The organism is Mesorhizobium sp. M0139, assembly GCF_040322455.1.
Taxonomy (GTDB): Bacteria; Pseudomonadota; Alphaproteobacteria; order Rhizobiales; family Rhizobiaceae; genus Mesorhizobium.
On the sequence record NZ_JAMYTN010000009.1, the window covers coordinates 169743 to 227413 of the forward strand.

Genomic DNA, 57671 nt, shown 5'->3' on the forward strand with positions numbered 1-57671 from the left:
CGCCATTCGCGCAGCTTGTAGGCGCCGGAGCCGGCATAACCGGTCTTCAGGAAGGCGTTGCCGAAATCGTTGTCCCATTTGTAGTCGGCACTCGGCGTCACCGCGGCGACATGTTCCTTGACCAGCTTTGCGTCGACGACCGAAGCGACCGTTGCCGACAGGCAGTTTAACACGAAGCTCGGCGCATAGGCCTTGTCGACGGTGAACTGGAAGGTGGTGTCGTCGACGGCCTTGGCCTTGTCGGCAACATTGTCGCCGCTGATGCCGAACTGGTTGATGATGAATGCCGGCGGCTTGTCCAGCTTGATGGCGCGCTCGAAGGAATAGGCGACATCGGCCGCGGTCAGTGGATTGCCCGAAGCGAACTTTAGGCCGGGCTTGAGCTTGAACGTATAGACCAGGCCGTCGTCGGAAACGGTCCAGCTCTCGGCAAGGTCGCCCTTGACCTTGGAGGTGTCGCTGAGGTCGAGGCGGACCAGCAGATCATAGGTGTTGCCGGTGACCTCTGCGGTCGACAGTTCGAACGCCTCCCCCGGATCCATGGAGATGATGTCGTCGATGGCAAAACCTTCGACCAGCGTGTCGGCGGGGGTCACGGCAAAGGCCGGCGCGACGCCAATGAGCAGAGCGGACATGGCAGCACCTGCGAGCCAGACGCGCGAACGTAGAGCAAACTTTTCCATCATCATGATGATTGTTCCCTGTTTTGTTGATTGTTGACCCCGAGTTCCCGGCTCAGGGCTGCAGTAATCTTTTTCGCGGCCGGAGGACGACCGTTAGACCCCATACCGTGTTGATTTTTTTCCAGTTGGTCAACACCCTATCCGGCGGCCCTCCAACCGGCAACGGGCATTTTGCGAGCCGGCATACTGGACCGGAATACGCTGTGCGCGTCGAAGCATGGGCGAGCCAATTGCAGCCGCCGATGGGGAAAAATCTGCTCTTTTCGGTGCTACTTGATGGCAGCAACCAGATCGGCGTCGGGGAAGCAGGTGGCGGGGCGGCCGTTCTTTTCCTGCCAGGAGCCGATCGAGCGGCGGGTCTTGAAGCCGGGCAGACCATCGGCGCTGCCGACATCGTAGCCCTTGGCCTCCAGCGCCCGTTGCAGCGCGGCGATGTCGGAACGATGCAGGCCGCCGACCGCACCCCAGCTGCGGACAAAATCAGCATCGCCATGGGCGATGCGGTCAGCGCCATGGCCGATGAACAGGGCGTAGAGGTCGCTGGTGTTGTACTGTTTCAGCACGTAGAAATTGGGCGTGGCGATAAAGGCCGGGCCGCTGCGTCCGGCCGGCATCAAAAGGAGCCCTTCCGCCTTCAGTTCGTTTGCCGGAAAGGCTTTGCCGCCGACGCGGCTGATTCCCATCGCCGCCCAGGTTGAGATCTTCTTGCCTTGGTCGGGACCTTCGAGCGAGCAGGAAACGCTTTCCGGCACCGTCACCTCGAAACCCCAGCCACGCCCCTTCACCCAGCCATAGTGGACGAGATAGTTGGCGATCGAGGCCAGCACGTCCGGCGTCGAATTCCAGATGTCCGGGTGCCCATCACCGTCATAGTCGACTGCGTGCTTCAGGAACGAGGTCGGCATGAATTGCGGCTGGCCGAGCGCGCCGGCCCAGGACGATTTCATGGCGCCGACCGGCGCCAACCCATGCTCGACGATCTCGAGCGCCGCCAGCACCTCGGTGCGGAAGAAGTCCTTCTTGGTCGACATGAACGCCTTGGTGCCGAGAACCTCGAAGGCGTCGTAGGGCATTTTCGCCGCGCCGAAGCCGGTCTCGCGGCCCCAGATCGCCAACAGTATCTCGCCCGGGACACCGTAGCGCTTTTCGATCGCAGCCAGCGTCTTGGCGTTGGCCGTCTCGCGCGTGCGCCCACCTGACGTGACGGCGCGCACCGTCTTTTCGGCGAAATAGGCGCCGGGCGAACCGAACTCCGCCTGATGCTGCTTCTGCGGCGTGTTGGGCTTTTCGCCGGGCAGAACGAGGTCGGGCAGTTTGAGGTTCGGCTTCACGCCGTCGAAAGCGGCGTCGAAGGTGGATTTGGAGATGCCTTTGTTCTGGGCTTCCGGCCAGAGATCGGTTTGCAGCCAGGCGCGGAACTGGTCGTCGATTTTGGCCGCGGAGGCTGGGGAGATGAGGAAGAGGGCGAGCAGGGCTGCAAGGAATGAAAATAGTAGCAGCCTTGGAGGCTTGCGTTCCTTCACACCCCCCTCTGTCCTGCCGGACATCTCCCCCTCAAGGGGGGAGATCAGCAGCTTCTTGGACGGCATTCTTCTTTCAACGCAGGTGGTAGGCGAAAACCGAAGCGACAGCCAATCTCCCCCCTTGAGGGGGAGATGTCCGGCAGGACAGAGGGGGGTGTTTGGCGCAAACCTCGAAGAATGCGAAGCTTTCATGTCGCACATCCTGCCCGCCAATTGCGTCAAAACGCCGTCCGCGAGCGCAAGGCCGCCGCCAGCGTCCCCTCATCCAGATAGTCGAGTTCGCCGCCGACCGGCACGCCATGCGCAAGCCTGGTGACCTTGATCTCGAAACCCGAGAGCTGGTCGGTGAGATAATGCGCCGTCGTCTGGCCCTCGACGGTGGCATTGACGGCAAGGATCACCTCCTTCACCTCACCGCCGGCAACGCGGTCGACCAGCGAGCGCACGTTGAGCTGTTCGGGACCGATGCCGTCGAGCGGCGACAGCGTGCCGCCGAGCACGTGGTAGCGCACATTCATGGCCGCCGCCCGCTCCAGCGCCCAGAGATCGGAGACATCCTCGACGACGATCAGCGTCGAGGCATCGCGGCGCGGATCGGTGCAGATCATGCAAGGGTCGGAGGTATCGACATTGCCGCAGGTCGTGCAGATGCGCACCTTGTCGGCGGCTTCAGCCATGGCGGCGGCGAGCGGTGACAAAAGCTGCTCCTTCTTCTTGATCAGGTGCAGTGCCGCACGCCTGGCCGAACGAGGCCCTAGCCCCGGCACCTTGGCCAGGAGCTGGATCAGGCGTTCGATCTCGGGACCGGCGATTCGCTTTGACATCGCACTGATCTAGGATTTTTCCGCGCGCTTTGAAACATGCGCATACGCACCGAGCCCGCCATGCTGCCATGGCGGGCTCGGAAATGTTCTGGGCGTCAGTAGGCTGAGAGCGGCCGGGTTTGATCGACGATCATTGCGCCGATATCGTCGGTGTTCTCAGGCGTCGACTGGAAGCCCATCGACGCTTCCTGCGTCGCCGATGGCACCAAGGTGACGTAGCGGGCGTTCAGCGTGCCGCCGAAACGCGAGGCATCCGGCTCGGCCATCGGCTCCTGCATCGCCACCTCCGTCTGCTTGGCGGCGACGCGGGCGCTCATAGCGGGCGCCGCGGAAGCCGTCACATAGGTCTGCTCGGCCGGGGCACGTGTCGCCTTGGCTGCGCGAACCGCCGCGGCCTGCTTGGCAGGATCTGGACGGACAACGGTCTTCACCACCGGCTCGGCGGAGGCAACCTGCACCGGCGCTTCAGGCACAGGAGCGCGCGGCTGCGCCGAGGCAACCATGGTCGTGGATTCATCCGGCAGCGGCTGCCAGTTGCGGCCGCGCTTCTCGTAGAAGGCGTTGCCGCCGGCAACCATGGTGTAATGCATGTTCTTGTAGGGGAACCTCAGGCCGGCGGTGTGGAAGTACATCGTGTTCTTCAGCTTGGCCTTGCGCTCGCCCTTGAGCACCGCATCGGCGGCCTCCTCGACATCGGGCATCGCTTTCGAATTCATCGCCCGCGTCATCACGCCGGGCGCGAACTGGCCCGGTTCGCCAACCACTTGGCAAATGGTGCTGCCATGATTGCCGGAGCGCAGCCGGTTCATCACCACCGTGCCGACGGCGATCATGCCGTCACGGCTCGAGCGGTTGGACTCGAAGAACATCGCCCGCTCCAGGCATTCCTTCTCCTTCGGCGTGTTGCGGTAGGCGCGCGTCGAAAGGAAGCTGGGCGTGATGGCGTCGGTCAGGCTGGCGACCGACAGGCCGTGCGAAGACGTGGTCTGGCTGCAACCGGCCAGGAACATAGGGGAGAAGATGATGCCGAGCAGAAGCGGCGTCTTCCATCGCGTCGCGATCAACAAAAATGCCTCATTGTCCAGATGCCAGCCCGCCCCGAGAGGTGGCAAGAATGAGACTCTTAAAGGCAAAAAGATGGCTAAAGGATTAGCTTTCGTGCAGCATAGGTAAAACTTTATAAATGCCCGGATATGTCCGCGTGAGCAAAGCCGGAGAAAGTCTTAACAACAGCCTCCGCAGCCGATTTCCCTTCATAATCAATTAACTGGTTGGAGCCGGCTCAGAACGGCAATTTCATTCCGGGCGGGATCGGCAAGCCTGCCGTCAGCGCCTTGGTCTTCTCCTGCATAATCTGCTCGACCTTATTTTTGGCGTCATTGTGAGCGGCCAGCAGCAGGTCTTCGAGAATCTCGACCTCGTCCTCCTTGAACAGCGACGGATCGATCTTCAGCGACTTCATTTCGAACTTGCCGGTCAGCGTGACATTGACCAGCCCGCCGCCCGCCTGCCCGCTTGCTTCAATCGTCGCGATCTCGTCCTGCATGGCCTGGAACTTGGCCTGCATTTCCTTCGCCTTGCCCATCAGGCTGAGAAGATCTTTCATGGTCGGGTCCTTTGCGGATTCGTGGCTATGGTCAGGTTTCGTCGTCGTCGGACGGCGGCTCGACCGGCGCTTCGGCCTTGTCGGTGTCGACTTCCGGCGCGTCGGGAATGCGCACGTCGATGATCTTGGCGCCGGGAAAGCGCGCGAGGATGGCGGCCACCGCCGGATCGCTTTTCGCGTCGGAGAAAGCGGTCTCGCGCCTGGTCGATTCCATCTCGGCTAACGTCTGGCCGCCCTCTTCCTTCGACAATGACACCAGCCAGTTGCGGCCGGTCCAGGCCCGCAGCTTCGTCGTCAAGTCGTTGAGCAGCATCTTGGGCGCATCGGCGGTCAGGCCGACGTCGATACGGCCGGGCTCGATGCGCACCAGGCGAATACAGCTCTTGACCAGCACCTTGAAGGCGATGTCACGCTGCGCGTCGGCAAGAGCGACAATATCGGCCAGCGATTTCAGCGGCGGCGATTGCGGCTCGACGACCGGCTGCGGAGGCGCGACAAAGGCGACCGGGGGCGCGTCGACCAATCGCATGGTTTGCGCACCGGCTGGCCCGGACGGCATCCGGGTCTGCGCTACCGCGCTGGCGCCGCCGCCATTGCCGGCATTTACCGGCGCACCATTCGGGCGTGAAACACCACCGGACGCCGGAGCGCCGCTCTCTAGAGATTTCAGCGCCTCGTCCAGCGTCGGCAGGTCGGCGGCATGCGCCAGCCGGATCAGCACCATCTCGCCGGCGCTGACCGGTCGGTTGGACGACTGCACCTCGGGAATGCCTTTCAAGAGCATCTGCCAGGTTCGCGACAGAACCTTGACCGACAGCGTGCTGGCGAAGTCGGCGCCGCGGCGGCGCTCATCCTCGGACAGGGAAGCGTCGTCGGCAGCCGTCGGCACGAAGCGCAGCCGGGTGACGAGGTGGTTGAATTCGGCCAGATCGGTCAGCACGGCAGCCGGATCGGCGCCGGTGTCGTACTGGTTGCGGAATTCGGCAAGGGCGGCCGCCACATCGCCTTTCATGACATGTTCGAACAGGTCGACGATGCGGGCGCGGTCGGCGAGACCCAGCATGGCGCGCACCGCTTCGGCGCTGACGGCGCCGCCGCCATGGGCGATTGCCTGGTCGAGGATGGAGAGCGAATCGCGGGCCGAGCCTTCGGCGGCGCGCGCGATCATCGCCAGCGCGTCGTCGTCTACCGAAATGCCTTCCTTGCCGGCAATGGAGGCGAGATGCGCGACCAGCGCGCCGGCATCGATGCGTCTCAGGTCGAAACGCTGGCAGCGCGACAGCACGGTGATCGGCACTTTGCGGATTTCGGTGGTGGCAAAGATGAATTTGACGTGCGGCGGCGGCTCTTCCAGCGTCTTCAACAGGCCGTTGAAGGCCTGGGTGGAGAGCATGTGCACTTCGTCGATGATGTAGACTTTGTAGCGCGCCGACACCGGGGCATAGCGCACGCGCTCGATAATGTCCCTGATGTCGTCGATGCCGGTATGCGACGCGGCGTCCATCTCGATGACGTCGACATGGCGGCCTTCCATGATCGCCTGGCAGTGCTCGCCCAGGAGGGCGAGGTCGACCGAGGGATGGTCGACCGTCGGCGTCTCGTAGTTGAGCGCCCGCGCCAGGATGCGCGCCGTCGTGGTCTTACCGACGCCGCGCACGCCGGTCAGCATCCAGGCCTGGGCGATGCGGCCTGTGGAGAAAGCGTTGGTCAAAGTGCGGACCATCGGCTCCTGGCCGATCAGTTCCGAGAAATTCGACGGACGATATTTGCGCGCCAGCACGCGATAGGCGACGGCCTTTTGCTTCTCCAGGTTTTCGGGGTCCGAATTTCCGGCTTCGCTCATTCGCCCGTAAAGCTCCAAAAGGCCGCGTCTCAGCGTAGCCGATTCCTGCTAGATCGTTTCACCGTTTTCTGAAACGGCAAACCGCTCTACCCTTTGCTTTAACGCAATTCCGGACGGGAAACCGCTCACACTTTCCCTGGAATTGCTCCAATAGTCTCGCCCGCGCTGCAATGCGTCGTCAATGTCGCGAGAGGGGCCGATGAGGTGGGAGGCTGGAACAATGACCCGTTCCGGGCTCGTTAGGGCTGCTTCCTTCCGGACCTGACCCGGTTGGCGAGTGGATCGTCCACCACCAACCTCCCGCGTTCCATATCGGCAATTCAGCGATCAAATGCAAGGGTGCATTGAGAATCGGATGCCCTTGAACTCCGCCGCTCAATGAATCGCTTGCAGCCCCCGTGCAGCCGCTCTAGCGTCATGAGTTTGGGAATAATGCGAGAAGCGCAAGGGAAACGCCAATGCTACCGGGCCTCAAGGCCGGATTCACGCTCGACTCCAGGCTGGAGGCGGATAGCGAGCAGCTGATGTGGCTCGGCCTGTGCGAGCTCAGGGTGATGAACGATAGCCGCTGGCCATGGCTGGTCCTGGTGCCGCAGCGGCCGGGGGCCGAAGAAATCCACGACATGACGCCGCTCGACCAGGCGATGTTGACCTTCGAAACCAACATGGTGGCGCAGGCGCTGAAAAGAACCACGGGCTGCACCAAGATCAACACCGGCGCGCTCGGCAACATCGTTCGGCAATTGCATGTCCACGTCATCGCCCGCTCGGAAGGCGATCCGGGCTGGCCGGGGCCGGTGTGGGGGCACGGCATGCGCGAGCCCTATGAGCGTTCAGGCATCCGCCAATTTGCGCAACAGATCAAGGCGGCGCTATAAGCCGCCTGTGTCCATCCCTAGACGTTCGAGCTTCCATGACCTTTCGCCTTTTTGACGCGCCCTTGCGCGAACCGAGCCAGTTCGTCGGCTTCGCCGGAAACACGATTGATCGGCAATCCGAGAACCGCGCCGACGATTCCGTCGAAAGGGCGTTGGCCGATCCCTCGGCACGTCTTCTGCCGATGCATGGCGGACGGCTGTATCTGAAATTGCACGATGGCAGCTTCGACCCTTGGTTCGATCTGGCTGAGAGCCAGAAGCTGCAGCCATCACTCGCACAAGGCGTGCTGCTTGGCTTTGCCGAGAGCGGCCCGGTCCTTGCCGTGCCGGTCGGCCTCGATCCCGAACAGCTACCGGAGACCATGAAGGCGATCGATTATCGCTCGGTCTATATGCAGGGGCTGATCGACGAGGCGGCAGCGGGCGCGCTGGCGCAAGGCGCCGCCCTGCTTGCCTGGCATGCCACCCATCGCTTCTGCAGCAAATGCGGCCATGAATCGCATATGCGGGCCGGCGGCTACAAGCGCCATTGCCCAAATTGCGGCACCGAGCACTTTCCACGCACCGATCCGGTGGCGATTATGCTGACGGCGACGCGGGAAAAATGCCTGCTCGGCCGCGGCCGGCATTTCGGGCCCGGCATGTACTCGGCGCTTGCCGGCTTCATCGAGCCGGGCGAGACGATCGAGGCGGCGGTGCGCCGCGAAACGCTGGAGGAAGCCGGCATCCGGCTCGGCCGCGTCGTCTACCATGCCAGCCAACCCTGGCCGTTCCCCTATTCGCTGATGATCGGCTGTTTCGGCGAACCGCTCAATGACGACATCCAGGCCGATCTCAACGAGTTGGAAGATTGCCGCTGGTTTTTTCGCGACGAGGTGCGTTCCATGCTGGAGAGGACGCACAAGGACAATCTGGTCACGCCGCCGAAAGGCGCGATCGCGCATCATCTGATCCGCGCCTGGGTCGACAGCGAATAAGACTTGTTATTTTACGCAATTCCGGACGGAAAACCGCTTCACACTTTTCCTGGAATTGCTTAACGGGAGCAAAAAATGATCCGTCACACCGTGGTTTTCACCCTGAAGCACCCGCAGTACTCGCTGGAGGAAAAGCGGTTCCTCTCCGATGCCAAGCGCATCCTCAGCGCAATCAAGGGCGTCACCCATTTCGAGCCGCTGCGGCAAGTCAGCCCGAAGAACGACTATCACTTCGGCTTCTCGATGGAGTTCGTCGATCAGGCCGCCTACACCAGATACAATGAGCACCCGGACCACGTCGCCTTCGTGCGTGACCGCTGGATCCCGGAAGTCGAAACCTTCATGGAAATCGACTATGTGCCGCTGACCCTGCTGGTTTAGGGGAACCTTAGTCCGCGACCTTCCACTGCTCGCGCGACTCACTGGCGGGATAGACGCCCAGAATGCGCACTTCGCGCGAGAAGAAGCGCAGTTCGTCCAGCGCCAGCTTGACCAGCGGATCGTCGGGATGGCCCTCGATATCGGCGTAGAACAGCGTCGCGGTGAAGGCGCCCAGTTGATAGCTCTCCAGCTTCGTCATGTTGACGCCGTTCGTGGCGAAACCGCCCATTGCCTTGTAGAGCGCAGCCGGCACGTTGCGGACACGGAACATGAAGGTCGTCATCATCTTGGTGTCGGCCGAGGGCCGTTCGGCCAATCGCTTGTCCTTGGTCAGGACGACGAAGCGGGTGACATTCGAGTCCGTGTCCTCGACATTTTTCTCGATGATGTCGAGGCCATAGAGTTCTGCGGCGAGCGCAGGCGCCAGCGAGGCCATGCTGCGGTCCTTGAGCTCGGAGACCAGCTTCGCCGAACCCGCCGTGTCGCCGGCAATCACCGGCTTCCAACCATTCTTGCGGATGTATTTGCGGCACTGTCCCAGCGCATGGATATGGCTGTGCACGGTCTTGATCTCTTCGCGTTTAACGCCGGGCAGCACCATCAGCTGGAAATGGATCGGCAGGAAATATTCGCCGACGATGTGGAGTTTCGATTCCGGCAACAGATGATGGATGTCGGCGACGCGGCCGGCGATGGTGTTTTCGATCGGGATCATGGCGAGGTCGGCCTTGTTGGTCTCGACCGCGTTGAAGGCGTCCTCGAAGGTCGGGCACGGCAACGGCTCCATCGAGGGGAACATGTTGCGGCTGGCGGTGTCGGAATTGGCGCCCGGTTCGCCCTGGAAGGCTATTCTGTCGGTCTTGTCAGGCATGCCGATATCTCAGGTTTGAAAGGATCTGCGGTGTCAGGAAAGAATTTATCTTCTCAGCAAAGAATTTGTCTGGCGCGTTCGAGGTCTTCCGGCGTGTCGACGCCGAGCGGCAGCGATTGCACGATCTCGGCATCGATGCGCATACCGGCCTCCAGCGCCCGCAACTGCTCCAGCCGCTCGCGCCGCTCCAGCGGCGACGGCTTCAAAGCGACGAAGCGTTCGAGGGCTGAGCGCCGATAGGCGTAGAGGCCGACATGGTGATAGAGCGGCCCCTCGCCCCAGGGCGCGGTGGCGCGGGTGAAATAGAGCGCCTTCAGCCGCGTCGCCGACAACGGCGAACCGACGATCTTGACGACGTTGGGGTTGGCCTTTTCCTCGTCGCGGACGATCTCGACGCCGAGCGTGGCGATGTCGACCGCAGCGTCCTCGAACGGTTTCAGCGCCGCACCGATGATCTTGGGATCGATGGTCGGCAGGTCGCCCTGCACATTGACGATGGTTTCGACCTTGCGATCGGGGTCGAGGGCGGTCAGCGCCTCGAAGATACGGTCGGAACCGGATTCGTGGTCGGTGCGCGTCATCACCGCCTCGAAACCGTGCGCGCGCACCGCTTCGGCCACGTTGCGCGTGTCGGTTGCCACCACTACCCGGCCAAGCCCAGCCTCAGCGGCGCGGCGGGCGACATGGACGATCATCGGCGCGCCGGCTATGTCGGCCAGCGGCTTGCCCGGCAGGCGCGTCGAGGCCATGCGGGCCGGGATCAGGATGAGCGTGGACATCGAGGTTGCAAGGCGTTCGAAAGAGGATGGGGAAAGTGGCAAAAGGTCTCACTGGAAGCGCCCTTATAGGTGTTGCAACGCCCAAGCAAAAGACCTAGTTTCCGCCCGATTTGACCGGCTCGACGGGGTGGGTCACGATACCGACGGACGGAGTGGACGGAGAGGTCCGCCGGAAAAGGGAGCCCTGGGGCGTATGGATTCCAACGAAGTCAACAAACTGCTCGCCGGGTTGCTTGGAACCTGTTTCGTCGTCTTCTCGGTCGGTTTGGTGTCCGACGCCCTGTTTGCCTCGCCGGCGCCGGAAAAACCCGGCTTTGCCATCGAGGCGACGGAGCCTGCCGAAGGCGGCGCCGCCGGACCCGCAGCAGAGGCGAAGCCGATCGCCGACCTTTTGGCCACCGCCAATGTCGAGCAAGGTGCGGCCGTCTTTAAGAAATGCCAGGCCTGCCATTCCGGCGAAAAAGGCGGCCCCAACAAGGTCGGCCCGGATCTCTGGGACATCGTCGACCGCCCCGTCGCCGAGCATGAGGGCTTTGCCTATTCGGCCGGCATGAAGGAGTTTTCCAAGGGCGGCGCCGAGAAGTGGACCTATGACAATCTCAACCACTTCATCACCTCGCCGAAGAAATTCGTGAAGGGCACGGCGATGGGCTTTGCCGGCCTGCCGAAGGACGAGGACCGCGCCAACGTCATTGCCTATCTGCGCACGCTGTCGGATAGCCCGAAGCCGCTGCCGACGCCAGGTGCCGCCGCCGATGCAACGGCGCCGGCCAAGCCGGCCGAGGGTGCCGCTCCGGCCAAGCCGGCTGAAGGTGCAGCTCCAGCCCCTGCGACGCCGGCACCGGCGCCCGCCAAATAACCGAATTGTCATCTCCATGACCTCAAAAAAGCCGGGTTCAGCCCGGCTTTTTGTTAGGAAAATCGCATATGCGGCGACAAAGCCGCCGCATGGCGGTTTTCACCGGCGTCAAATCATTTAGGATTGCCGGGCATCGCGACGAGGAGAACGCATGACGGTTGGCCGAACGCTTCTGAGGTCCTTTCTGGTTGTGGGCGCCCTCGCAGGCGGCCTGCAGGCATCCTTCCCCCAGGAATGGCACACCACCTCTTCGCTGATCGGCCCCTCCAAATATGGCGAGAACTTCCAGCGCTACGATTATGTGAATCCGGATGCACCGAAGGGCGGTACCTACAATTCGGTCGTTTCCGGCACGTTCGACAGCTTCAATCCCTATATCGTTCAGGGATCGCCGGCGGCCGGCCTGCAGCCATTTGGCGGCGGCCTGCTCTACGACACGCTGATGGACCAGGCGACTGACGAAGGTAGCGTCAGCCACCCGCTCGTCGCCGATGCCTACAAGTACCCGACCGACTATTCCTCGGCCACCTACCGGCTCGACCCGCGGGCGAAATGGCATGACGGACAGCCGATCACAGTCGACGACGTGATCTGGTCGTTCCAGGTGCTGAAGGCCAACAGCCCGATGTACAGCCGCTATTTCGAAAACGTCACCGACGCCGTCGCTGTCTCGGACCGTGAGGTCGAGTTCCACTTCGACCAGAAGGGCAATCGCGAACTGCCCAAGATCCTCGGCGACCTTGTCGTGCTGCCCAAGCATTGGTGGGAAGGCACCGACGCCAATGGCAAGAAGCGCGACATCACCAAGGGGACGCTGGAGCCGCCGCTGGGCTCGGCTGCATACAAGATCGCCAGCTTCAAGGCGGGGTCGGAAATCGTCTGGCAGCGCGTCCCCGACTATTGGGGCGCCAAGCTGGCTGTGAAGATCGGTCGGGAGAATTTCGACACGCAGCACTTCACCTACATTCTTGACGACAACGCCTCCTGGGAGGCGTTCAAGAAAGGTGGCCTCGACGATATCAAGCCGGAAAACAGCTCGAAGCGCTGGGCGACATTTTATGATTTCGCGGCGATCAAGGCCGGCGATGTGATCAAGCAGGAGTTCAAGACCACCTCGCCCGAGCCGATGCAGGCTTTCATGCTCAACCAGAGACACAAGCTCTTTGCCGATCGTCTGGTCAGGGCCGCGCTCACCTATCCCTTCGATTTTGAATCGATGAACCGCACGCTGTTCTTCGGTTTCAACACCCGCACCCACAGTTATTTCCAGGGCACGGAACTGGCCTCGAGCGGCCTGCCGCAAGGCAAGGAGCTGGAGATCCTGGAGAAGTACCGCGACAAGCTGCCGCCGGAAGTATTCACGCAGGAATTCAAGCTGCCGGTCTACGATTCGCCGCAGGCGGAGCGCAAATATCTGAAGCAGGCGGTCGACCTGTTCGCCCAGGCCGGCTGGGTGATCAAGGGCGGCAAGATGGTCAACGCCAAGACCGGCGAGCCATTCAAGTTTGAAATCCTAGGCTCGAATGAAACCGACCAGGTCATTTCCAGCCCCTGGATCGCCAATCTGCGCAAGATCGGCGTCGATGCGACACTGCGCATCGTCGACCCGAGCCAGTACACCAACCGCGTCAGAAATTTCGATTACGACGTCATCACAGGACAGCTCCAACAGTCGGAATCGCCCGGCAACGAGCAGCGCGATTTTTGGAGCTCCAAGTCCGCCGACACACCGGCATCGCGCAATTATTCCGGCATCAAGAACCCGGTCGTTGACGCCCTTGTCGACCGCATCATTTTTGCCACGGATCGCGATGACCTCGTCGCCACCACCCATGCGCTCGATCGCGTGCTGCTGTGGAATTACTATGTGGTGCCGCAATACTATCGCGCCGTTGTGTGGCTGGCTTACTGGAACAAGTTCGGCATCCCGGAAAAGCAGCCCGGCTACCGTGGCGCCGATATCGATTCCTGGTGGATCGATGCGGACAAGGAAAAGGCCCTGGCCGCCAAGTACAAGGGCAGCAATTGATGGCGGGGCTCCCTCGCCGCGATTTCCTGGCCCTCAGTGGCGCCGCGGCCGTTGCTGCGCTGCTGCCGGGCAAGGCTTTCGCCGCCAGCCCAACCGGCGTGAAACTGCATGGACTGTCGGCTTTCGGCGACCTCAAATACAAGCCGGACTTCACTCATTTCGACTATGTCAATGTCGATGCGCCGCAAGGTGGCGTCTTCAACTTCCTGCCGCGCAACTGGCTTGCCAACCAGACGCCGCTGACCTTCAACACGCTGAATTCGTTCGTCCCCAAAGGAGATTCGCCCCAGCGCACGGAGATGTGCTTCGATTCACTGATGGTGAGAGCGTACGACGAACCTGACGCCGTTTACGGGCTGATCGCTGACGGCGTGACGATTTCCGACGACCGCAACGACTTCACCTTCTCGCTGCGCCCGCAGGCCCGCTTCCATGACAACACGCCATTGACGGCCGAGGATGGCGCCTTCACCTTCAAGCTGCTCAAGGACAAGGGGCACCCGTACTATTCCCTGCCGCTAACGCATCTGGATGACGCGATTGCCGTGGATGCCCACACGCTGCAGCTTAGGTTTTCCGGCAAGCAGACAAGCCGCACCATCCTCAACGTCGTCGAGTTCCCGGTCCTGTCGAAGGCGTTCTACACGGCCAACCCGTTCGATTCCTCGCAGATGAACCCGCCGTTGGGGTCAGCCGCCTACAAGGTCGGTCGCTGGTCGGCAGGGGCCTGGATCGAATATGAGCGTGTGGCTGATTATTGGGGCAACGACCTGCCGGTCAATCGCGGCCAGAACAATTTTCAGCGGATTCGCGTTGAGTTCTATCAGGACCGTAGCGTTGCCTTCGAAGCGTTCAAGAAGGGAGAAATCCTCTACAGGGAGGAATTCACCTCGCGCGTCTGGGCGACCGGCTACGACTTCCCAGCCTTCACTGCCGGCAAGGTGGTGAAGCACGAATTCCCGGCCGAAACGGTGCCTTCGATGCAGGGCACCGCCGTCAACCAGCGGCGCGAGCAGTTTCGCGACTCGCGCGTGCGGCAGGCGATCGGGCTGTGCTTCGACTTCGAATGGACGCGGCGCAATTTCTTCTACGGTTCCTATGAGCGCTCGCAATCCTGCTTCGAGAAATCCGAATTTCGCGCCGAGGGCAGACCGTCGCCACAAGAATTGGCTCTTCTTGAGCCGCTGCGTGAGCAGATTCCCGCCGAGGCTTTTGGCGAAGCCGTGATCCAGGACGCGTCGAACGGCTCCGGCCGCGACCGGCAGTTGCTTGGCAAGGCGGCCAAGCTTCTGGCCGAGGCCGGCTGGAAACGGTCCGGCAATTTCGTCGTGAACGACAAGGGTGGTCGGTTGTCCGCAGAGTTTCTTGTCGACGACGAAGTCTTCGAACAGGTCTACTCGCCCTGGGTCGAAAACATGAAGGCGGTCGGCATCGATGCCTCGATCCGGCTGGTGGATGCCGCGCAATATCAGCTGCGGCAGAATTCGTTCGACTACGACCTCGTCTCGGTCGCGGCCTCGTTTCCGGCGACGCCAACCCGTGATGACCTCGAAACCATTTTCCATTCGCGAGCAGCTACCGTATCGGGCTCTCGCAATCTGCCGGGAACGTCGAGCCCGGCCATCGATGCCCTGGTTGACGCCGCAGGTGCCGCCGAGGGTCGCGAAAGCCTGACAATTGCCATGCGCGCGCTCGACCGGGTCTTGCGTGCACGGAGGGATTGGATTCCAAGTTGGTTCCTGGCGAATCATCGAAGCGCCTATTGGGACATGTTCGGTTTTCCCGAGCGGAAACCCGATTTCGACTTCCCGGTCGAAGCGCTGTGGTGGGTCGACAAGGGCAAGGCGGCAAAAATTGGCAAAGGGTAGGCTGTTGCGCGGCACTTTACCCTCCCCCTCGTGGGGAGGGTCGGTGAGCACTTCGTGCGCAGCACGAATGGCGAACCGGGGTGGCGGTGTGACGGCGTACGCCGGATCGAGACTACCCCCACCCCGCTCCGCTTCGCGGATCGACCCTCCCCACAAGGGGGAGGGTGAAAGCTGATGGGCGCCTACATACTGCGCCGTATCCTGCTGATGATACCGACCCTGTTCGGCATCATGGCGGTTGCTTTCGTCGTCACTCAATTCGCACCGGGTGGACCGGTCGAGCAGGTCATTGCCAGCCTGACCAACCAGGGCGGCAACGATCGGCTCGGCAGTGGCGGCGGCGATGCAGGAGGTGGCGGCAATTTCGATGTGGCCGGCGATGTCGGTTCGAAGTACCGCGGCGCGCAAGGGCTCGATCCTGAATTCATCAAGAAGCTGGAAAAGCAGTTCGGCTTCGACAAACCGCCTCTCGAACGCTTCGGCATGATGCTGTGGAACTACGCGCGCTTCGATTTCGGCGACAGCTATTTCCGTGACATTTCGGTACTCAACCTGATCCTGGAGAAGATGCCGGTTTCAATCTCGCTCGGGCTGTGGATCACGCTGCTCTCCTATCTGATTTCGATTCCCCTTGGCATCCGCAAAGCGGTCAAGGACGGCTCCGCCTTCGACATCTGGACCAGCGGCGTGATCATCGTCGGCTATGCCATACCGGCCTTCCTGTTCGGCATATTGCTGATGGTGCTTTTCGCCGGCGGCTCGTTCTGGGACTGGTTCCCACTGCGCGGCATCGTCTCCGACAATTGGGACCAATTGTCGTGGCCTGACAAGATCGTCGATTATTTCTGGCACATGACCTTGCCGCTGACGGCGCTGGTGCTGTCGGCCTTCGCGACGACGACGCTGCTGACCAAGAACTCCTTCCTGGAAGAGATACGCAAACAGTATGTGGTGACGGCCCGTGCCAAGGGCCTGTCGGAGCGGCGGGTGCTTTACGGACATGTGTTCCGCAACGCCATGCTGATCGTCATTGCCGGCTTTCCAGCGGCCTTCATTTCGGCCTTCTTCACCGGCTCGCTTTTGATCGAGAACATCTTTTCCCTCGACGGTCTCGGGCTGCTCGGTTTCAGGTCCGTGTTGGCGCGCGACTATCCGGTCGTGTTCGCCAACCTCTATATATTTTCGCTGCTTGGCCTGTTCGTGACGCTGTTGTCCGACCTGATCTACACATGGGTCGATCCGCGCATCGATTTCGAGCGGAGAGACGTCTGATGACGCAGGCTGCAGCCGAGATCACACCGACAAGGATCGCCCGCCCCTGGCTGTCGCCGCTCAACAAGCGGCGCTGGCAGAACTTCAAGGCCAACAGGCGCGGCTACTGGTCGTTGTGGATATTCCTCGCTCTGTTCGTGCTGTCGCTGTTTGCCGAACTGATCGCCAACGACAGACCGATCGTCGCCTACTACAAAGGCGAGATCCTGTTCCCGGTGGCGGTCGCCTACCCCGAGGAAAAATTCGGCGGCTTCTACGCCGTCACCGACTATCGCGACCCGGTCATCCGCGACGAGATCAACGCCAATGGCTGGATGATCTGGCCGCCAATCCGCTATTCCTACCGCACCGTCAACAATGCGATCCCCGACGCCGCTCCCGCAAAACCGTCATGGGAATACGACGCGCAGAGGCGATGCAGCCAATATCCGCAAGGCGCTGCCGATCCTGACTGCATTGTCGGCAACTGGAACTGGCTGGGTACCGACGACCAGGCGCGCGACGTGCTGGCGCGCATCATCTACGGGTTCAGGATTTCCGTGCTGTTCGGGTTGATCCTGACCGCGGGTTCGTCGGTTATCGGCGTCGCCGCCGGCGCGCTGCAAGGGTATTTCGGCGGCTGGACCGACCTTCTCTTTCAACGCTTCATAGAAATCTGGTCGGCGATACCGCTGCTGTATCTGCTGCTGATCGTCGCCGCCATCCTGCCGCCGGGCTTCTTCATCCTGCTCGGGCTGATGCTGCTCTTCTCCTGGACGTCGCTTGTCAGCGTGGTGCGCGCCGAATTCCTGCGCGCGCGCAACTTCGAATATGTCAACGCGGCCCGCGCGCTTGGTGTGTCCAACCGCACCATCATGCTGCGCCATCTTCTGCCCAATGCCATGGTGGCGACGCTGACCTTCATGCCTTTTCTGGTCAGCGCCTCGATCTCGACACTGACCTCGCTCGACTATCTCGGCTTCGGCCTGCCGCCCGGCACCGCGTCGCTCGGCGAACTGCTAAAACAGGCGCAGAGTAACCTCAATGCCCCCTGGCTCGGTATATCGGGCTTCATCGTCATCTCGCTGATGCTGTCGCTGTTGGTGTTCATCGGTGAAGCAACGCGCGATGCTTTCGACCCGCGCAAGGCGTTCCGATGAGCAGCGAACTCCTGCTCTCCGTCCGCGATCTCAGCGTTGCCTTCACCCAAGGCGGCAACGAGTCGACCGCCGTCGACCACATCTCCTTCGATCTCGCCAAGGGCGAGACGGTGGCGCTTGTGGGCGAATCCGGTTCCGGCAAATCGGTCTCGGCGCTGTCGGTGCTGAAGCTTCTGCCCTACCCGACGGCCAGCCATCCCTCGGGCAAGATCCTGTTCCAGGGCGCCGACCTTTTGGCGATGAACGAAAAGCAGTTGCGCAGCGTGCGCGGCAACAAGATCACCATGATCTTCCAGGAGCCGATGACCTCGCTCAATCCGCTGCACACGATCGAGCAGCAGATCGTCGAGATCCTGGCGCTGCATCAGGGCATGGGCGACCGCCAGGCCAAGGCGCGCACGCTGGCGCTGCTCAACGAGGTCGGCATTCGCGAACCGGAAAAGCGGCTCGACGCCTATCCGCACCAGCTGTCCGGCGGCCAACGCCAGCGCGTCATGATCGCCATGGCGCTGGCCAACGAGCCTGAACTGCTGATCGCCGACGAGCCGACGACGGCGCTCGACGTCACTGTCCAGGCGCAGATCCTCGAATTGCTGGCGGGGCTGAAGAGCCGCAAGGGCATGTCAATGCTGTTCATCACCCATGATCTCGGCATCGTCCGCAAGATCGCCGACCGCGTCTGCGTGATGACCAAGGGCAAGATCGTCGAGACCGGACCGACGAAGGACATCTTCGCCAACCCGCAACACGCCTATACCAAGCACCTGTTGGCCGCCGAGCCGAAAGGCAAGCCGCCGGCCGCCAACGACGCCGCCAAGCCTGTGATGACCGGCAAGGACATCAAGGTTTGGTTCCCGATCAAAAAGGGTTTCTTTCGCACCACCGTCGACAATGTGAAGGCGGTGGACGGCATCGACGTCACCGTGCGCGCCGGCCAGACCCTCGGCGTCGTCGGCGAATCCGGCTCCGGCAAGACGACGCTCGGCCTGGCGCTGGCGCGGATGATCTCATCGACCGGCACCATCCAGTTCAACGGCAGCGACATCGACCAACTTTCCTTCAACGCCATGCGGCCGCTGCGCCGCGAGTTGCAGATCGTTTTCCAGGACCCGTTCGGCTCGCTCAGCCCGCGCATGTCGGTCTCGGAGATCATCGAGGAAGGCTTGAAGATCCACGAGCCGAAGCTGTCGCCCGACCAACGCGACGACAAGGTCGTCGCCGTGCTGAAGGAGGTCGGGCTCGATCCGGCGACCAGGAACCGCTATCCGCATGAATTTTCCGGCGGCCAGCGCCAGCGCGTCGCCATTGCGCGCGCCATGGTGCTCAATCCACGCTTCGTCATGCTGGACGAACCGACCTCGGCGCTCGACATGAGCGTGCAGGCGCAAGTGGTCGACCTCTTACGCAATCTGCAGGCCAGGCACGACCTTGCCTATCTGTTCATCAGCCACGATCTGAAAGTCATTCGCGCCCTTGCCAATGACGTCATCGTCATGCGCAATGGCAAGATCGTCGAAGCCGGCCCTTCCGAACAGATTTTCGAGCGGCCGCAGACCGACTATACGAAGGCGCTGATCTCGGCCGCGTTCAAGATCGAGACGGCGCCGGTCGGTATCGTCAGCGAATAACAGGGAATACAATCCGCAAATGGAAAAAGGCAAAATCCTGCTTGCCGTCACCGGCTTTCATCCGCAGCGCTGGCGCGAGCTGCTGTCGGCCGAGCGCGAAGTGGTGCTGGAGCCGGACGGCGCTTCGGATCCGTCGATCACCTATGCGGTGGTGTGGAAGCAGAAGCCGAACCTACTGAAATCGCTGCCCAATCTGCGCGCAATCTTCTCGATCGGCGCCGGCGTCGACCACATCTTCGCCGATCCCGGCCTGCCCGATGTGCCGATCGTCAAAGTGGTCGCCGAGAACCTGACGCAGTACATGACCGAATATGTCGTCTGGCGCGTGCTCGACCATCACCGCCAGGGCATGCTCTATCGTGCGCAGCAGCCGAAGAAGACCTGGCACGAACCGCCGCAGCGGCCGGCCGGTGACATCTCGGTCGGCATTATGGGGCTCGGCAATCTCGGCCGCGCGGCGGCATCGGTGCTGTTGTCGCTCGGCTTTGCCGTCAATGGCTGGTCGCGGAGCGACAAGGCCATGAAAGGCGTTGCGACCTATGCCGGAGAGGCCGGGCTGATCCCCTTCCTCAACGCCACCGACATACTGGTGGTGCTGTTGCCGCTGACGCCGGACACGCACGGCATCATCAATTACGGCGTGCTGAAGGAATTGCGCAAGCGAAACGGCCTCGGCGGCTCGGTGCTGATCAATGCCGGGCGCGGCCGGCTGCAGAAGGACGCCGACATCTTGCGAGCGCTGGACGACGGCACGCTGAAGGAGGCGAGCCTCGACGTGTTCGAGGTCGAGCCGCTGCCGAAGACCAGTCCGCTTTGGAGTCACCCGAAAGTGTTCGTGACGCCGCACGCGGCGGCGACCTCCGACCCTGTCCACCTGGCGCCGAGCATGTTGCGGCAGATGGATGCCTTCGAGCGCGGCGAAAAGCTTGATAACGTGGTCGACCGCAAGGCGGGGTACTGAGGAAGTTCAGGTTCAGCTCGGCAGGGTGAACTTCTTCTGTTTGTTGGGCTTGCCGCAGTCGCGGCGGACGATCGAGCGGTTCATGGCGTAGATCTTGCCACTTGCCAGATCAGTATCGCGCTTGCTTTTGGAGCGCATATCCGGCGTGAACGGGCCGAAGCCCATCGCCGGATTGGAGAAGCTCGGCTTGGCGTCCGTCGACAGATGGTATTGCTGCGCCAGTTCGTTGCGCTGCGCCAGCAACTGGTCGCAAGGCACGTTGTCATATTGCAGCGACGATTGCACGTCCTGGTCCTGCCGCTCCGACATCGAGCTGCTGCAGCCGGTCATTGCCAGGCAAGACACCAAGACCATCATGTTCCAGCGCATGTGTTCCTCCTCAATGCCTGCCGAGGGCTTTTCTCGGCTTGTATCCTACCTGATGCCGCGCCAGCCGCAAAAATCCTATTCACGTTTTCGAACAAGACGAGACATCAACCCTTGGACGAGGGCACCGCCAGCGCGGCAAGCCCGTCGACCGGCTGGCGGCGATCCCAGCGGATGACGGTCGGCTGCATCGACAGCACCGACAGGCCGTTTGCGGCAAGCACCCGCTCGACATAGGCTTGAGAATGGGCGTAGCGACGAGACGGCTGCAGCGCGAAACCGGCGTCGCCGCCCGCCCCGCCCTTTTCTGGCTTTTCGACGGAAAAGGCAAACAGGCCATTGGTGGCCAGAATGCCCGCGACGGTCTTCATCACGCGATCGAGCGCGCCGACGTAGATGAACACGTCGGCCGCCACCACCAGATCGGCTTTCGGTCCGGCATAGGCGAAATCCTGCAGATCGGCCTTGGCGAGCAGATCGTAGACGCCTTTGGCGCGGGCCTTTTTCAGCATGGCGGCGGAGATGTCGTAGCCCTCCAGCCGTTCGGCGACCGGCCGCAGTTTCTCGCCCATCAGACCGGTGCCGCAACCAAGGTCGAGCGCCAGCGAAAAGCGGCCCGCCCTTGCCGCTCGAATGGCGCGATCGAGAAACTCCGGCAGCCGGTAGCCGAGCTTGCCGACCAGCGAATCTTCGAAAGTTTCGGCATAGTGGTCGAACAGCGTTTCGACGAAGGCGCTGGGTGGCGCCGCGGCAGCCGGCGCCTTGCCGATGAGTTGCAGCTTCAGCGCAGCGCCAAGGCGATCCGCCGGGTCGAGTTTCAGCGCCGTCGCCCAGGCTTGAGCCGCCACGTCGAGCCGCTCGGCCGTCTCCTGCATCTCGCCAAGACGGAACCAGCCCGCCGCCCATTGCGGCGCCAGTTCCAGCGCGCCGAGCAGCAGCTCCGCCGCTGCCGCGTGCTCGCCCGAGCCGAAAAGCATCTCGGCATAGTCGGCGCGACGGTCGGCGGTCAGGTCGCCGGACGAGATTTTCAGCGGTTGCATGGCGATGGCCCCGCCGGCTGATGCGGCCGGTGGCTGGCTGTAGGCCGAGTCAGCAGTCTCTTGCAACAGGCTTCCCGCGCTGGAATTAGCCACTATTTTGAGTGGATGCGCGCCAGCGAACTGCTCCATCCCCGGCCTGAAGGCCTTTATTGCCCATCCGGCGATTTCTTCATCGACCCGGTGCGGCCAGTCGACCGGGCGTTGATCACGCATGGCCATTCCGACCATGCCCGCTCCGGCCATCGTTCGGTGCTGGCGACGCAGCAAACGCTCGACATTATGGGGTTGCGTTATGGCGAGGATTTTGCCGGGACAACGCAAGCGGCCGTGCTTGGCGAAGCGATGGCGCTGAACGATGTCAGCGTCACCTTCCATCCGGCCGGCCATGTGCTGGGCTCGGCGCAGATCGCGGTCGAGCACAAGGGCAGGCGCATCGTCGCCTCCGGCGACTACAAGCGCCAGAAGGACGCGACCTGCGCACCGTTCGAACCGGTCCAATGCGATGTGTTCATCACCGAGGCGACCTTCGGCCTGCCGGTGTTTCACCATCCGCCCGACACGGAGGAGATCGCCCGGCTGCTCAAATCGGCGGCGCAGTTTCCCGAGCGATCGCATCTGGTCGGCGCCTATGCGCTGGGCAAGGCACAGCGGGTGATGCGGCTGCTGCGCGATGCCGGTTATGACAAGCCGATCTATATCCACGGCGCGCTGGCCAAGCTCAGCGAATATTACCAGAACCAGGGCATCGACCTCGGCACGCTGGAGCCGGCAACCGTCGACAGCGGCGGCAAGCAGGATTTCACCGGGGCCATCGTTGTCGGCCCGCCATCGGCCTTCGCCGACCGCTGGGCGCGGCGCTTTCCCGACCCGATCTCGTGCTTCGCCTCGGGCTGGATGCGCATCCGCCAGCGCGCCAAGCAAGGCGGCGTCGAACTGCCGCTGATCATTTCCGACCACGCCGACTGGGACGAACTGACCGCCACCGTCAAGGAGACGGGCGCCGGCGAAATCTGGGTGACGCATGGCCGCGAGGAAGCGCTGGTGCGCTGGTGCGAGCTGGAAGGCATCGCCGCCAGGCCACTGCACCTGGTGGGATATGAGGACGAGGGCGATTGATGGTGATCACCAGCGCCGCGACCCGTTGCGCCCCCCTCTGGCCTGCCGGACATCTCCCCGTCAAGGGGGCATATTGGCAGCTCCAATGCCGGCTCATCTCCGCCAATATCGGAGATTGGCCAAGGCCGGCGCGACATCCGATCTTCCTCCTTGAGGGGGAGATGGCCGGCAGGCCAGAGGGGGGTGCCTCGCGCCGGTTTTCACCATTGGCGTGGGGCGACGCATGAACCGTTTCGCCGAACTCCTCGACCGCTTGGTGCTGACGCCGTCGCGCAATGGCAAGCTGACGCTGCTCGTCGACTATTTCCGCAGCGTCGAGGACCCCGACCGCGGGCTGGCGCTGGCGGCGATCACCGGCGACCTCAACATTGCGGCGGTCAAGCCGGCGATGCTGCGCACGCTGGTCACCGAGCGCATGGATCCGGTGCTGTTCGGCTATTCCTACGACTATGTCGGCGACCTCGCTGAAACCGTGTCGCTGGTCTGGCCGCAAACGCCGGGACATATCCCCAACCGGGAGCCGACGCTTGGCGACGTCGTGGCGACGCTGCAGGCGGCGAGCCGCTCCGACGGACCCAAGGTGCTGGCCGGGCTGCTCGACAGCGCCGGCATTTCGGCGCGCTTTGCCATCATCAAGCTGGTCACCGGCGGCTTGCGCATCGGCGTTTCGGCGCGGCTGGCCAAACAGGCGCTGGCCGATTTCGGCAAGGTCGATGTCGCCGAGATCGAGGAGCTGTGGCACGGGCTGACGCCGCCCTATATCTCGCTGTTCGCGTGGCTGGAAGGCAAGGCCGAGAAGCCGAAGCGGACCGCACTTGCCCTGTTCAGTCCGGTGATGCTGTCGAACCCGGTCGGCGACGGCGACCTCGAAAAGCTCGATCCGGCCGCCTATGCCGCGGAATGGAAATGGGACGGCATCCGCGTTCAGGCGGTGTGCGAGGGCGGCGTGCGCCGGCTCTATTCGCGCACCGGCGACGATGTGTCCGGCGCATTCCCCGATCTCGCTCAGGCGATGAATTTTTCCGCCGCGCTCGATGGTGAATTGCTGGTCGGCGAGCCGGTGGCGACCGGCACCTTTTCGGACCTGCAACAGCGGCTCAATCGCAAGAGCGTGGCCCCGAAGATACAGCAGCAATACCCGGCCTTCATGCGCTGCTACGATGCGCTGCAGATCAACGGCGAAGATTTGCGCGCGCTACCTTTCCGCGAGCGGCGGGCCCGTCTTGAAGCCTTCATCACAACGCTGGACCCGCACCGTTTCGATCTGTCGCCATTCGTCGAATTCCGGGATTGGCAAACGCTGGAGGAACTGCGCCGCGCGCCGCCGCACCCGATTATCGAAGGCGTGATGCTGAAGCGCTGGGATTCGCCCTATCTCGCGGGACGGCCGAAAGGGCCGTGGTTCAAGTGGAAGCGCGATCCGCACACGGTCGATGCTGTGCTGATGTATGCGCAGCGCGGCCATGGCAAGCGGTCGAGCTTTTATTCCGACTATACGTTCGGCGTCTGGTCGGGGCCGGAAGGCGCGGAGGAATTGGTGCCGGTCGGCAAGGCCTATTTCGGCTTCACCGACGAGGAGTTGAAGCAGATCGACAAATTTGTCCGCGACAATACGGTCGAGCGTTTCGGCCCGGTGCGCTCGGTGCGCGCCGACCGCAGCCAAGGCCTGGTGCTGGAGGTGGCGTTCGAAGGTCTCAACCGTTCGACCCGCCACAAATCCGGCGTTGCGATGCGATTTCCCCGCATCTCACGGCTGCGCTGGGACAAGCCGACCGCCGAAGCCGACCGCATCGAGACGCTGCAGGCGCTGCTTGATCGCTAGGCAGCGCTCACGGTTCGATCGAAACGCGGATCTCGTAGATGTCGACCGCCTTGCCCTGCTTGTCGAAGTCGGAGTTGATGGCGATGCTGCCGGCCGCGCCCGGGGGCTTGTCGGGAAATTTCACGTCGAACAGATATTCGTTACGCTGCTGGCCGACCGCATAGCGCTTGCGGCCGCAGTCGCCGAGATCGCCGAAATTGCAGTCGACGGAGATCTGCGTGTCCTTGCCGTCCTCGGCGCGGGCGACGATGTCGAACACGGCATGTTTGCCGGCAAGCTTCTCCAGCACGCCCTGCCCGACATCGAAGCTGATGGCCGAGCCGGAAGCGCCGGAGCGGATGCGCAGGAAGGAGCCGGTGTCGTCCTGCACGACGTCGGCCTTGGCGTCGGACGGGGTCGCCACATGCGTTGGATCGGTGGGTGTAAACACGTTGATCCAGTCGCGCGTCTGTTCGGCGACACCAGGCTGCTGCGGCGCGCCAGGCTGCTGCGGCTCAGTTGTATCGGCAGGCGGCGTGAAGTCGTCATCGTCGACGGTCGGCGGCGCTTCGGGAGGCGCCGTGTCGAGCTGCGCCGGCGTCTTGAAGACTCCGGTCTGCACGGCGAAATAGAGGCCGATGCCGGCGGCGGCGAGCAACGTCACGCCAAAGAAGATCGCCGTCAGCGGCAGGCGGCGGCCCCTTATCCGCCTTTCATCGCGGTCAGGCGCCACTTCCGCCGCGGCCTCGGCCGGCGCGGAATCGGCCATATCGATCGCCGGGGCGCCGGGCAGCGTGGCGTCAGGCATGATGTCGGGGACGACCGGCAGCACGCGCGAACGCGGCGCGTCGGATGCCTCGGGCTGAACCGGTTCATCAACGACGATCGCCGGCGACGGTCCGGCCGCGACACCTGTCGGGGCATCGACCGCGGGCGCTTCGGCGGCGCCCTGTACGGCGTCTTGCGGCTGCGCAACGCGTTGCGTCAGCGCGGTATCTTGTGTCTGCGCAGCGCTCTGCGTCTGCGCGGCGACATCGGGGACCGCGGGCAGGAATTCGGATTCGATCTCGGCGATCTTTTCCTGCACCGCCTTACGGCGCTTGATGGCGGCTTCCACCGTCACGCCGGGATTGGCCTGGAGCACGCGGTCGAGCGCCGCGAAAGCCGACCGATAGACCCGCTCGCGAAATGCCCGGTCCTCGGCGTTGCCTTTCTCGAAGGCGTTGCGGATCGCTTTTTCGATCGCGTCCAAGCGAATTCCCCTGTCCGTTCGCTTACATTGCCATGATCGTTAGCCGCAGGCGACCAATCAATCAACGGGCGAGCGCCCGCATTCTGCCTTACAGGCCTGTTCAACGCCCATTTCGATGCCTTTTAGCAATAAAATCAGTCCGTTTGCCGCCCTGCCGGGCGATTTGCGCGCAGTCCGGCGCGACGTCTCCGCGTAATCGAAAAAGCAAACGAGGCGATGGCTTATTCCGCGCCAATGGAAAATGACGGGACGAATTGCCGGATCCAGCCTTGAAATCACGGTTGCCCATCTTGAATTAGCGGCCGGTTGAGTCTATCACCCAGCCGATCCTGGAGGCTTCGCGCTTCCTGGGCCGCTTTAGCTCAGTTGGTAGAGCACATCATTCGTAATGATGGGGTCAGGTGTTCGAGTCACCTAAGCGGCACCAGTTCTCCATCCGACGCAAGCGTGACGGCAGGTGCAAGGCTAATGCACGTCACTCCCTACGCCAACACCGGCACTTCCTGTCTGCCTCGTCGACATGCGCCATATGGCCGCCGCCACAGGATTGCGTCGTCAGACGCTTGACCATCGACTATGCTGCATCGCGCAAGATCGACAGCCTAGAGAACCCGACAATACAAGCATAATTTATAAGATACAAAACCACTATCTTAGAATAATCTTCGTCAATTTTGACCTATATCAGACACTCCGGATTATAGTTGTGTAATTAAACCGTGTCTTTTCTGACATGGTACCACTTCTCGTACAGCATTGCGGACGTGAAAAAACCCTCAGCGACGCAACGCACTCGCAAATCATACCCATTTTTAGCACTAACTCACACAAATATTACAGCTCGATAGATATTTTGTGTTGCACTGCACCATTGCCCGGTTGCACCATTTCTTGGGGGATTTGGTACTGGGAAGTGCGCCGTGGAGGATTCCGCCAAGTTGATCAGCTTGAATTTTTCGCTGGCCAGCACCGATTTCGAGGCTGCCCCGCGCAAAGGGCGCGGGTTTGATGTTGTCGGCGCACTCTCGACGCTGGCAGGCCTCGACCTGAGGCCCGGAATGCAGGGCCGCTGGCTTCATCGGAGATTTCAGACCGGCGGAAATGGCTGATGGCGGTCGCGCGTGACAATCAGTTGGACGCTCTGCGCGCCATCGCTGTCACGATGGTTCTCTATTCCCATTTCCTTGCACCCAACGGGTCCTCCTTTTGGGGCCACATCGGGGTGCGGCTTTTTTTTGTGCTGAGCGGCTTCCTGATCACACGACTGCTGCTCGAAGCGCGCGCCGCGGCCGAATTCAAAGCCGGCCCTGCATTGAGTTCCTTCTACATCAGGCGCGCGCTACGCATATTCCCGCCCTATTTCGCCGTGCTTGGGTTCGTCTGGCTGACCGATCTGGAGCAGTCCAGTGGATCGCTCGTCTGGCATGCGCTTTACCTGTCGAATTTTTGGTACGCGCTGCGCAACGAATGGACGCCCTGGCTACTCTGCCATTTCTGGAGCCTGAGCATCGAGGAGCAGTTCTATATCGCCTGGCCGCTGGTCGTGCTTCTCGCACCCCGCCGGCGGGTGGAAGCGATCACTATCGGCGTCATCCTGTTGTCGCTGGCCTATCGCTTCTACTGGCCGATCACCGCCACCCCGGCGCTAGCGCGCGACCTGCTGCCGCCAGCATCGATGGACGCGCTGGCGTTTGGTGCTTTGCTTGCCTGCCGGCGGACCAGAGGCGCCGGCCTGCCGCAATGGATGCGGCTAGGCTGGCCAGCCCTTGCGGCTGTCTTCCTGGCGATTGAGTGGCTTATCCCTGCGCCGGCCGATCCTATGCTGGAATGGGCTCGCTGGGCGTTGCTGCAGATCCTGCCCCTAGTGCCGCTGGTGGCCGTTGTCGCCGCCTGTTCAGCCGGCCTTGGCGGCGTCCTCGGCAGGGTTTTCGAACTGCCACCGCTGCTGTCACTGGGCCGCATCAGCTACGGCGTCTATCTTTACCATCCGATCCTTCTGTCGCTCGCCGTCAAGTCACAGCCCTGGATCCCGCTCAATGTCTCGGAGCAGGGGCCAGGGCGTTTCCTGGTCGCGAGCGCCGCCACGATCGCCGTCGCTTCGATCTCGTGGACGGCTTTCGAAAAGCCGCTCAACGGCCTCAAGCGCCGCTTCCCCTATGTAGCGCGCCGCCGCTCCCAGGCACGCTCTGGCGATGCCGGCTGGCTCGGCAGGGCGGCGGACGCCTATCCCGGCGGATCCCCCGATGGCCGCGCCGCACTCGAACTCCGGCGCACGGATGCGCAGAGATGACCACCGCGCCGCTCGTCTCCGTCCTGCTGCCGGTCTACAATGCCGGGCCTTATCTCACCGCTGCGCTGGAGAGCATTCTGCGGCAAGACTACGATCGCCTGGAGGTCATCGCTATCGATGACGGATCGACTGACAACTCGCTCGAGATTCTCGAACGATACCGCCGGGCAGACAATCGCGTTTCTGTCATCTCGCGTGAGAACCGCGGCCTCGTCGCCACCCTCAATGAAGGGCTACGACTGGCCCAGGGCGAGCTTGTTGCGCGAATGGATGCGGACGATGTCGCCTATCCCCGGCGCCTCTCGCGCCAGGTCGCACTGTTCGAGCGGCGGCCCGATCTCGGCTTCTGCGGCGCCTGCGTCGATACCTTGCTTCACGGCCGTATCGCCAAAGGCAGGCTAGACCCGGTGTTCCGGCTCGGCCGGCTCGACATATTGTCGATGTTCTTTACGATATTCTTACATCCGACGGTGATCTACAACAGGAATGTCATTGGGAACAACGATCTCTATTACGATCCAAAATATAGACATGCCGAGGATTTTGATCTCTTCAGACGGCTTGCCGGCCGTTTCCCGGCGACCATATTGCCCGATAGCCTGCTCGTCTATCGCATCCATGCGGGAAGCGTGACCATGCGGCATGCCAAGGAAATGCGCAGGACGCATTTGCGGATCGTGGCCGAAAATCTCGAGCGTGAGGGGCTTGCGGAAACCACAGCGGATCTGCGCGACATCGGCGAGGCCGTCTCTTTCGACACGGTTTCGCGCGCAGCCGATTTCATCCGTGCGCTCGAAGAGCGGATTTCCGAGCTGCCGACCGACACACGGCCAAGCTTCGAGGCAGGCGCGCTGAACCTGTTCTATTTCCTCTACCAACTCGTCGGCGACGAAGGAGAACCGCCGCTGACCCACGAATTGCTCACGCGGACGGCGAGATGGAATTTCATCCGGCGCCGCGAACAATATGCGCTGCGTCCCGGCGTCTGGGCGCCTTGGCTCAGCCTGCTCTCGATAAGGGCCGGAAAGCGGGCGGACGCGGTGGCGTACTTCTTCAAAACCACGCCGGCCGAAGCGGTGCTTGCGCGTTATCAGCGGGGACTGGTATGACCGACAGGCCCCACCCGCTCCTGCGCGATCACCAGTTTGCGAGTGCACCTGTCCCGACATCTCCCCGATCGGAGCGGCCGTCGCTCGAGGTCAGTTTCATCGTCTGCACGCGCGACCGCGCCGCTGTGCTGGAGGCTTGCATAGCCTCGATCCAGGCCGCATGCCGGGTGCACGCCACCTTCGCGGCAGAGTTGGTGGTGGTCGATAATGGTTCACGGGACGGCACGTCAAAGCGGCTGGCCGCTATCGCCGAAACTTCCGACATCCCAGTCACAGCCGTCTCGGAGACTCGCCCCGGACTAGCCGCTGCCCGCAATGCCGGATTGGCGCGAGCGCGAGGCCGCGTGCTGGTCTTCGTCGACGACGACTGCAAGCTCGACCGCGACTATCTCCGCGACCTGGAGCGGCACTACCGGAGTGGCGAGAAGTGGCTGATCCGCGGCGGCCGGGTCGAGCTCGGTGATGCCCGGGACCTGCCCTTCACCATAAAGCTCCGCGAGGCAAGCGAGCGGCTGACCCCGGCGGTCCACCCCGGCGGCTTCGTGCTCGGCTGCAACATGACCATGCACCGCGACGTCGCGGCCCGCATCGGCTCGTTCGACGAACGCTTCGGCGCTGGCGGCCCGCTACGCTCGGCTGAAGATACTGATTATCTCGTGCGGGCGATGCTGCTCGGCATGCCGGTCGAGTACGTGCCCGACATGACGGTCTTGCATCATCACGGCCGGCGAGACCGCAAGTCGATCGACAGGCTGCACCGCGACTATAGCCTCGGTAATGGTGCGCTGTGCCTGAAACATGTCCGCCACGCCCCTTGGCTGCTTCGCCATGTCTATTGGTCTGCGCGGGCCGCGTTCAGGGAACTGGCGGGCCGTCCTCGCTTTGACCGCGACCTCGATCTGTCGCACTGGCCTATTGTCGTTATGAATCTGGCAGGTGCCGCCAGATTTGCGCTGCTCGTCATGATGGGATGGCCAAAACGGCTGCCGCTGCGCCACGACCGACAAGCCAGCGAAGCCAATGCGGAGGCCAGAGCGCGATAATGTCACTGATTCCGTCAGCCCTGCCAATGCTGCGCCGCGCGCTTGGTGGCAGGCTGTTGCGGCTCGTTCCCGTCGTGGTGGGGCTCGGGCTTGCGGGCGCCGCGCTGGAAGGCCTCGGCATCGGTCTCATCATTCCGCTGCTTGGCATCATTATGGGACGTGGCGAAACATCAGGCATGGCCGGTTTCTCCGCCCTCCTCCAGCAGGTTGGAGCGGACCTCGGCGAGCGCCAGCGGCTGATCGCCATTTCGGCCGCGATCCTCGGTTCGATCGTACTGAAAAATGTCTTTGCCTTCGCCAACACTCTGCTGACCAGCTACATCTACGGCAAGGCAGGTTATTCGATCCGTAGCGCACTGTCGGAGCAGTTGCTCAGGGTCGGCTACCCCTTTTTCCTGCAGCAAAGCCCCGGGCGGCTGCTCAACATCATCTCCAACGAATCCTGGCGAGCATCCGACGCTATCCAGGCCCTGCTCGGCGCGATCGTCAGTGCCTCGGCCGCCGTCATCCTGCTCGCCTTCCTCCTGCTCCTCTCTTGGCAGATGACGCTGCTGGTGACTCTAGGGCTGGCGCTTGTCCAGCTGGCGCACGGGGTTTTGTCGTCCAATCTGAAGGCGCCGAGCCGCAGCGTCGTCTCGCGCAACAGCGCACTGGCGTCGCAGATGCTGCATCTGGTGCATGCCGGGCGCCTGATTCGCATCTTCGGGCAGGAGAACCGTGAAAAGGCGGTCTTCGCCAAAGCGTCCGACGGGGTGCGGCGGGCGGCTTTCGTGCTTTCAATCCGCCAGGGCGTCTTGCCGCCACTGACCGAGGTATTGCACGCGATGCTGTTCCTGGCGGTGGTGATCGGAGCCTGGCTGGCGAATGTAAGCTTCCCGCTGACCGTCGCCTTCCTCATCCTGCTCTACCGACTGCAGCCGCATATGCGGGCCTTGCAGATGTCCTGGAGTCAGTTGCAAGGCATGAGCGGCTCGCTGGAGGAGGTACAATGGCTGCTCGATCCTTCCGACAAGCCCGAGGCGCCGCAGGGCAGCCTGCCGTTCGACGGCTTGCGCCAAGGGATCAGCTTCGATGATGTGAGCTTCGCCTATTCCGGTCCCCTGTCAGGCCCCGACGCGCGCGAGGCGGTGCTGCATAAGGCGGTGTTCGACATCCGCAGCGGCCGCTCGACGGCGCTGATCGGCCGCTCGGGCGCCGGCAAGACGACGATCGTCAATCTCCTGTGCCGCTTCGTCAAACCCGACAGCGGCAGGATCCTCGTCGATGGGGCACCGCTCGATGAAGTGGACCCAAGCCAGTGGCGGCGGAACATTGCCCTGGCCAGTCAGGAGCTGGAACTGGTCGATGGCACCATTTTTGAAAACATTATCTACGGCTACGACACGGCGTCGGCCAGCGACGCCATGCGCGCCGCAAGGCTGGCCGAGGCACATCAATTCATCGAGCACCTGCCGCAGGGCTACGCGACACTGGTCGGATACCGGGGCATCAACCTGTCAGCCGGACAAAGGCAAAGGATCGCCCTGGCGCGGGCGCTGGTGCGCGATCCCGATATTCTCATCCTCGACGAAGCCACCAGTGCGGTGGATGGGTTGTCAGAAGCCGCTATTGTCGAGACGCTGAAATCGCGGGCCGGCCGCCGCACCACCATTGTCATCAGTCATCATTACAGCACCATATCGTTCTGCGACGACGTGGTGATCTTGAGCCGCGGTCGGGTGAAAAAACAGGCCCCCTTCGCAACCCTGGCAATGCTCAGCATGGACGAGCTTTACCAGCACGGAGCGGGTGAGTGATGGGGCGCACCCCAACCTGCGACGCGGCTTGCGCCCGGCAGCTCGCAGATCGCGATCAATCCTGCCGGCAAACCACCGCCGCGACGCATTTCCGATTGTTCAAAAACAATTCTCGGTGAGAGGTCAGGCGGCCTTCTTCTTCGCCAGCCGCGCCTTGATCGAGGCGACGTCGGCGCGCGGCGTCGCGGCGAACAGCGTCCTGGTGTAGTTGTGCTTGGGGTCGGCGAAGACCTCCTCGCGCGAGCCGTATTCGACGGCTTCGCCGAAATACATCACCATCACATCGTCGGCGATGTAGCGCACGACCGACAGATCGTGGCTGATGAAGACATAGGTCAGCTGGAATTCGTCCTGCAGGTCGGCGAGCAGGTTGAGCACCTGCGCCTGCACCGAAAGATCGAGCGCGGAGACCGGTTCGTCAAGCACCAGCAGGCTCGGGTTCAGCATCAGCGCGCGGGCAATGGCGATGCGCTGGCGCTGGCCGCCCGAGAACATGTGAGGATAGCGATTGTAGTGCTCGGTTCCGAGGCCGACTTTCTTCAGCATCCTCATGGCGAGGTCGCGCCGCTCTTCGGCCGGCTTGTCGGTGTTGATGAGCAGCGGCTCGCCCAGCACATCGCCGATCTTTTGGCGCGGATTGAGCGATCCGTAAGGGTTCTGGAAGACGATCTGCACCTTGCGGCGCATCTCCCTGGTCAGGCCGTTCCTTGCGATGTCGACCTTGTTGCCGTCGATGAACAGTTCGCCCGACGTTGCCGGATCGATCAGCGTGATGATGCGCGCCAGCGTTGACTTGCCGCAGCCCGATTCACCGACGATGGCCAGCGTCTTGCCCTTGTCGACGCTGAACGAGACGCCCTTGACCGCATGCAAGGTGCGCGCGCCGCGAAACAGGCCGCCGCCGACGTGATAGTCGCGCACGATGTCCTTGCCTTCGACGACCTTGATGCTCATCAGACGCCCCCGGCAGCTGGTTCGAACAGCATGTCCGAGACGGTCGGCAGCCGGTCGCCGACGGCATTATCCGGCAGCGCCGACAACAGCGCGCGGGTGTAATTGCTCTTCGGCGATTCAAACAGCGACAGCACGTCGGCCTCTTCCATCTTGCGGCCCTTGTACTGGACGATGACGCGGTCGGCCGTCTCGGCGACCACGCCCATATTGTGGGTGATCATGATCAGGCCCATGCCGTATTTAACCTGCAGCGACACGAGCAGGTCGAGGATCTGCTTCTGGATGGTGACGTCGAGCGCGGTGGTCGGCTCGTCGGCGATCAGAAGCTTCGGATTGCAGGCGATGGCGATGGCGATCATCACGCGCTGGCACTGGCCGCCCGACATCTGGTGCGGAAACGAGTTCAGCCGTTCGGCCGGCTCGGCAATGCCGACCTGCGTCAGCAATTCGATGGCGCGCTCGCGACGCTGGGCCTTGTCCATGCCCATATGGAAGCGCAGCACCTCCTCGATCTGAAAGCCGACGGTGAAGCACGGATTGAGACTGGCCATCGGCTCCTGGAAGATCATCGACATGTCCTTGCCGACGATCTTGCGCCGGTCGGCCGGGCTCATCTTCAGGAGATCGCGGCCGTTGAAGCTCATCTCGTCGGCAGTGACCGTCGCCGTCCACGGCAACAGCCCCATCACAGCCAGCATCGACACCGACTTGCCGGAGCCGGATTCGCCGACGATGGCCAGCACTTCACGTTCGTTCACATGGAGCGAGACGCCATCGACCGCGCGGAACGGGCCGGATGCGGTCTGGAACTCGACGACGAGATTGCGGATGTCGAGCAGCGCCATTACGACCTCCTCAGCTTCGGATCGAGCGCATCGCGCAGACCGTCGCCGATCAGGTTGATGGCAAGCACGGTGATGAGGATGGCCAGACCGGGGAAGGTCACCACCCACCAGGCGCGCAGGATGAATTCACGCGCCGAGGCGAGCATGGTTCCCCATTCCGGTGTCGGCGGCTGGGCGCCAAGGCCGAGAAAGCCGAGAGCGGCCGCCTCCAGGATGGCGTTGGAGAAGGACAGCGTGCCCTGGACGATCAGCGGCGCCAGGCAGTTGGGCAGGATGGTGCGCAGCATAAGCCTTATATGGCCGGCGCCGGCGACCTTGGCGGCGACCACATATTCGCGGCTCTTTTCGGCCATGACGGCAGCGCGCACCAGACGGGCAAAGTGGGGTTGCAGGACAAGCGCGATGGCCAGCATGGCGTTGAACAGGCCGGGGCCGAGGATGGTGACCAGAACCAGCGCCAAGAGCAGCGACGGGAAGGACAGGATCAGATCCATGACCCGCATGATCGCCACGTCGACCCAGCCCCGGAAATAGCCGGCCAAAAGGCCCAGCGTGATGCCGCCGACAAGCGCCAGCGTGACCACGACGGCGCCGATGAGCAGCGAGAAACGCGCGCCATAGAGCAGGCGCGAGAGCATGTCGCGGCCGACGGCGTCGGTGCCAAGCAGATATTCCATGCTGCCGCCTGCCTGCCAGGCCGGCGGACGCAGGAAAGCTGTCTTGTCCTGGATGTCGGGCGCATAGGGTGCCAGCAGCGGTGCAAAGAGCGCGGCCAGCACCAAAAGGATGAAGACGAACAGGCCGATGACGGCGCCGCGGTTTACCGAGAAATAGTGCCAGAAGGTCCTGAAGCCGGTCAGACGGTCAGGGTTGCCGGCGGCCATCGGGGCGATTTCGGTCGACTGGCTCATCACGCCGCCCTGATGCGCGGGTTGATGACGGCATAAAGCACGTCGACAATCAGGTTCACCGCCATGACGATAAGGGCGATCAACAGCAAGCCTGACTGCACGACGACATAGTCGCGCTTGGATATGGATTCGACCATCCACTTGCCGATGCCCGGCCAGGCGAAGATGGTTTCTGTGAGAATGGCGCCGGCGAGCAGGGTACTGACCTGCAGGCCGATGGTGGTGACCACAGGGATCAGCGCATTGCGCAGCGCATGCACGCCGATGACGCGGGACGACGACAGGCCCTTGGCGCGGGCGGTCCGCACATAGTCTTCGCCCAGCACTTCGAGCATGGCCGAGCGCGTCTGGCGCGCGATCACCGCCAGCGGGATGGTGCCGAGCACAATTGTCGGCAGCACCAGGTGACTCAATGCCGAGCGGAAAGCATCCCACTTGCCGTAGAGCAGGCTGTCGAGGGTCAGGAAGCCGGTGATCGGCTTGATAAAGAACTGAAGGCCGATGCGGCCTGAAACCGGGGTCCAGCCGAGATAGCCGGAGAAAAAGATGATCAGCAGCAGGCCCCACCAGAAGATCGGCATGGAATAGCCGACGAGGGCGGTGCCCATAAGCCCCTGGTCGAACCAGGAGCCGCGTTTGACCGCAGCAATGATGCCGGCCGGGATGGCCAGCACCATGGCGAAGATCATGGCGAAGACTGAGAGCTCGATGGTTGCCGGGAAGAGCGTCATGAAATCTTCGATGACCGGCCGCTTGGACGAAATCGACACGCCGAAATTACCGGTCGCGGCATCGCGAACATAATGCGCGTATTGCTGCCAGATCGGCAAATTGTAGCCGAACTGTTCCTTCAGTTCCGCGTAACGCTCGGGCGACACGCCATGCTCGCCGGCCATGGCAAGAATGGGATCGCCGGGCAGCAGCCTGACGAAAGCGAAGGCGCAGATGGTGATGCCGATCAGCGTCGGCAGCACCAAGACGATTTTGTTTAGGAGATATCGGAGCATCTTGAAAAGCGGGCGGCGCCTGATTGCGCGCCGCCCGCCTAACAGTTCTATTCGGCCTTGTCGACGCCGTCGAAGCGATGAATGCCGAGCGGGTCCATCATGAAGCCGCTGACATTCTTGCGCACGACTGCGTAAACCTGGCTGTGTGCCATGAGGAAGGCCGGAGCCTGCTTCTGGAAGACAACCTGCGCCTCTTCATAGAGCTTGGTGCGTTCGGCCTGGTCGCTGGTCTTCTTGGCCTTCTGGATCAGATCCTCGAAGTCCTTGTCGCACCAGCTGGAGTAGTTCGACACGCCGATGGCCGAGCAGGCGAACAGCGTGGCGAAGAAATTGTCCGGATCGCCATTGTCACCGGTCCAGCCGATCTGGAAGGCGCCCGGGCGTTCCTTCTTCTTGCCTTCTTCGCGGTACTTCGTCCACTCGTAGCTGACGATTTCCGCCTTGACGCCGACCTTGGCCCAGTCAGCCTGGATCAGTTCGGCGGCGCGCTGGAAGTTCGGGTTGTAGGGACGGACGCGGTCGGAGGCCCAAAGCTGGATCTCCTTCAATCCGGCATCGGCCAGCACCTTCTTGGCGGCTTCCGGATCATAGGCGTCGGACTTCACGTCCTTGTTCCACGACCACATGGTCGGCGGGATCAGGTTTACGGCCGGCGTGGCGCCAGCGTCCTGGAACAGCGACTTGATGAGCGATTCCCGATCGATCGCCTGGTTGAGCGCATGGCGCACTTCAGGCTTGTCGAGCGGCGGGATGGTGGTGTTGTAGCTCATATAGCCGATGTTGAGGCCAGCCTGATCCATCAGGGTCACGTCGGCGTTGGCCTTGATCGTGCCGATGTCGGCAGGATTCGGATAGGGCGCGATATCGCATTCGCCGGCGAGCACCTTCTGGATGCGGGCGGTGGCGTCAGGCGTGATCGCGAAGACGAGGTCGTCGATCTTTTCCTTGCCCTTGAAGTAGTCCGGGTTGGCCGCATAGCGGATGACCGAATCCAGCTGGTAGTCGACGAACTGGAACGGACCTGTACCGACCGGCTTGGTCGAGAAGTCGGCCATCTTGCCGTCTTTTTCCAGCTGGTCGGCATATTCCTTCGACACGATCGAGGCGAAGTCCATGCCGAGATTGGCCAGCATCGGCGCGTTCGGCTCGGTCAGCGTCAGCTTCACGGTCAGGTCATCGACCTTTTCCCACTTGGCAACGTATTTCGGCATGTCCATGCCGGTGTAGTAGTCCCAGGTCAGGTTCGGCAGGTACTTCTCGCCGTTCCAGGGGTTTTCCTTGTTGAACTGGCGATCGAACGAAAAGACGACGTCGTCGGCATTGAAATCACGCGTCGGCTTGAAGAAATCCGTCGTCTGGAACTTCACGCCCGGATGCAGGTGGAAAGTATAGACCAGGCCGTCGTCCGAAATCTCCCATTTGTCGGCGAGACCGGGCACAACTTCGGTGCCGCCATGCTTGAACTCGACCAGGCGCGAATAGACGGTGCGCGACGAGGCGTCGAAGTCGTTGCCGCCCGTCGTGGTACCCGGGTCGAAGTTGGCCGGCGAGGCCTCCGAGCAATAGACCAGCGTCTTGGCATTGGCCACACCGCCGAGGACGCTTGCAGCCAGCAACGCGGCTGCAAAAGTCAGTTTCTTTTTCATTGAGCACTCCCTGATGTTCTTCCAAGCCCCTCTATAGGCTCGCGAAGCGCGCATATAAGCACCGTTTTTCCGGCTTTGGAACACCCTGTTTGCCTACCCCACCGTAAGCAGAAAATATTTCTCGGTCTTTGACGAACTACAGAAAGAAGTAGCAAAATCTGCTAATCACGGGATTGTTAACGACCGCATTTTTTCGTTTATCGCCCCTATCTTGAGCACAAAAATCCACAAGGGCGGGCTTCGCCACCGACACGACAGGATGGCATTGCCGAGCCGGCGTCGCGGGGAGGATTTCGACGACAAATCTTTGCCGTCCTGCCGCTGGGGCAAGACTTGCACGGCCGCCGATAGTCGCAATAGATAGGTGACACGCTGGATTTTCCGGGAATCCGCGACATCGCTGCAGCGGAGGACGCCTCACCACATCGAGGCGGCGCAGCAGGAGCAGGCAACAGAACGACCGAGGGAGGCTAGAGGTGGCGAAAGCAACAAAGACAACGGCCCCGGCGATAGCAAAAGCGGCGAAAGCTTCAAAACCGGCCGCCGCTGCCGCCAAGTCGAAAGCGCCACCGGCCAAAGCCACTCCCGCCGTCAAGCCGACGGCAATCTCGACGCCGGCGAAGGCAAGCGCCAAGCCGGCGGCGAAACCTGTGGTCAAGCGCGCCGCGAAGACAGCACCCGCTGCCATGCCCGCCCAGCCGCCAGCCGCCAAGACAGCCGCGGCGAAGCCCGCCTCGAAGCCGTCGCCGGGCGCGGCCAAAAAACTGCCGAATACGCTGACGGCGCTTGCCGCGGGCTTGCCGGAAAAGCCATGGCTAAAAAGCTATTCGAAAGTGGTGCCGGCGGAGATCGGCGCCCTGCCCTACAGTTCGATCGGCGACTTCCTCGTCGGCGCCTGCAAGCAGTTTTCCGGCCAGCCGGCATACGTCTGCATGGGCAAGTCGATCTCCTATGCCGAACTCGAGCGGCAATCGGCCGCCTTCGGCGCTTATCTGCAATCGAAGGGCCTGCAGAAAGGCGCACGCGTGGCGCTGATGATGCCCAATGTGCTGCAATATCCGGTGGCGATGATGGCCGTGCTTCGCGCCGGCTATGTCGTGGTGAACATCAATCCGCTCTACACGCCGCGCGAGCTCGAACATCAGCTCAAGGATTCCGGCGCGCAGGCGATCGTCATTCTGGAGAATTTCGCCAGCACCCTGGACGCGGTGATTGCCAGGACGGCGGTGAAGCATGTGGTGGTCGCGGCGATGGGCGACATGCTCGGCGGCCTCAAGGGCACGATCGTCAACCTGGTCGTGCGCCGGGTGAAAAAGATGGTGCCGGCCTGGTCGCTGCCCGGCCATGTCAAGTTCAATGCGGCGGTGAAGGCCGGCGCCGGCATCGCCTTCAAGCCGGCCAAGATGGAAGCCAGCGACGTCGCCTTCCTGCAATATACAGGCGGCACCACGGGGATTTCCAAAGGTGCTGTGCTGCTGCACTCCAATGTGCTGTCCAATGTCGCGCAGAACACGCTGTGGCTGCAGGACGCCTATGCGATCAAGCCGAAACCGGCGCATCTCAACTTCATTTGCGCACTGCCGCTCTACCATATCTTCGCGCTGACGGTGAACGCGCTGATGGGCATGCAGCAGGGCGCCCAGAACGTGCTCGTTCCCAACCCGCGCGACATTCCCGGCTTCGTCAAGGAGCTGCAGAAATACCCGATGCACATTTTCCCCGGCCTCAACACGCTGTTCAACGCGCTGCTCAACAACGAGGATTTCCGCAAGCTCGACTTCAAGCCGCTGATCATGACGCTGGGTGGCGGCATGGCGGTGCAGAAGGGGGTGGCCGAGCGCTGGAAGGCGCTGACCGGCAATTCGATCACCGAGGGCTACGGGCTGTCGGAGACCTCGCCGGTGGCCACCGCCAACAAGTTCAGCGATAGCAATTTCACCGGCACGATCGGCCTACCGCTGCCGTCGACCGAGATCGTCATCCGCGACGATGACGGCAACAACCTGCCGCTGGGCGAAGTCGGCGAGATCTGCATCCGCGGGCCACAAGTCATGGCCGGTTACTGGAACCGGCCGGACGAGACCGCCAAGGTGATGACCAAGGACGGCTTCTTCAAATCCGGCGACATGGGCTTCATGGACGAGCGCGGCTACACCAAGATCGTCGACCGCAAGAAGGACATGATCCTGGTCTCCGGCTTCAACGTCTATCCCAACGAACTCGAGGAAGTCGTCGCCCAGCATCCGGGCGTGCTCGAAGTGGCGGCGGTCGGCGTGCCGGACGAGCATTCGGGCGAAGTGCCGAAGCTGTTCATCGTCAAGAAGGATCCGGCGCTGACCGTTGAGGCAATCACTGCGTATTGTCGCGAAAACCTGACCGGCTACAAGCGGCCGAAATACATCGAGTTCAGGACCGAACTGCCGAAGACGCCGGTGGGCAAGATTTTGCGCCGGGCGCTGCGGGAATAGTTTGAACGGCGAGCCAAGCGACGGCGGGATGGCGGACGATAGTCGGCGTCCCGATGCAGTAGTGTTCATCAAGGCGAACCTGCGGCTTGCGCCCGTTCCCGCCCTTCGTGAAATCCAGCTCTATACGGCTCATCCCGGCAGCGGCCTGAGGCGGCTTGTCGAGTGGCGAGCTTATGGACCGGAAGACGGCAGCCAAACCGAGCAGCACGAAGCTGAGCCGCAGCCGCCCTACTGGGCCTATGCCTGGGCCGGCGGCGCCGTGCTTGCGCGCTATATACTCGACCATCCGCAAAGCGTGGCCGGTAGCCGCGTGCTCGACCTCGGCGCCGGCTCGGGCCTCGTCGGCATCGCCGCCGCCAAGGCCGGCGCCAGCGCGGTGATCGCGGCGGAGATCGATCGCAACGGCGTCGCCGCGATCGGCCTCAACGCGTTGGCCAACGGCGTCGAGATCACCATTGTCGACCAGGATATCACGACGGGCCCGCCGCCAGCGGTCGACCTCGTGCTTGCCGGCGACGTGTTCTACGGCCGCGAGGTTGCTCTGCGGATGATCCCGTTCCTCGACCGCTGCCTGGCAGCCGGCATCGAGGTGCTGGTCGGCGATCCCCGCCGCGCCGATCTGCCGCTGTCGCGGCTACGATTGGTTGCGGAATATCAAGTGCCGGACTTCGGTGACGCGAAGGGCGCTGCGGGCAGGCTGAGCGGTGTGTTTTGGTTCGAGCCGGAAGATTTGCTAGCGCGACGCGGCAAAGCCCAGTCGCTCTGAATGGCCGGATTCTACTCATTGTGGACAAACCTCAAGGGGCAGAAAATAGATTCGATTAGCCGTTGATAGGAGAAGTCGAATGGCGTGGATTAAAGTTGTTCAACGTATCGGTTTCACAGTTTGCCCAAAGTGCGAAAATCGCGGCTTCGACCTTCAGCCGGGCGAAGACATCGATAACGCAAGCGCCAAGATCAGGTGCGGCAAATGCGGGTACGTTTGCTCTGCTGATGAGTGGCCCACTGTGTCCGAAAACAAACCAGAAGCTCCATAGTTTTCATGGGCTGCTTCGCCCAACTCGGCCATTGGCGGGAAATCTCGAGTCGAATTGAGTTTGCCCCAGGCCCCCTTCAGACCGTCTCCTTGACCCGCGCCGAGAGAAAGTCTGGCAAGTCGGCAACCGAATCCAGCACGACGTCGGCGATCGCCGACAGCGATTCACGCGTGCCGGTGCCGGAGAGCACGCCGACCGCCAGGCCGCAGCCGCCAGCACGCGCCATCTCCAGGTCGTGGCGGTTGTCGCCGACCATGGCGATCTCGGACGCCTTCAACCCGGTCAGGTCGCAAAAGGCGACGATCGTGTCCGGCGCCGGTTTCGGATTGGCGACCGCGTCATAGCCATAGGCGGCGGTGAACAGCTGGGCGACGCCGAGCGTGACCATGGTCTTTTCGGCACCGGCAGTCGAATCGTTGGTGGCGACGCCGAGCCGGTAGGATCGCTTGTGCAGAGCCGTCAGCGCCGCGACGATGCCGGGCAGGGCCACCGCCATCGATGAGCCTTGCACCGAGGTGATCTCGTTGAAGCGGGCGACGGCCAGCATCTGGTCCTCGTCGGACAGGCGCGGGAACCATAGTTCGACGACATCCATGTTGGTGCCCGAGGCGAAGATGGAATCCGGCTTGAAACGCTTGGCGACAAAATCGAAGCCCGCCGCCGAAAGCAGCCTGTCGGCTTTCCAGCGATCGCCCTCGGCGGCGTCCATGGCCATGAAATCGGCGATGCCGAGCCAGGTCGCGTTGAAATCGACAAGCGTGCCGTCCTTGTCGAACAAGATGCCCTTGATGTCGGCCGGATTTTTCATTGAGCCCCCCGCAGTTGCTGGATGCGCGCCACCAGCCCGACCGTCGATGCGTCGCGCTTGGCGGCGCTCTCCTTGCCTTCCACGACTGGCAACAGGCCGGTCGCCAGCTCCTTGCCGAGCTCGACGCCCCATTGGTCGAAGGAATTGATGTTGAACAGAGTGCCTTCGACGAAGACGCGGTGCTCGTAAAGCGCGATCAGCCGGCCGAAGGTGCGCGGGTCGAGCTTGCGGTAGAGGATCGTCACCGAGGGGCGGTTGCCGGAGAAGACGCGGTGCGGGGCTATTCTGTCGACATCGGCCGGCTTCATGCCCTTGGCCAGCATCTGCGCGCGCGCCTCGTCCAGCGTGCGGCCCTTCATCAACGCTTCCGATTGGGCCAGGCAATTGGCAAGCAGTAGATCGTGTTGGTGCTTGAGATCAGGCTCATGGCCGACGGCAGCGGCAAGGAACTCGACCGGGATGAAATCGGTGCCCTGGTGCAGCAGCTGGAAGAAGGCGTGCTGGCCATTGGTGCCGGGCTCGCCCCAGACCAGCGGTCCGGTCGGCGTCGTCACCGGCGTGCCGTCGAGGGTGACGCCCTTGCCGTTCGATTCCATGTCGAGCTGCTGCAGATAGGCCGGCAGCCTGGAAAGGCGCTGGTCATAAGGGATGACCGCACGCGCCGGATAACCGCAGATCACGCGATGCCACCAGCCGACCAGCCCCAGCAGCGCCGGCAGGTTCTTCTGCAGGGGTGCGGTGCGGAAGTGCTCGTCCATCTCATGCGCGCCATCGAGGAAGGCGCGGAAGTTGCGCGGGCCGATGGCGATCATCACCGGCAGGCCGATGGCGCCCCACAGCGAATAGCGGCCGCCGACCCAGTCCCAGAAGCCGAACACGCGATCCGCTTCGATGCCGAACTTGGAAACCAGGTCGAGCGCGGTCGAGACGGCGGCGAAATGCTTGCCGACTGCTTCCTTGCCGAGCGCCTTCTGCACCCATTCGCGTGCCGTCTCGGCATTGGTCATCGTCTCAACCGTGGTGAAGGTCTTCGAGGCGATGATGAACAGGGTGGTTTCGGCCGACAGGCCCTTCAGCGTGTCGTGGATATGGGCGCCGTCGATGTTGGAGACGTAGTGCGCGCGCGGGCCGTCGTGATAGGGCGCCAGCGCCAGCGTCGCCATGGCCGGGCCGAGATCGGAGCCGCCAATGCCGATGTTGACGATGTCGGTGATTTTCTTGCCGGTGGCGCCGGCGGCCTTGCCGGAGCGAATGGCATCGGCGAAAGCGCCCATGGCGTCGAGCACGGACAGCACATCCGCCTTGACGTCCTGGCCATCGACCGTGACGCCCTTGCCCGAGAGGTTCCGTAGCGCCGTGTGCAGCACGGCGCGATCCTCGGTGATGTTGATCTTCTTGCCGGAAAACATTGCGGCCCGGCGACCTTCGAGATCGGCGGCGGCGGCGAGCTTCTCGAGCAGTTCCATCGTGCGCTGGTCGACCGCGCATTTCGACCAGTCGAGCAAAAGGTCGCCGTCGCTGGCCGAAAATGTCTCGAAGCGCTTGGGGTCCGCGGCAAACGCCTCGCGCATCGTGCCCGATGCCGCCGCGCGCGCAGCACGCAAGGCGACAAGCTGTTTGTCGAAGGAGGAATGATCCACTGCCGGCTCCTGATCGTTTTTCACGACATCTTATCAGACCGGATGTTTCCGGCGCGTGTCGTCGCGCTGATCTTATTGAGCCGAATTCCCCATGTTTCAATGCGTGGGGATGACGCAGTGCAGCATAGTGCGATGTGATGGAGCTACGACGCTGCGCGTCGCGCTGGATGATGTGATGGGAGTAGCGACGACGCTTCGCATCGCGCTGGGAATAATGAGGCGCGACGACGCTGCGCGTCGCGCGGGCGTCGCGCTGCGGGATGACGCAAGCGTCACCCGGGGATGCGACGACGCTGCGCGTCGCGCATAGATCACTGGCATAAATCCCAGCGATCAGAAAAATTGATTGGCGCAACCCCTTGTGCCACGGTTACCTTCCGCTGGTCCAGCCAAGCAAAAAAGACTGGCCATCGAGGAACACCTTCCATGCCACAGCGTAACGACACGGCCATATGGTCCGGCCTGTTCCGGATTTCGGCGGAATCGGGCCAGACCCTGCAGGCGCAGATCCGTCAGGCGATCGTCGCCGCCATTCTCGACCGGCAGATCGCCGCTTCGATGCCGCTTCCGTCCTGCCGCATCCTGGCTGAAAAACTCGGCGTCGCACGCGGCACTGTGGTGCTGGCGTTCCAGCAATTGGTCGACCAAGGTTTCCTGGTGGCGCGCGAACGGCGCGGCCATTTCGTCAATCCGGATGTGCTGGCCACCCCCGCCAAGCCGCACCAGAAGGCGCCGGACCAGCAAAACGAGATCGACTGGAAGGCACGAAGGCAGATCGCCGCCAGCGACATGCCGCCACCGGCCAAGCACGACAACTGGATCAAGTCCTCCTACCCCTTCGTCTACGGCCAGTTCGACCCGGCGCTGTTCCCGACAGCCGAGTGGCGTGAGTGCAACCGCATGGCGCTGGCCGTGCTCGAAATCCGCAACTGGGCCTCCGACATGGTCGATCGCGACGATCCGCTCTTGATCGAGCAGATCCAGGCGCGGCTGTTGCCGCGGCGCGGCATCTTCGCCAATCCGGACGAGATCATCGTTACGCTGGGCGCCCAGAACGCGCTCTATATGCTGGCGACACTGCTGATGACAAAGGGCTCCAAGGTCGCGATGGAAGACCCGGGATACCCCGACGCGCGCTCGATCTTCCGCCTGGCAGGCGCCGAAATCCAGCCGGTTCCGGTCGATCAGTCCGGCATCGTCACCTCGTCCATCCCCAACGATTCCGGCTTTGTCTTCGTCACCCCCAGCCACCATTGCCCGACCATGGTGCCGCTGTCGGCAGAGCGGCGGCAGGACCTTCTGGCGCGCGCCAACCGCCACAACCAGATCATCATCGAGGACGGCTATGACAGCCAGCTTCTCGACGAGGCGCCGCAGCAGGCGCTGAAGAGCCTCGATCGCTCGGGTCGCGTCGTCTATGTCGGCTCGATGTCGAAGACGCTGGCTCCGGGCCTGCGGCTTGGCTACATCGTCGCTTCGGCTGGACTAATCTCCGAGCTTAGGGCGCTGCGCCGCTTCATGCTCAGGCACCCGCCGGCCAACAACCAGCGCGCGGTAGCGCTGTTCCTGTCGCTCGGCCATCACGAGGCGCTGGTGCGGCGGCTGTCGTCGGCCTTCGACGAGCGGCGCAAGCGTCTGGTCCATGCGATTTCCGCATTCCTGCCGGAATGGCGCTCGACCGATTCGGCCGGCGGCACATCGCTCTGGCTGGAAGGCCCGCGCGGCACCGATTCACGTGGACTGGCCGAGGCCGCGGCCTCGCGCAGCGTCATCATCGAGCCGGGCGACCGCTTCTTCGATCGCACCGAAAAGCCGTCGCGTTTCATGCGCTTGGGCATTTCCTCGATCGCACTGCAGCACATCGAGCCGGGTATTCGCGAGCTCGCGACCGCAGCCGGACGCAGGCCCGCTGCAGCCTGATTTGCCTGTGCCGGGGCTTTGAACAGCCCGGCCCTTGGCATGATCACCAACATTCTGCATTAGCTCTCTGGCATACTCGGCTGCGTTGACTGGCCCATAGGCTGGGCCAATGGCAACGGCATAGTCGGCTGACAGAGGGACGAAGCAGGCCGACGGTGGACCAATCACCGCGTCGTGTTTCGCAAGCTAAAGGTGGAGTGCCCCCCATGTCAGCGGCTGTTGAGCAGCAGGATGCGGCTCTTAAGGATGCGGCTCCTAAAGATACATCAGCCGACCAGCGTTCGCGACGATCCGGCGGGCGCGAAGCGCGCCGCGCCATGCGGGCAGCACCTTTGGCCGACGACATCAGGCCGGTACGTGCCGGGCTTGAAGGCGGCAGTTACGGCCCGCTCAACCGGAACGACCAGGAGCGCATCCATGAAGCGGTGCTGACGCTGCTGGAGACCGTCGGCTTCGCCAATGCCATTCCCTCCTGCGTCGAGGCGCTGACCGGGGTCGGCGCCGTTTACGGCGATGACGGCCGCGTCCGTTTCCCACGCGGGCTTGTGATGGACACGATCAGACGAGCCGCGCGAAATTTTACGCTGCACGGCCAGGACCCCAGGCATGACATGCTGATCCAGGGCAAGCGCGTGCATTACGGCACGGCGGGTGCGGCGGTGCATCTGGTCGATGTCGAAAAGCGCGAATACCGCGAGTCGCTGGTGCAGGACATTTATGATGCCGCTCGCCTCGTCGAAGGGCTCGACAACATCCATTTCTTCCAGCGGCCGATGGTGCCGCGCGACATTCCCGATCCGCTCGAAATGGACTTCAACACGCTCTACGCCTGCGTGATGGGCACGTCGAAGCATGTCGGCACCTCGTTCACGGTGCGCGAGAACGTGCAGCCGGCGCTGGAAATGCTTTATGCGATCGCCGGCGGCGAGGAGAACTTTCGCGCCCGGCCGTTCGTGTCAAACTCCAATTGCTTCGTCGTGCCGCCGATGAAGTTTGCCGAGGACGCCTGCGGCGTGCTCGAAGCCTGTGTCGACGGCGGCATCCCGATCCTGCTTCTATCGGCCGGCCAGGCCGGCGCCACCGCTCCCGCGGCGATTGCCGGCGCTGTGGTGCAAGCGGTGGCCGAAGTGCTGGTCGGCCTCATCTACGTCAACGCCATCAAGCCCGGGCATCCGGCGATCTTCGGCACCTGGCCGTTCGTCTCCGACCTGAGGACCGGCGCCATGTCGGGCGGCTCGGCCGAGCAGGCAGTACTGACTTCGGCCTGCGCGCAGATGGCGCAGTTCTACGACCTGCCGGGCGGCTCGGCCGCCGGCATGACGGATTCGAAACTGCCCGACATCCAGTCCGGCTATGAAAAGGGGATCACCGACGTGATGGCCGGTCTTGCCGGCCTCAATCTGGTCTATGAATCGGCGGGCATGCACGCCTCGCTGCTCGGCTTTTGCCTGGAGAGCCTGATCATAGACAATGACATGCTGGGCCACTGCCTGCGCTGCGTGCGGGGCATCGAAGTGACCGACGAAGCGCTGTCGATCGACACCATCACCGAAGTCTGCATGAATGGCCCAGGCCACTATCTCGGCAACGAGCAGACGCTGCGCCTGATGCAGACCGAGTATTTTTATCCGGCCGTCGGCGACCGCTTTTCGCCCAAGGAATGGAACGAGAAGGGCCGGCCCGACATCTTGCAGCGGGCGATCATCGAAAAGAAGCGCGTGCTTGCCGAGCGCTTCCCGCGCCATGTGCCGAAGCTGCTAGACGACAAATTGCGCGCCCGCTTCGGCGAGATGATCAAGCTGCCACGCAGCGGCATGGGCGGGTAAGCTTCACCTTACGAAGGTCAGTCCGCACTTAGCCCAAAGCGCTCGACGACTTCGGCGCTGATCAGCTTGCCATGCAGCGCCATCAGCACGATCTGGGCATCCAGGCTGTCACCGGTTTCAAGCGCTGCCTCGATGCGGCGCTCAGCGTCCAGCCCCCGCTCCGGCCCATTGGCCTGCTCAAAGGTTTGTGGGCCTGCGATGCAATAACCAAACAGCTGCGCCACGGACCGATAAGCCTCTGGCGGGGGCTCGTCCGGCCAGTGATCCTTCATCAGATTGACGATGGTGAGCTTTACTCCCTCTGGCACCAGTGCCGGGTGAAGGTCGGCGCCGCGCAGCGCGTTGTCCAGTTCCCGCAAGTCACCCGAGCGGCCGAACATGCCGAGGAAACCGAGGGAAGAGCGCCGTTTAGTCACGTTGATACTTTCCGTCCGATAGCCGACCACTCATATGGGAATGTAGGATCGTTTTTCATCGCCTTTCCGGAGTCTCAGGCAAACCAGGCGTCGAGCCCGAATTCCCGCTGCAACAGGTCTTCCGCACTTTCCAGCGCGCCCTCGATCCAGCCGTGATTGTTGGACCACGCTTCGCCACAGACATGAATGCCCGGAGCGAGCGTATGGCTCGCCAGTTTTATACCGGAGATATCTATGCCACGGTCCCAGACATGCGACGCGCCGCCATAGGCCGGCGCACCCCAATCCTGCGCAAACCCGCCGATGGGTTTCGAGATGGCGCCGTGTTTGCCATGGACTTCGACCATCTGGCCGTGAAAGGCCTCGAGCGCGGAATGTCCCTCGGCCAAAACCGCAAAGCCGTGGCGCCGAGCGAGCTCAGGCAGCAGTGAGCGCCAGAATACCATGTGCTTGCCATCGCAATAGGCCATGGCGACGCTCCGACGAATCGTCGCGTCGCGAGCGTCCGCTTTTGTGAACTGCCATATCTGGCGAGCCGGCAGATCGGTCACGCTGTGGCCGGCCGCGATGCCGTTTCGAGCCCACCACGGGCTGGCATAGCAGGCGGCCAGCGTGAGCATCGGCCAGGGTTCCGGTGCCGGCAGATCGCTGGGCTGCTCGATGCCGGACTTTTCCAGCAGGGTCCGCAGGGGGCGGACCGGTAACGCCAGCACGACCTTGCGCGCCTCGACCGTCCCGCCCTGCCCCTCGACAGACAAGACCATCCCTTGCGCCGAGCGGGCGATGGCGGTCACGGTGTGATCGAGATGGACGGCGCCGCCGCTGACAGCGATCCGCCCGGCCATTCGCTCCGCAACCGGCTGGAACCCGCCATCGGGGGAACAATAGGAGCGGCCGCCGCTCAGCTCGCCGAGCGCAAGCCTGAACGTCTCGGCGGCGTTGGGTCCACGCAGGAGCAACGAATAGCCCACCGCGTCCTCGGCAAAAGCCATTTCCTCCGGGGTCAAGACCGTCGCCAGCACATCCCAAGTCGCCCAATCCGCCAGCTTGCGGCCGCGATAAACGAAGCCTGCGGCGCCGTTCCATTCGGCGCTGCCGAAGGCCTCCGAACCCGGCAGGATCAGTGCTGCCGCCTTTCGCAGCAGGCGGGACGGGCCTTTTTCCTGCAGCCGACGCGTCACGTCATAGGCAAACAGGCGGCGCGGCGCAAAGCGCGATATAGCGGCGTAGGGCAGGCTCCTACCGCGCAGATGGAGCCGGTTGGCGCCGGTGACGACGTCCATACCCGACAGCTTTACATCCAGCGTCGCCATGAGTTTTTTGAGCAGCCGATGTTGCGGCATCAGCATCATCGCGCCGAGATCGATGCCGAAGTTCGGCTCTCCGGGAAATGAGACCGTGGAGGCCCGACCGCCGACGCGACCGGCGGATTCGAAAACAGCGATCCTTGCGGGCTTTTCACTTTGGGACAAGCGCCACGCCAGGAAGAGACCGGCCATGCCCGCGCCGACAATAGCAATGTCGACCGGGGCAATGTCGATCGGGCTAGGCGGCAAGGATACGCCCGTGGCGGAAAACCATCATCATGGACGACTCTCTGGACCCCTCTTGATTTCGTGTCAAAAAACCCGAAACTGACGAGGACTGCAATGTCATACTGACAGGTGGGATCAGTTGGCGTGCGAGCAGTGATCTAAACGGGCAACGGGTCCCATGAAGAAACAGTATCACACACCAGTCATCCGCAAGGCAGGACGACTCTCCGGCATTACAGCCATCGCCGCTTCGTCCGGCCCGCCTCCACCCTGAGGCCGCCATCCAAACAAGCTTACGCCAAGGCTTTCATGCCGGCCCGATCAGGCCGGCATTTTCATATCAAGCGGGTGCTCAGTGGTTGTCCCTCGGCACGCCGCTGGTATGGGCGACGTCCTGGTATTTCACCGCCGGCTTCAGCACCATGCCCTCCGAGAACTGGTCGACCATGGAGCGCTGGATCTCCTGCCATGGCGTCTGATGCTTGGGATAATGATAGCCGCCATCGACCTGCAGTTCGGCACGGCGGCGCGTGATTTCCTCGTCGGTGACGAGGATGTTGGCAGTGCCTTTCCGTAAATCGATGCGCACACGGTCGCCGGTCTTGAGCAGCGCCAGGCCGCCGCCAATGGCGGCTTCCGGCGAAGCGTTGAGGATAGAGGGCGAGCCCGATGTGCCCGACTGGCGGCCATCGCCGATGCAGGCCAGCGCGTGAATGCCCTTCTTGATGAGATAGGCGGGCGGCTGCATGTTGACCACCTCGGCGCCGCCGGGATAGCCGATCGGGCCGGCCCCGCGCATGAACAGGATGGTGTGCTCGTCGATGCCTTGCGCCGGATCGTCGATGCGGGCGTGGTAGTCCTCCGGACCGTCAAAGACCATGGCGTTGCCTTCGAAGGCTTCCGGGTCGTTCGGGTTGGAGAGATAGCGCTCGCGGAATTCCGGCGAGATGCCGCTCATCTTCATGATTGCGGAATCGAACAGATTGCCGCTGAGATTGATGAAGCCGGCATTGGCCTTCAGCGGCTCGGCGACGGTGCGGATGACGTCGGTGTTCTCGTTGGCGACACCCTTGCAATTGTCACCGATAGTCTTGCCATTGACGGTCATCGCTTCGGGATAAGGCAGCAGCTTGGCCTTCATCAACTCGGCCACCACAGCCGGCACGCCGCCGGCATGGTGATAGTCTTCGCCGAGATATTCGCCCGATGGCTGCAGATTGACGATGAGCGGCACATGGAGGCCGACCGTCTGCCAGTCGTCATTGGTGAGCGGCACGCCGAGATGACGGGCAATCGCGTTGAGGTGGATCGGGGCATTGGTCGAGCCGCCAATCGCCGAATTGACGACAATGGCGTTCTCGAAGGCCTTGCGCGTCATGATGTCGGACGGCTTCAGATCCTCATGCACCATCTCGACGATGCGCTTGCCGGTCTCATAGGAGATCTGGCCGCGCTCGCGGTAGGGTGCGGGAATGGCGGCCGAACCCGGCAATTGCATGCCGAGCGCCTCTGCCAGCGAGTTCATCGTGGTGGCGGTGCCCATGGTGTTGCAATAGCCGGTCGACGGCGCCGATGAGGCGACGATGTCCATGAACTCGTCATAGTCAATCTCGCCGGCGGAGAGCCGCTGGCGCGATTCCCAGACGATGGTGCCGGATCCCGTGCGCTTGCCTTTGTGCCAGCCATTGAGCATCGGTCCGACCGAAAGTGCTATGGCCGGAATATTGACGGTGGCCGCCGCCATCAGCAGCGCCGGCGTGGTTTTGTCGCAGCCGATGGTCAGTACGACGCCGTCGAGCGGATAGCCGTAAAGCACTTCGACCAGGCCGAGATAGGCAAGGTTGCGGTCCAGTGCCGCGGTCGGGCGCTTGCCGGTCTCCTGGATCGGATGGCACGGGAATTCGAAGGGGATGCCGCCCATCGAGACGATGCCTTCGCGCACGCGCTTGGCGAGTTCGATATGATGGCGGTTGCATGGCGACAGATCCGAGCCGGTCTGGGCGATGCCGATCAGCGGCTTGCCCGACATCAGCTCGGCCCGCGTCAGGCCGTAGTTCAGGTAGCGCTCGAGGTAGAGCGCGGTCATGCCTGGATTGTCGGGATTGTCGAACCACTCCTGCGAGCGAAACTTCTTCTTTCCGGTGGGGGCGCCTGCCATCATGGTCTCCGTATTTGTAAGACAAATCGATATGGCAACGCGCGGAAGCAGGCAAGAGGGCGCACCGTCGCAACCGGACTTTGGTGCGATAGACACAGACCAGACCGTGCGTTAGGCCTTCGAAGTCTGTCCGGGAGGTGTCGATGGCTTTGGTGATCGAAGGCGAGGAACGCATTGCCGCCCCCCTGCAGAAAGTGTGGGACGCGCTGAACGATCCGAAGGTTTTGCAGGCGACCATTCCCGGCTGCCAGCACCTGGAGATGAAATCGCCGACCGAAATGGCGGCGACGGTGGTGTTGAAGATCGGACCGATCAAGGCGACATTCAACGGCGAGGTGACGTTGAAGAACCTGAAGCCGCCGCACTCCTACACCATCCAGGGCGAGGGCAAGGGCGGTATTGCCGGCTTCGCCAAGGGTGGCGCCGACGTGACGCTGACGGCGGACGGGCCGGATGCGACGGTCCTCAAATACGCGGCCAAGGCCGAAGTCGGCGGCAAGATCGCCCAACTCGGCAGCCGGCTGATCGAATCGACTTCGAAGAAGCTGGCCGGGCAGTTTTTTTCAAGCTTTGGCGAGAAGGTGGGCTCCCCTCCCCCTTGAGGGGAGGGTGCCTCGCGAAGCGAGGCGGGTGGGGTCGCCTCAACTGCCTCAACCTGAGTTGAGCTGCCTCTACTTGTAAAGAAATAGCGTCGAGCGTGTCACCGCGGACCCCACCCGGCCCTTCGGGCCACCCTCCCTCAAGGGGGAGGGATATCCGAGCTACTCGAACACGATGTTCGGCACCGCCGCTTCGGCCGCGCCGCGTTCTTCGTTGACCCGGTCCCAGACCTTCGAAGCAATATCGCGGTAAATCTTCGCCTCGGGGCCGTCGGGCTTCGACGCCACCACGGGCGAGCCTTCATCAGAACTTTCGCGAATGCCCATTTCCAGCGGCACTTCGCCGAGGAAGGTTACGCCGAGCCGCTCGGCCTCGCGCCGCGCCCCGCCATGGCCAAAGATGTCGTAGCGCTTGCCGGTATCGGGTGCTATGAAATAGCTCATGTTCTCGACGATGCCGAGCAGCGGCACGTCGACCTTCTTGAACATATTCAATCCCTTGCGGGCGTCGATCAGCGCCAGGTCCTGCGGCGTCGAGACGATGACGGCGCCGGCCAGGGGCACCTGCTGGGCCATAGTCAGCTGCGCGTCGCCGGTGCCGGGCGGCATGTCGACGACGAGCACGTCGAGGCGGCCCCATTCGACCTCGCGCAGCATCTGCGTCAGCGCCGACATCACCATCGGACCGCGCCAGATCATCGGCGTCTCCTCGTCGACGAGGAAGCCCATCGACATCACCTTAAGGCCGTAATTCTCCATCGGTTTCAGGATCTTGCCGTCGACGGTCTGCGGCCGGCCATGGATGTTGAGCAGCCTGGGCATGGACGGCCCATAAATATCGGCATCGAGCACGCCGACACGCAAACCGTTGGCGGCGAGGCCAAGCGCGATGTTGACAGCGGTGGTCGACTTGCCGACGCCGCCCTTGCCGGACGCCACCGCGATGATCGCCTCGATGCCGGGCACGCCGCGCTTGCCCGAGCTTTGCGAGGCCGGGGCGTGCGGGGCTGGAGAGTGTGGAGCCGGGCGCGGCGCGGCTGGCGCAGCCGGCGGTGCGGGCCTGGGCGCGGGACGCGACGCAACCGGAGCCTCCATGCCGCCGCCCTTCTTCTCCGCCGTCAGCGCGACGACGGCGCCGGCGACACCAGGGATCGCCTTGACGACACGCTCGGCTGCGGCGCGCAGCGGCTCCATCTCCTGTGCGCGGGCGGCGGGAACGGTGATCGAGAAAAACACTTTCGAATCGGCGATGAAAATCTCCGAAACCATGCCGAGGTCGACGATGTTGCCGGTGAAGTCCGGCCCGTTGACCGTCTTCAGACGCTCGGTGACGATTTCCTTGGTGACGGACATGCATTATTCCCTAAGGCGTTTGGCTGCGGCTCAGATAGTGCAGATTGGCAGCGACTCCAAGCACCACGGTGTCCGCCTCACCTTGCCAGGCCAACCGCAAGGTAGGTGAGCGCCGAAATTGCAGCCGTGGCCGGCAAGGTGACGATCCAGGCGATGACGATGTTGCCGGCAATGCCCCAGCGCACGGCAGAGACGCGACGGGCAGCGCCGACACCGATGATGGCCCCGGTGATCGTATGGGTGGTCGACACGGGGACGCCAAGCCAGGTGGCGGCAAACAGGGTGATGGCGCCGCCGGTCTCGGCGCAGAAGCCCTGCATCGGGTTCAACCGGGTGATCTTCGAGCCCATCGTGTGGACGATGCGCCAGCCGCCGAACAAAGTGCCGAGCGCCAGTGCTGTCTGACAGGTGAGGACGACCCACAGCGGCACGTAGAACGTCCCGCCGAGCATACCTTGCGAATAGAGCAGCACGGCGATGATGCCCATGGTTTTCTGGGCGTCGTTGCCGCCGTGCCCTAGCGAATAAAGCGAGGCCGAAAAGAACTGCATGACGCGGAAGGTGCTGTCGACGGCGAACGGTGTCTGGCGCACGAACAGCCAGGAAACGGCCAGGATCAGGACCAGCGCCAGAACAAACCCTGTCGCCGGCGACACGACGATTGCGGCGACCGTCTTGCCAAGCCCGGTCCAGACTATGGCGCCGGGCCCAGCCTTTGCAACGCCGGCACCGACGAGCCCGCCGATCAGCGCATGCGAACTGCTGGACGGGATGCCGGCAATCCAGGTGACGATGTTCCAGACGATGGCGCCGACGAGCGCCGAGAAGATCACCGCCGGCGTGACGATGCTGACGTCGACGATACCTTTTCCCACGGTTTCAGCCACGTGAAGGCCGAAGAACATGAAGGCGATGAAATTGAAGAAAGCCGCCCACAGGACCGCATATTGCGGTCTCAGCACGCGGGTGGAGACGATGGTGGCGATGGAGTTCGCCGCATCGTGCAGGCCGTTTAGAAAATCGAAAAACAGCGCGACGGCGACAAGGCCGATCAGCACGGGAAAGGCGATGGTGGCTTCCATTGCCTAAACGTTCTCGATGACGATGCCGCTGATCTCGTTGGCGACGTCCTCAAAGCGGTCGACCACCTTCTCCAGCTGGCCGTAGATCTCCGAGCCGATCAGGTAGGCCATCGGATCGCTGCGGCCATGCCGCTTGAACAGGTCCTTCAATCCCTGCTCATGCAGATCGTCGGCGCGACTTTCGACGCGCATCACCTCTTCGGCGATGGCGTTGAGGCGCACCGTGTGCGTGCCGACCTTGCTGAGCAGCGGGATCGCCTCGGCAACCAGCCTGGAGGCGGCAACGATGACGCCGCCCATCTCCTGCATCAGCGGGTCGAATTCCTTCTTTTCGAACAGCTTCACCGTCTTGACGGTCTTGTGCATCATGTCGATGGCGTCATCCATCGACTGGATCAGGTCTTTGATGTCGCCGCGATCGAAAGGCGTGATGAAGGAGCGCCGCACCGCCAGCAGGACTTCGGCCGTGATATGATCGGCCTCGTCCTCGAGATCGATGATATTCTGGCACCAGCGATCGATGTCCTTGCCCTGCAGAAGCTGCTCCAGCGCCTCGGCGCCGCCGACCACGGTGCGGGAATGCCGTTCAAAGAGGTCGAAGAAGCGATCTTCGCGCGGCAAAAGCTTGCGGAACCAGCCCAGCATGTCCGATCTCCTCGTATTCCATCCAACCACATAGCGCCGTGTTCGGCCGGGGGAAACAGCCAGCCGGCCCAAAGATGTGGATGCATGGCCAATTGCGGGTAGAGCTTGCGGCGAAAGGCAATTTCTCCGACCTTGCGCGCAACGAACGGACGGATGGTATGATCGACAAGCTCGAATTCTTCATCGCGCTGGCCAAGGAGGAGCATTTCGGCCGGGCGGCGGAAGCGTGCGGCGTCACGCAGCCGACCTTGTCGGCCGGGATCAAGCAGCTGGAGGGCCAGCTCGGCGTCATGCTGGTCAATCGCGGTTCGCGCTTTCAGGGGCTGACGCCGGAAGGCAAGCAGGTGCTGGTGTGGGCGCGTCGCATCGTCGGCGACTCCAGGACCATGCGCGAAGAGATGCGGGCAGCGCGACATGGCCTGTCCGGGCGTATCCGTATTGCCGCCATCCCAACCGCCCTCGCCATGGTGGCGCGGCTTACGACGCCATTTCGCGAGAAGCATCCGGGCGTCACCTTCTCTATCCTGTCGCGCACCTCGATCGAGGTGTTGTCGCTGCTCGGCAATTTCGACGTCGATGCCGGCATCACCTATCTCGACAACGAGCCTCTCGGACGGGTGACCAGCGTGCCGCTCTATGACGAGCGCTACCAGCTGATCACGGCGGTCGGAAATCCCTATTCGGATCGCGACAAAGTGACATGGGCCGAAATCAGCCAGCTGCCGCTCTGCTTGTTGACGCCGGACATGCAGAACCGCCGCATCATCGACCAGCATCTGGCCGAGGCCGGCGTGCAGGTGCGGCCGACACTGGAATCCAACTCGATGATCGTGCTGTTCTCCCACATACGGACAGGCAAATGGTCGTCGATCATGCCGCTCAACCTGGCGGAAACATTCGGTTTTTCCGAACCGATCCGGGCCATTCCGATCGTCGAACCGGATGCCAGCCACACTGTCGGGCTGGTCGCCGCTCCGCGCGAACCGCACACCCCGTTGGTGCAGGCGCTGCTGGACGAGGCGATGGCGCTGGCAGACGATTTCCGCGCCAATCGCTGAGCTAGTCATAACTGGTCAATCGGCGCGATAGAAATTTTCTATCGTGCAACGAAACCGCTTTATTGATTTCAGAGGTTTTCTCTGATTTCTTAAGCACTTAGCGATAAGCGGCGTAGGCATGTCGTTGTTCCAAAACCGCTTCATGCCTTTGGACGATATATGCATCGATCGCTATGATAGGGAGGGCGCTGCGTGACGATGCAGCCAGCAAGTACCGAGATACAGTCGCGCACGGCGGCGATCATCCAGGAGTTGAAGGGCCTCGAAGGCCCGCTGCTGCCGATCCTGCACGAGATCCAGGAAGAATTTGGCCACGTGCCGCAGGACGCCGTGCCCGTCATCGCGGATGGGCTGAACCTGTCGAGGGCCGAGGTGCACGGCGTTGTGACCTTCTATCATGATTTCCGTGCCCGGCCGGCCGGCCGGCACGTGCTCAAGCTCTGCCAGGCGGAAGCCTGCCAGTCGATGGGTTCGGATGAGATCGCCGCAAAGGTCAAGCAGTTGCTCGGCATCGATTTCCATGAGACCACCCGCGACGGATCGGTTACACTTGAGCCCGTCTATTGCCTCGGGCTGTGCGCCTGTTCACCGTCGGCGATGCTGGATGGCGAGGTGATCGGGCGGCTCGATGACGAGAAGATCGAAGAGATCGTCGCGGAGGTACGCTCATGATCCCGCGCATCTACATTCCAGGTGACTCCGGCGCGCTGGCGCTCGGCGCCGAAAAGGTCGCCAAGGCTGTTCGTGCGGAACTGGCTGAACGGGGCGTCGAGGCCAAGATCGTCCGCAACGGCTCGCGCGGCGCCTATTTCCTCGAACCGATGGTCGAGGTCGCGACCGAAAAGGGCCGCGTCGCTTACGGGCCGGTCAAGCCCTCAGACGTCAAGAGCCTGTTCGACAGCGGCTTTCTGACCGGCGGGCATCACAAGCGCTGGCTGGGCGCGCCCGACAAAATCCCGTTCCTCGCCAAGCAGACGCGCCTGACCTTCGCGCGTTGCGGCATCAACGACCCGCTATCGCTCGACGCCTACAAGTCACTGGGCGGGCTCAAGGGCCTGCAGAACGCGGTGGCCATGGCGCCGCTCGACATCGTCAAACAGGTCACGGAATCGGGCTTGCGCGGCCGCGGCGGCGCCGGCTTCCCGACCGGCATCAAGTGGAAGACGGTGCTCGATACGACATCTGACCGCAAATACATCGTCTGCAATGCCGACGAGGGCGACAGCGCTACCTTTGCCGACCGCATGATCATGGAGGGCGACCCCTTCGTGCTCATCGAAGGCATGACGATTGCCGGCATCGCCGCCGGCGCGACCAAGGGGTTCGTCTATATCCGCTCGGAATATCCGCATGCGGTGGCTGTCATGAACAAGGCTGTCGAGGTCGCCCGCAAGGCAGGCGTGCTCGGCGTCAGCGTGCTGGGTTCGCCCAACGCCTTCGACATGGAAATCCGCGTCGGCGCCGGCGCCTATGTCTGCGGCGAGGAAACTTCGCTGCTGAACAGCCTTGAAGGCAAGCGCGGCGTGGTGCGCGCCAAGCCACCGCTGCCGGCAATCCAGGGTCTGTTCGGCAAGCCGACGGTGATCAACAACGTCATCAGCCTAGCCTCCGTGCCCATCATCATGGACAAGGGTGCTGCCTTCTACAAGGATTTCGGCATGGGCCGCTCGCGCGGCACGATCCCGATACAGATCGCCGGCAACGTCAAGTTCGGCGGCCTGTTCGAGGCGGCGTTCGGCATGACGCTGGGCGAGATCGTCGACGAGATCGGCGGCGGTACGGCCACTGGTCGCCCGGTGAAGGCGGTGCAGGTCGGCGGCCCGCTCGGC

Annotated in this window: 49 protein-coding genes, 1 tRNA gene and 1 other RNA gene (2 of these 51 cut by a window edge); 26 read left to right on the forward strand and 25 right to left on the reverse strand. The window is 62.8% G+C overall.

Translation table 11 applies throughout. The features are described from left to right. The 7 genes from NKJ58_RS17410 to ffs form a co-directional block, all read right to left on the reverse strand. On the reverse strand, window positions 1-689 hold the 5' end (the start) of the coding sequence (locus tag NKJ58_RS17410) for an ABC transporter substrate-binding protein (RefSeq protein WP_023725785.1). The gene continues 955 nt to the left of window position 1, outside the view; 689 of the gene's 1644 nt are visible here — the first part of the coding sequence; its start codon is at window positions 687-689; its stop codon lies beyond the left edge, outside the window. Between the two features lie 263 nt (window positions 690-952). Beyond that, window positions 953-2230: a lytic murein transglycosylase gene (locus NKJ58_RS17415; RefSeq protein ID WP_352518595.1), complete on the reverse strand. Its 1278-nt coding sequence runs from the start codon at window positions 2228-2230 to the stop codon at window positions 953-955. Window positions 2231-2424: 194 nt separating this feature from the next. After that, a complete protein-coding gene (gene recR / locus NKJ58_RS17420; RefSeq protein ID WP_023682028.1) occupies window positions 2425-3030 on the reverse strand; it encodes a recombination mediator RecR in 606 nt (201 codons plus the stop codon). A 95-nt stretch (window positions 3031-3125) separates the two neighbouring features. Then, on the reverse strand, window positions 3126-4094 hold the full coding sequence (locus NKJ58_RS17425; protein ID WP_023682029.1) for a cell wall hydrolase: 969 nt from the start codon (window positions 4092-4094) through the stop codon (window positions 3126-3128). A gap of 218 nt (window positions 4095-4312) precedes the next feature. Next, the gene (locus NKJ58_RS17430; protein ID WP_023682030.1) at window positions 4313-4636 is read right to left on the reverse strand and encodes a YbaB/EbfC family nucleoid-associated protein; all 324 of its coding nucleotides are present in this window, start codon (window positions 4634-4636) and stop codon (window positions 4313-4315) included. A gap of 31 nt (window positions 4637-4667) precedes the next feature. Beyond that, on the reverse strand, window positions 4668-6479 hold the full coding sequence (locus tag NKJ58_RS17435) for a DNA polymerase III subunit gamma/tau (protein WP_352518540.1): 1812 nt from the start codon (window positions 6477-6479) through the stop codon (window positions 4668-4670). 204 nt (window positions 6480-6683) lie between these two features. Next, an RNA gene (ffs, locus tag NKJ58_RS17440) (signal recognition particle sRNA small type) lies at window positions 6684-6780 on the reverse strand. Between the two features lie 157 nt (window positions 6781-6937). Between ffs and NKJ58_RS17445 the strand changes: the two genes are divergently transcribed. The 3 genes from NKJ58_RS17445 (at window position 6938) to NKJ58_RS17455 (ending at window position 8715) form a co-directional block, all read left to right on the forward strand. After that, on the forward strand, window positions 6938-7357 hold the full coding sequence (locus tag NKJ58_RS17445; RefSeq protein ID WP_023682032.1) for an HIT domain-containing protein: 420 nt from the start codon (window positions 6938-6940) through the stop codon (window positions 7355-7357). A gap of 35 nt (window positions 7358-7392) precedes the next feature. Then, entirely contained in the window at window positions 7393-8334 is a 942-nt protein-coding gene (gene nudC / locus NKJ58_RS17450; RefSeq protein WP_023682033.1) for an NAD(+) diphosphatase, read from the forward strand. Window positions 8335-8409: 75 nt separating this feature from the next. After that, window positions 8410-8715: a Dabb family protein gene (locus tag NKJ58_RS17455; RefSeq protein WP_023669515.1), complete on the forward strand. Its 306-nt coding sequence runs from the start codon at window positions 8410-8412 to the stop codon at window positions 8713-8715. 7 nt (window positions 8716-8722) lie between these two features. Here the strand turns inward: NKJ58_RS17455 and NKJ58_RS17460 are convergent, their stop codons facing one another. Together NKJ58_RS17460 and NKJ58_RS17465 are read right to left on the reverse strand one after the other, a co-directional pair. After that, window positions 8723-9586 carry a prephenate dehydratase gene (locus NKJ58_RS17460; RefSeq protein WP_352518541.1) on the reverse strand — a complete coding sequence of 288 codons (864 nt, stop codon included), beginning with the start codon at window positions 9584-9586 and terminating at the stop codon, window positions 8723-8725. Window positions 9587-9639: 53 nt separating this feature from the next. After that, window positions 9640-10365: a 3-deoxy-manno-octulosonate cytidylyltransferase gene (locus NKJ58_RS17465; RefSeq protein ID WP_023688766.1), complete on the reverse strand. Its 726-nt coding sequence runs from the start codon at window positions 10363-10365 to the stop codon at window positions 9640-9642. A gap of 193 nt (window positions 10366-10558) precedes the next feature. On the opposite strand from NKJ58_RS17465, the gene NKJ58_RS17470 reads away from it, so the two are divergent. The 7 genes from NKJ58_RS17470 to NKJ58_RS17500 all read left to right on the forward strand — a co-directional run bounded on the left by NKJ58_RS17470 (window position 10559) and on the right by NKJ58_RS17500 (window position 20121). Further along, window positions 10559-11224, forward strand: coding sequence for a c-type cytochrome (locus NKJ58_RS17470; RefSeq protein ID WP_023669512.1), 666 nt, complete (start codon window positions 10559-10561; stop codon window positions 11222-11224). A 151-nt stretch (window positions 11225-11375) separates the two neighbouring features. Next, the gene (locus tag NKJ58_RS17475) at window positions 11376-13253 is read left to right on the forward strand and encodes an extracellular solute-binding protein (protein ID WP_023669511.1); all 1878 of its coding nucleotides are present in this window, start codon (window positions 11376-11378) and stop codon (window positions 13251-13253) included. Further along, window positions 13253-15121 carry an extracellular solute-binding protein gene (locus tag NKJ58_RS17480; RefSeq protein ID WP_352518542.1) on the forward strand — a complete coding sequence of 623 codons (1869 nt, stop codon included), beginning with the start codon at window positions 13253-13255 and terminating at the stop codon, window positions 15119-15121. The genes NKJ58_RS17475 and NKJ58_RS17480 overlap by 1 nt, the downstream gene beginning before the upstream one ends. Before the next feature lie 174 nt (window positions 15122-15295). Continuing rightward, window positions 15296-16393 (forward strand): microcin C ABC transporter permease YejB, encoded by a 1098-nt coding sequence (locus NKJ58_RS17485; protein ID WP_023688770.1) that lies wholly within the window; start codon window positions 15296-15298, stop codon window positions 16391-16393. Next, window positions 16393-17532 (forward strand): ABC transporter permease, encoded by a 1140-nt coding sequence (locus NKJ58_RS17490; RefSeq protein ID WP_023682037.1) that lies wholly within the window; start codon window positions 16393-16395, stop codon window positions 17530-17532. Before NKJ58_RS17485 ends, NKJ58_RS17490 begins: the two co-directional genes overlap by 1 nt. Continuing rightward, on the forward strand, window positions 17529-19160 hold the full coding sequence (locus tag NKJ58_RS17495; RefSeq protein WP_023692608.1) for an ABC transporter ATP-binding protein: 1632 nt from the start codon (window positions 17529-17531) through the stop codon (window positions 19158-19160). Before NKJ58_RS17490 ends, NKJ58_RS17495 begins: the two co-directional genes overlap by 4 nt. Before the next feature lie 19 nt (window positions 19161-19179). Then, the gene (locus NKJ58_RS17500; protein WP_023696755.1) at window positions 19180-20121 is read left to right on the forward strand and encodes a 2-hydroxyacid dehydrogenase; all 942 of its coding nucleotides are present in this window, start codon (window positions 19180-19182) and stop codon (window positions 20119-20121) included. Window positions 20122-20133: 12 nt separating this feature from the next. On the opposite strand, the gene NKJ58_RS17505 is transcribed toward NKJ58_RS17500, so the two are convergent. Beyond that, window positions 20134-20490, reverse strand: a complete 357-nt coding sequence (locus NKJ58_RS17505) for a hypothetical protein (RefSeq protein ID WP_023730905.1) — start codon at window positions 20488-20490, stop codon at window positions 20134-20136. 104 nt (window positions 20491-20594) lie between these two features. Then, on the reverse strand, window positions 20595-21527 hold the full coding sequence (locus NKJ58_RS17510) for a class I SAM-dependent DNA methyltransferase (RefSeq protein WP_352518543.1): 933 nt from the start codon (window positions 21525-21527) through the stop codon (window positions 20595-20597). A 105-nt stretch (window positions 21528-21632) separates the two neighbouring features. Between NKJ58_RS17510 and NKJ58_RS17515 the strand changes: the two genes are divergently transcribed. Both NKJ58_RS17515 and NKJ58_RS17520 read left to right on the forward strand, forming a co-directional pair. Next, complete coding sequence (locus NKJ58_RS17515; protein WP_352518544.1) at window positions 21633-22643, forward strand: ligase-associated DNA damage response exonuclease; 1011 nt, start codon at window positions 21633-21635, stop codon at window positions 22641-22643. 223 nt (window positions 22644-22866) lie between these two features. Further along, window positions 22867-24465, forward strand: a complete 1599-nt coding sequence (locus NKJ58_RS17520; RefSeq protein ID WP_352518545.1) for a cisplatin damage response ATP-dependent DNA ligase — start codon at window positions 22867-22869, stop codon at window positions 24463-24465. Between the two features lie 7 nt (window positions 24466-24472). On the opposite strand, the gene NKJ58_RS17525 is transcribed toward NKJ58_RS17520, so the two are convergent. Then, window positions 24473-25696 (reverse strand): hypothetical protein, encoded by a 1224-nt coding sequence (locus NKJ58_RS17525; RefSeq protein ID WP_023669501.1) that lies wholly within the window; start codon window positions 25694-25696, stop codon window positions 24473-24475. A gap of 351 nt (window positions 25697-26047) precedes the next feature. Here NKJ58_RS17525 and NKJ58_RS17530 point away from each other — a divergent pair. The 6 genes from NKJ58_RS17530 (at window position 26048) to NKJ58_RS17555 (ending at window position 31934) form a co-directional block, all read left to right on the forward strand. After that, window positions 26048-26123: transfer RNA gene (locus NKJ58_RS17530), tRNA-Thr, on the forward strand. Window positions 26124-26616: 493 nt separating this feature from the next. Then, complete coding sequence (locus NKJ58_RS17535) at window positions 26617-26805, forward strand: hypothetical protein (protein ID WP_352518546.1); 189 nt, start codon at window positions 26617-26619, stop codon at window positions 26803-26805. After that, on the forward strand, window positions 26805-27986 hold the full coding sequence (locus tag NKJ58_RS17540; protein ID WP_023669499.1) for an acyltransferase family protein: 1182 nt from the start codon (window positions 26805-26807) through the stop codon (window positions 27984-27986). Before NKJ58_RS17535 ends, NKJ58_RS17540 begins: the two co-directional genes overlap by 1 nt. Then, on the forward strand, window positions 27983-29095 hold the full coding sequence (locus tag NKJ58_RS17545; protein ID WP_023669498.1) for a glycosyltransferase family 2 protein: 1113 nt from the start codon (window positions 27983-27985) through the stop codon (window positions 29093-29095). Before NKJ58_RS17540 ends, NKJ58_RS17545 begins: the two co-directional genes overlap by 4 nt. Further along, window positions 29092-30138: a glycosyltransferase family 2 protein gene (locus NKJ58_RS17550; protein WP_023738159.1), complete on the forward strand. Its 1047-nt coding sequence runs from the start codon at window positions 29092-29094 to the stop codon at window positions 30136-30138. Before NKJ58_RS17545 ends, NKJ58_RS17550 begins: the two co-directional genes overlap by 4 nt. Next, entirely contained in the window at window positions 30138-31934 is a 1797-nt protein-coding gene (locus NKJ58_RS17555; RefSeq protein WP_027049321.1) for an ABC transporter ATP-binding protein, read from the forward strand. Before NKJ58_RS17550 ends, NKJ58_RS17555 begins: the two co-directional genes overlap by 1 nt. A 123-nt stretch (window positions 31935-32057) precedes the next feature. Here the strand turns inward: NKJ58_RS17555 and NKJ58_RS17560 are convergent, their stop codons facing one another. From NKJ58_RS17560 to NKJ58_RS17580, 5 genes are read right to left on the reverse strand one after another with little or no spacing between them, the layout of a single operon-like run. After that, the gene (locus tag NKJ58_RS17560) at window positions 32058-32888 is read right to left on the reverse strand and encodes a dipeptide ABC transporter ATP-binding protein (protein ID WP_023669495.1); all 831 of its coding nucleotides are present in this window, start codon (window positions 32886-32888) and stop codon (window positions 32058-32060) included. Beyond that, entirely contained in the window at window positions 32888-33733 is an 846-nt protein-coding gene (locus tag NKJ58_RS17565) for an ABC transporter ATP-binding protein (RefSeq protein WP_023696764.1), read from the reverse strand. Before NKJ58_RS17565 ends, NKJ58_RS17560 begins: the two co-directional genes overlap by 1 nt. Beyond that, the gene (locus NKJ58_RS17570) at window positions 33733-34617 is read right to left on the reverse strand and encodes an ABC transporter permease subunit (RefSeq protein WP_050485757.1); all 885 of its coding nucleotides are present in this window, start codon (window positions 34615-34617) and stop codon (window positions 33733-33735) included. Before NKJ58_RS17570 ends, NKJ58_RS17565 begins: the two co-directional genes overlap by 1 nt. 26 nt (window positions 34618-34643) lie before the next feature. Next, window positions 34644-35651, reverse strand: coding sequence for an ABC transporter permease subunit (locus NKJ58_RS17575; protein ID WP_023669492.1), 1008 nt, complete (start codon window positions 35649-35651; stop codon window positions 34644-34646). Between the two features lie 47 nt (window positions 35652-35698). Beyond that, complete coding sequence (locus NKJ58_RS17580; protein ID WP_023669491.1) at window positions 35699-37297, reverse strand: ABC transporter substrate-binding protein; 1599 nt, start codon at window positions 37295-37297, stop codon at window positions 35699-35701. A gap of 476 nt (window positions 37298-37773) precedes the next feature. On the opposite strand from NKJ58_RS17580, the gene NKJ58_RS17585 reads away from it, so the two are divergent. Both NKJ58_RS17585 and NKJ58_RS17590 read left to right on the forward strand, forming a co-directional pair. Continuing rightward, on the forward strand, window positions 37774-39765 hold the full coding sequence (locus NKJ58_RS17585; RefSeq protein ID WP_352853535.1) for a long-chain fatty acid--CoA ligase: 1992 nt from the start codon (window positions 37774-37776) through the stop codon (window positions 39763-39765). A 28-nt stretch (window positions 39766-39793) separates the two neighbouring features. Then, window positions 39794-40531, forward strand: coding sequence for a class I SAM-dependent methyltransferase (locus NKJ58_RS17590; protein ID WP_352853537.1), 738 nt, complete (start codon window positions 39794-39796; stop codon window positions 40529-40531). Between the two features lie 347 nt (window positions 40532-40878). On the opposite strand, the gene NKJ58_RS17595 is transcribed toward NKJ58_RS17590, so the two are convergent. Both NKJ58_RS17595 and pgi read right to left on the reverse strand, forming a co-directional pair. Continuing rightward, complete coding sequence (locus tag NKJ58_RS17595) at window positions 40879-41610, reverse strand: HAD family hydrolase (RefSeq protein WP_023709202.1); 732 nt, start codon at window positions 41608-41610, stop codon at window positions 40879-40881. After that, entirely contained in the window at window positions 41607-43250 is a 1644-nt protein-coding gene (gene pgi, locus NKJ58_RS17600) for a glucose-6-phosphate isomerase (RefSeq protein ID WP_023731381.1), read from the reverse strand. Before pgi ends, NKJ58_RS17595 begins: the two co-directional genes overlap by 4 nt. A 426-nt stretch (window positions 43251-43676) precedes the next feature. Between pgi and pdxR the strand changes: the two genes are divergently transcribed. Together pdxR and NKJ58_RS17610 are read left to right on the forward strand one after the other, a co-directional pair. Then, a complete protein-coding gene (gene pdxR / locus NKJ58_RS17605; RefSeq protein WP_023669484.1) occupies window positions 43677-45170 on the forward strand; it encodes a MocR-like pyridoxine biosynthesis transcription factor PdxR in 1494 nt (497 codons plus the stop codon). Between the two features lie 206 nt (window positions 45171-45376). After that, entirely contained in the window at window positions 45377-46996 is a 1620-nt protein-coding gene (locus tag NKJ58_RS17610; RefSeq protein WP_023816158.1) for a trimethylamine methyltransferase family protein, read from the forward strand. A gap of 17 nt (window positions 46997-47013) precedes the next feature. Here the strand turns inward: NKJ58_RS17610 and NKJ58_RS17615 are convergent, their stop codons facing one another. The 3 genes from NKJ58_RS17615 to NKJ58_RS17625 all read right to left on the reverse strand — a co-directional run bounded on the left by NKJ58_RS17615 (window position 47014) and on the right by NKJ58_RS17625 (window position 51105). Further along, the gene (locus tag NKJ58_RS17615) at window positions 47014-47412 is read right to left on the reverse strand and encodes a hypothetical protein (protein ID WP_031205750.1); all 399 of its coding nucleotides are present in this window, start codon (window positions 47410-47412) and stop codon (window positions 47014-47016) included. Window positions 47413-47486: 74 nt separating this feature from the next. After that, entirely contained in the window at window positions 47487-48968 is a 1482-nt protein-coding gene (locus tag NKJ58_RS17620) for a flavin monoamine oxidase family protein (protein ID WP_023745243.1), read from the reverse strand. A 331-nt stretch (window positions 48969-49299) separates the two neighbouring features. Further along, the gene (locus NKJ58_RS17625) at window positions 49300-51105 is read right to left on the reverse strand and encodes an IlvD/Edd family dehydratase (RefSeq protein WP_023806313.1); all 1806 of its coding nucleotides are present in this window, start codon (window positions 51103-51105) and stop codon (window positions 49300-49302) included. A 143-nt stretch (window positions 51106-51248) separates the two neighbouring features. Here NKJ58_RS17625 and NKJ58_RS17630 point away from each other — a divergent pair, with 143 nt between their 5' ends. Next, complete coding sequence (locus NKJ58_RS17630) at window positions 51249-51707, forward strand: SRPBCC family protein (RefSeq protein WP_023696771.1); 459 nt, start codon at window positions 51249-51251, stop codon at window positions 51705-51707. A 159-nt stretch (window positions 51708-51866) separates the two neighbouring features. On the opposite strand, the gene NKJ58_RS17635 is transcribed toward NKJ58_RS17630, so the two are convergent. The 3 genes from NKJ58_RS17635 to NKJ58_RS17645 form a co-directional block, all read right to left on the reverse strand. Next, window positions 51867-53057 (reverse strand): Mrp/NBP35 family ATP-binding protein, encoded by a 1191-nt coding sequence (locus NKJ58_RS17635; protein ID WP_352518548.1) that lies wholly within the window; start codon window positions 53055-53057, stop codon window positions 51867-51869. Between the two features lie 77 nt (window positions 53058-53134). Next, complete coding sequence (locus NKJ58_RS17640) at window positions 53135-54139, reverse strand: inorganic phosphate transporter (protein ID WP_023688789.1); 1005 nt, start codon at window positions 54137-54139, stop codon at window positions 53135-53137. A gap of 3 nt (window positions 54140-54142) precedes the next feature. Further along, on the reverse strand, window positions 54143-54784 hold the full coding sequence (locus NKJ58_RS17645; RefSeq protein WP_352518549.1) for a DUF47 family protein: 642 nt from the start codon (window positions 54782-54784) through the stop codon (window positions 54143-54145). 158 nt (window positions 54785-54942) lie between these two features. On the opposite strand from NKJ58_RS17645, the gene NKJ58_RS17650 reads away from it, so the two are divergent. From NKJ58_RS17650 to NKJ58_RS17660, 3 genes are all read left to right on the forward strand, one after another. After that, entirely contained in the window at window positions 54943-55842 is a 900-nt protein-coding gene (locus NKJ58_RS17650) for a LysR family transcriptional regulator (RefSeq protein WP_023688790.1), read from the forward strand. Between the two features lie 198 nt (window positions 55843-56040). After that, complete coding sequence (locus NKJ58_RS17655; RefSeq protein WP_031261903.1) at window positions 56041-56514, forward strand: formate dehydrogenase subunit gamma; 474 nt, start codon at window positions 56041-56043, stop codon at window positions 56512-56514. After that, window positions 56511-57671, forward strand: the 5' portion of a protein-coding gene (locus NKJ58_RS17660) for a formate dehydrogenase beta subunit (RefSeq protein ID WP_352518550.1). Its footprint extends 396 nt past the window's final position; the window shows 1161 of its 1557 coding nt (coding positions 1-1161); it begins with the start codon at window positions 56511-56513; its stop codon lies beyond the right edge, outside the window. The genes NKJ58_RS17655 and NKJ58_RS17660 overlap by 4 nt, the downstream gene beginning before the upstream one ends.

Excerpts from the sequence above, each read along its gene's own strand:
- NKJ58_RS17415 (WP_352518595.1), bottom strand. The coding sequence starts at position 2,230 with ATGTCCGGCAGGACAGAGGGGGGTGTGAAGGAACGCAAGCCTCCAAGG.
- recR (WP_023682028.1), bottom strand. The coding sequence starts at position 3,030 with ATGTCAAAGCGAATCGCCGGTCCCGAGATCGAACGCCTGATCCAGCTC.
- NKJ58_RS17430 (WP_023682030.1), bottom strand. The coding sequence starts at position 4,636 with ATGAAAGATCTTCTCAGCCTGATGGGCAAGGCGAAGGAAATGCAGGCC.
- NKJ58_RS17435 (WP_352518540.1), bottom strand. The coding sequence starts at position 6,479 with ATGAGCGAAGCCGGAAATTCGGACCCCGAAAACCTGGAGAAGCAAAAG.
- NKJ58_RS17445 (WP_023682032.1), top strand. The coding sequence starts at position 6,938 with ATGCTACCGGGCCTCAAGGCCGGATTCACGCTCGACTCCAGGCTGGAG.
- nudC (WP_023682033.1), top strand. The coding sequence starts at position 7,393 with ATGACCTTTCGCCTTTTTGACGCGCCCTTGCGCGAACCGAGCCAGTTC.
- NKJ58_RS17455 (WP_023669515.1), top strand. The coding sequence starts at position 8,410 with ATGATCCGTCACACCGTGGTTTTCACCCTGAAGCACCCGCAGTACTCG.
- NKJ58_RS17460 (WP_352518541.1), bottom strand. The coding sequence starts at position 9,586 with ATGCCTGACAAGACCGACAGAATAGCCTTCCAGGGCGAACCGGGCGCC.
- NKJ58_RS17465 (WP_023688766.1), bottom strand. The coding sequence starts at position 10,365 with ATGTCCACGCTCATCCTGATCCCGGCCCGCATGGCCTCGACGCGCCTG.
- NKJ58_RS17470 (WP_023669512.1), top strand. The coding sequence starts at position 10,559 with ATGGATTCCAACGAAGTCAACAAACTGCTCGCCGGGTTGCTTGGAACC.
- NKJ58_RS17475 (WP_023669511.1), top strand. The coding sequence starts at position 11,376 with ATGACGGTTGGCCGAACGCTTCTGAGGTCCTTTCTGGTTGTGGGCGCC.
- NKJ58_RS17480 (WP_352518542.1), top strand. The coding sequence starts at position 13,253 with ATGGCGGGGCTCCCTCGCCGCGATTTCCTGGCCCTCAGTGGCGCCGCG.
- NKJ58_RS17485 (WP_023688770.1), top strand. The coding sequence starts at position 15,296 with ATGGGCGCCTACATACTGCGCCGTATCCTGCTGATGATACCGACCCTG.
- NKJ58_RS17490 (WP_023682037.1), top strand. The coding sequence starts at position 16,393 with ATGACGCAGGCTGCAGCCGAGATCACACCGACAAGGATCGCCCGCCCC.
- NKJ58_RS17495 (WP_023692608.1), top strand. The coding sequence starts at position 17,529 with ATGAGCAGCGAACTCCTGCTCTCCGTCCGCGATCTCAGCGTTGCCTTC.
- NKJ58_RS17500 (WP_023696755.1), top strand. The coding sequence starts at position 19,180 with ATGGAAAAAGGCAAAATCCTGCTTGCCGTCACCGGCTTTCATCCGCAG.
- NKJ58_RS17505 (WP_023730905.1), bottom strand. The coding sequence starts at position 20,490 with ATGCGCTGGAACATGATGGTCTTGGTGTCTTGCCTGGCAATGACCGGC.
- NKJ58_RS17510 (WP_352518543.1), bottom strand. The coding sequence starts at position 21,527 with ATGCAACCGCTGAAAATCTCGTCCGGCGACCTGACCGCCGACCGTCGC.
- NKJ58_RS17515 (WP_352518544.1), top strand. The coding sequence starts at position 21,633 with ATGCGCGCCAGCGAACTGCTCCATCCCCGGCCTGAAGGCCTTTATTGC.
- NKJ58_RS17520 (WP_352518545.1), top strand. The coding sequence starts at position 22,867 with ATGAACCGTTTCGCCGAACTCCTCGACCGCTTGGTGCTGACGCCGTCG.
- NKJ58_RS17540 (WP_023669499.1), top strand. The coding sequence starts at position 26,805 with ATGGCGGTCGCGCGTGACAATCAGTTGGACGCTCTGCGCGCCATCGCT.
- NKJ58_RS17545 (WP_023669498.1), top strand. The coding sequence starts at position 27,983 with ATGACCACCGCGCCGCTCGTCTCCGTCCTGCTGCCGGTCTACAATGCC.
- NKJ58_RS17550 (WP_023738159.1), top strand. The coding sequence starts at position 29,092 with ATGACCGACAGGCCCCACCCGCTCCTGCGCGATCACCAGTTTGCGAGT.
- NKJ58_RS17555 (WP_027049321.1), top strand. The coding sequence starts at position 30,138 with ATGTCACTGATTCCGTCAGCCCTGCCAATGCTGCGCCGCGCGCTTGGT.
- NKJ58_RS17560 (WP_023669495.1), bottom strand. The coding sequence starts at position 32,888 with ATGAGCATCAAGGTCGTCGAAGGCAAGGACATCGTGCGCGACTATCAC.
- NKJ58_RS17565 (WP_023696764.1), bottom strand. The coding sequence starts at position 33,733 with ATGGCGCTGCTCGACATCCGCAATCTCGTCGTCGAGTTCCAGACCGCA.
- NKJ58_RS17570 (WP_050485757.1), bottom strand. The coding sequence starts at position 34,617 with ATGGCCGCCGGCAACCCTGACCGTCTGACCGGCTTCAGGACCTTCTGG.
- NKJ58_RS17575 (WP_023669492.1), bottom strand. The coding sequence starts at position 35,651 with ATGCTCCGATATCTCCTAAACAAAATCGTCTTGGTGCTGCCGACGCTG.
- NKJ58_RS17580 (WP_023669491.1), bottom strand. The coding sequence starts at position 37,297 with ATGAAAAAGAAACTGACTTTTGCAGCCGCGTTGCTGGCTGCAAGCGTC.
- NKJ58_RS17590 (WP_352853537.1), top strand. The coding sequence starts at position 39,794 with ATGGCGGACGATAGTCGGCGTCCCGATGCAGTAGTGTTCATCAAGGCG.
- NKJ58_RS17595 (WP_023709202.1), bottom strand. The coding sequence starts at position 41,610 with ATGAAAAATCCGGCCGACATCAAGGGCATCTTGTTCGACAAGGACGGC.
- pdxR (WP_023669484.1), top strand. The coding sequence starts at position 43,677 with ATGCCACAGCGTAACGACACGGCCATATGGTCCGGCCTGTTCCGGATT.
- NKJ58_RS17610 (WP_023816158.1), top strand. The coding sequence starts at position 45,377 with ATGTCAGCGGCTGTTGAGCAGCAGGATGCGGCTCTTAAGGATGCGGCT.
- NKJ58_RS17625 (WP_023806313.1), bottom strand. The coding sequence starts at position 51,105 with ATGGCAGGCGCCCCCACCGGAAAGAAGAAGTTTCGCTCGCAGGAGTGG.
- NKJ58_RS17630 (WP_023696771.1), top strand. The coding sequence starts at position 51,249 with ATGGCTTTGGTGATCGAAGGCGAGGAACGCATTGCCGCCCCCCTGCAG.
- NKJ58_RS17635 (WP_352518548.1), bottom strand. The coding sequence starts at position 53,057 with ATGTCCGTCACCAAGGAAATCGTCACCGAGCGTCTGAAGACGGTCAAC.
- NKJ58_RS17640 (WP_023688789.1), bottom strand. The coding sequence starts at position 54,139 with ATGGAAGCCACCATCGCCTTTCCCGTGCTGATCGGCCTTGTCGCCGTC.
- NKJ58_RS17645 (WP_352518549.1), bottom strand. The coding sequence starts at position 54,784 with ATGCTGGGCTGGTTCCGCAAGCTTTTGCCGCGCGAAGATCGCTTCTTC.
- NKJ58_RS17650 (WP_023688790.1), top strand. The coding sequence starts at position 54,943 with ATGATCGACAAGCTCGAATTCTTCATCGCGCTGGCCAAGGAGGAGCAT.
- NKJ58_RS17655 (WP_031261903.1), top strand. The coding sequence starts at position 56,041 with ATGCAGCCAGCAAGTACCGAGATACAGTCGCGCACGGCGGCGATCATC.